Genomic DNA, 57,671 nt, shown 5'->3' on the forward strand with positions numbered 1-57,671 from the left:
TCGTGATCCGGCCGGCCGCCGCGCAGCCGCTTGGTGGCGCCGCGCTTGGCCTTGCTGTCCATCCGCCGTTCCTGCGACCCCTTGGTCGGCTTGGTCGGCCGGCGCTTGGGCGGCGGCGGCTTGGCCGCCTCGCGGATCAGCGCCACCAGCTTGGCCAGCGCCTCGGCGCGGTTGCGGTCCTGGCTGCGGTGCTCCTGGGCGGTGATCACCAGCACCCCCTCCAGCGTCAGGCGCCGCCCCGCCAGCTTCTCCAGCCGCGCCTTGACCTCGTCGGGCAGCGAGGGCGAGCCCCGCACGTCGAAACGCAACTGGACCGCCGTCTCCACCTTGTTGACGTTCTGCCCGCCCGGCCCCGAGGCGCGGCAGAAGGTTTCGGTGATTTCCGACTCGTCGAGCTGGATGCGGCGCGTGATGGGGATCAATCGGTCAGGTCCACCAGGACCAGCGTCTCGCCCGACTGGTACGCCCTGGCGCGGTCGCCGTCGCGCAGGTGGTTGGCCGGGCTGTAGCTGGAGAAGTCGCGGGGGTAGTGGGCGAAGAGGGTGTCGCCGATGCGGAAATAGCCGCCATAGGTCGCCTGGGTGTAGCGCCCGCCGGAGGATATCTTGTGGACCGGCTCGACGTCGCTGACCTCGCCTTCCACCACCGTGCAGCCGCCGGCCAGGCAGAGTTCGACCAGGGCCTCGGCCTGGCGGCGTTCGTCGTATTCAACCCACACCAGGCCGGCGGTGACGAGGCCGAAGATCACCGCCAGCGGCCGCACCGAGTCGGCCAGCGCCTCGGGCAGGCGCCGGCGCAGGCGGAGCGGCGCCAGCGCCGCCGCCGCGAAGGCCAGGGCGCAGGCGCCGATGGGGTACAGGTAGGTGATCAGGCGCGCTTCCTCGCGCAGGTCGAAGACGATCATGACGCACTCCGGCAACGGCGAATGGCTTGGCTCAGGAACATGGCGGCACGTCCAGGATTCGCCGGCGGCGCGGCGGCAGGTCACGGGGTGAGGGGGAAGCCCGGCAGGGTGAAGATCATGGTGGTGCCGGTATGGTCCGATTGGGCGCGGATGCGGCCGCCGTGCTTCTCGATCACCCGGCGGCACAAGGCGAGGCCGATGCCGGTGCCGGATTCGTAGCCGGGCTGGTTGAAGCGGCGGAACGGCTCGAACACCGCCTCGCGGTATTCCTCGGGGATGCCGATGCCGTTGTCGGCGACAGCGAATTCCCACTCGCCGCCGTCGAGGGGGCGCGCCGAGACCTCGACCCGGGGGGGGCGGTCGGGGTGACGGTAGCGCAGCGCGTTGCCGATCAGGTTCTGGAACACGGCGGCCAGCTGGGCGGGCTCGCCGGCGACCGAGGGCATGGCGCCGACCGTGACCGCCGCGCCGGCCGCCTCGATGGCGCCGCGCAGGTCGTCCAGCACCGGGCGGAGCAGTTCGGCCACGTCCACTTGCATCGACCGCTCGCCATCGGCGTTGGCGCGGGAATAGGCCAGCAGGCCCAGGATGTTGGCGCGCATGCGCTCGGCCCCCTGGACGGCGAAGGCGATGTATTCGCGGCATTCGTCGTCGAGCTTGCCGGCCAGGCGCTTTTCCAGCAGCTGCAGGAACAGGCGCACCGTGCGCAGCGGCTCCTGCAGGTCGTGCGAGGCGACGTAGGCGAAGCGCTCCAGGTCGTCGTTGATGCGTTCCAGCTGGCGGCCGTGCTCGCGCAATTCGTCCTCGGCCTCGCGCCGCCGTTCGATCAGGCGGTTGGCGGCCAGGGCGACGCGGTGGTGCTCGGCGAAGGTCAGGGATTCGGCGTCCAGCGGCAGCAAGGTGGCCGAGGCCGCCGCCAGGCCCTGGTCGAGGTCGGCGGTGTCGCGGGCGGCGCGGATGGCGGCGGCGCGGATGAAGGCCAGGATGGCGCCCAGCAGGGCGACGGCCACCGCCGCCCCGATGGCGACCTTGATCAGCATGCCCCGGCGCAGGACCTCGGCCTCGGCGCCGATCAGCGCCTCGGCGGCGTCGAGGGCGGTCCCGGTGCCGACGTACCAGTCCCAGTCGGCCACCGGCGCCACGTAGCTGACCTTGCGCACCGGCGCCAGCCCGATGTTGCGGGGCACGTCGTAGACGATGTGTCCGCCGCCGGCGCGGGCGGTGTCGATCAGCTGCGCCACTATCGCCGCCGCCTCCGGCGGCCCCTCCGCCAGCACGTTGCGCCCGGCCAGCGGACCGGCCAGGCTGGTGCCGTCGAAGCGGCCGGCGAACAGGTAGCCGGTGTCGGCGAAATGCAGCTTGGACAGCCGGGCCAGCATCTCGGCCTGGATGGCGGCCTCCATGTCCTCGACGTATTCGCCGGTGCCGATGACCCAGTCCAGCGCCTCCAGCTTCTTGACGTAGGCGATCTTCAGGTGGTCGTCGCCGGGCTTGCCCGGCTGGGTCCAGTAGTAGCGGTAGAAGCCCTCGCCCTGCGCCTTGACGATGTCGAGCATATCGCGCACCACGAATTCGCCGCGGGCGCCGGTCATGCCCAGCATGTCCTTGCCCTCCAGTTCGGGGCGGGCGGCGAACAGCTGTTCGATCCCGGCCATGTCGAAGGCGAAGAAATAGCCGCGTCCGTCGTTGAAGCGGATGGGCCGCAGCGCCTCGCGCACATGGGCGGCGACGACCTCGCGGGGTTCTCCGGGCGGGGCGGTGCGCACCACGTTGGCGGCGATGGCATGGGCCTCGTCGACACGGTCGCGGATGATCCGCTCGACCCGCGCCTCGGTGCTGCGCCGCTCCACCTCGATCAGGGCGATGGCGTCATCGACGATGTAGCGCAATTGGGTGCGCAGCCGCTCCTCGCCATCGGCGCGCGCCTTCTCGGCGGTGGCGGTGAACTGGCTGTACTCGGCGGCGACCCAAAGGCCGGTCAGGGTCGCCAGCGCCACGACCACCGTGGCCGCGATGCGCAGGGTCAGCTGGTGGATCAGTCCGGGCTTGGAAGTCACTCTGGTCCCGTGGAGGCGCCGGGCGGCCCCATTTCCGCCCGTTTCCGCCACGATATCATGACTTGGCGGCCGGCAAAACCGGGTCCGGGTTTTGGACCGCGCGCCGGTTGATCCCGGCCGCCGGTGCCGCCACAATGGGCGGCGGGGAGGGCGCGGACATGCTGACACGGCAGTTCTCGATCGAGCAGCGCAAGGCGACCGTCAAGCTGGTCTACGCCATGATGCTGGCCGACCATCTGATGCGTGACGAGGAACGCGAGGTGATCCACGACCTCAGCCACGAACTGGGGGTGGGCCACCTGATGGCGCCGGCCGACTTCCACCAGCCGGCCGATCTGTCGCTGTTCGACACCCCCGGGTCGCGCATCGCCCTGATGCTGCTGCTGTTCCAGATCGCCTATTCCGACTGCCGCCTGCAGCCCGAGGAGGCGGGGGCCCTGAGCGAATACGCCCGCCGCCTCGGCATTCCGCCGGCCCGCATGGCCGACCTCAACGACTGGGGGCGGCGCCACAAGGCGCTGACCGACCACGCCCGCAAGTTGGTGGCGCTGGGGGTGTGAGCGTCACGTCTTGCTCGCCAGCCCGGCGATCTCGTCCTGGAAGCTGTTCTCCACGAATTCCCATTCCGGCTTCTCCAGGAAGGCCACCTGGCTGCCGTCCTCCTCCTTCTGCATGGCGGCGAAGGCGGCGCCGGCGCGGGCGCCAAGGCCCGAGCCGAGCGGGATGCCGGCGGTCTTCAGGCGCTGGTAGACGGCGTCCCACACCCGGCCCGACACCGCCGTCTTGCCGGAATAATCGGCGATCCAGTACAGCACCGAATACTGCGCCAGCCAGCCGCCCTCGGCGGCGACGATGCCGTCGAAATAGACGCCGGGCGGCGGATCGCTCAGCACGCCCGGGCATTCCAGCGGGGCGTCGCGCAGCACCTTGCGCACCTCCTCGGTGGATAGCGAGGGATCGACGTAGAGGTGGATGGTCATGCGCGCCTTGCCTTCGACGCTGTAATTGATGATCAGCGATTCCGAGACCTTGGCGTTGGGGATGGCGATGGACATGCCCGAGCGCGTCATCAGCCGGGTGGTGCGCCAGGTCACGTCGGTGACGTGGGCGTCCTCGGCGGCGCCGATCTTGACCCAGTCGCCGACCCCGAACGGCCGCTCCATGTTGAGGACGATGCCCGAGAACACGTTGGACAGGTTGGCCTGAATGGCCAGGCCGACGATCATGGCGAGCAGGCCCGAGCCGGCCAGCACCGAGGTGATCGGCTGCTCCAGCACGAAGGCCAGGATGCCCAGGAAGGCGAAGGCGTAGATCAGGAACGACACCAGCGCCCGCACCACGTTGGGAATGGCCCTGCCCGAGCGCTCCTCCAGCGGCGTCCAGGCGAAGCGCGAGATGGCCATGGTCACCAGCCGCGCCGGCATCACCCACCACAGCACGTCGTAAATGGTCACCGCCACCCAGATCTGGGCCAGCGGCAGGGTCTGGTAGACGTGGTCCAGGATCAGGCTGCCGCCGGCCAGCAGCAGCAGCGGCCAGAACACCGCCCGCAGGCCGAACGATTGCAGGTACCAGAAGCGGCCCCACTTCTTGGTCTCCATGGCGATGGCGAAGACCGAGGCGAGGGCGCCGAAGATGGCGACGTAGATGAACCATTCGGTGGGGATGACGTCGCGGGCCGACAGGCTGGAGCGCTTGATGACGATGCCCAAGTCGATCTTCGAGAAATCCGGCTGGATCGAGCCGTGGCCAACATATTTGGGATCGCCCAGGGCGTCCTCCAGCGCCACCTCCTGGCTGACCCAGGCGCGGTCCACCGCCCAGTTCAGCCCGGCCGCCAGCACCTTGTCCTCGGTCAGCCGCTCCTTCAGCGCGTTGCCCGAGGGCATGCCCAGCACATCGACCACATAGAGCAGGTTGTTGCGGTTCAGGGTGTGGTGGCGGAACGAGACGCCGACGATGTGGCTGCCATAGGACCGCGGCGCCCCCGAGAAGTTCATGTTGAACCGGCCCTTGAAGCGGTACAGGCGATAGGCCATGTCGCCCACGGTGCCCTCGTCGGCGGGTTCGCCCAGCTTGATCTCCTCGGCGGCGTTGGCGAACACCAGGTCCTGCGGCTTGAACTCGCCGCGGTAGCGGAACCACACAGCCAGGTCGATGAGCGCGGTCTCCTTCTCGAGGTCGATCTCGGAGATCTCCTTCACCTGCAGGCCGACATAGACCACGTTGGTGCGGTACATGAAGCGGTCGTTGACGTAGAGCACGCGGCCCTGGCGCAGCTCCTCGATGTAGTTGGACACCGCGCCCTGGGGGATGGGCTGCAGTTGGGTCAGCGCCGAGATCAGGTTGTCGCCGTTGTAGATGCCCATCAGCACCGGGGTGGGGGCGCGGCCGTCGGGAAAGGTGGTGGTGCCGGTCACCCCCTTGATGCCGTCCTCGGGCCTGACGCGGGCGGCCAGGCCGTCGCGGATGGTTTGGCGCTTGGGTCCGATGTCGCCGGCGCCGCTGCCGATGCCCTTGTCGCGCACCGTGTCGGCGATGGCCTTGGCGGCGTCGTGGGCGTAGGCGGCCAGCCAGTCGGGCTCGGCGCCGAAGCGGTCGCGGTAGGCGCCCTTGAAGCCTTGCGCCGCCTCGTTGGCGGTATCGAACAGCAGCGGCGCCGAGACGTAGATGCCGTTGGTGTAGCTTTGGCCGCCGGCACCGAAGGCCTCGGTGAAGGCGTTGGTGCCGAGGCGGCCCAGGGCGAACCATTGCGGCCGCAGATTGGCGTCCTTGAACGCCTTGACCACCGCCGGGGCGCTGGCCTCGTCGGCGGCCAGGAACAGGGCGCCGGCCTCGTCGCGCTTGGCCTTGTACTCGGCCACCAGGCGGGCGATCTCGGCCGGGCCGCCATTGGGCTTGAATACGAAGCGGAACTGCGGCGGGGCGCCGAAGCGCACGAAGGTCTCGACGAAGGAATCGGCCATGGCGTGGCCCCAGGGGGTGTCCTCGACCACCATGGACATCAGCTTGTTGCCCATCACGTTGCGGGCGTAATTGGCGAGGAAGCGGGCCTCGGCCTTGGTATCGTAGAGCGGGCTGAACACCCAGCCGTCGCGGGCCACGGTTTCGGCCCAGCCGGCGGCGGGGGCGATGGCGGGGACCTTGGCGCGGGTCAGCTCCTCGGCGGCGGCCTGGCCGGCATCGGCCGAGAACGGGCCGATCACCGCCAGGGCCGAGCCGTTGGCCAGTTCGGCGGCCAGGCGCCGGGCCTCGGCCGGGTCGCCCCGGTCGTCCAGGGGCTCGACCACCAGGGTGTTGCCGTTGATGCCGCCGGCGCGGTTGACGCTTTCGGCCAGGAACTGGGCGCCCTGGACCATGGAGCGGCCGATCCCGGCCGACGGCCCCGACAGCGGCGCCACCACCGCCATGCGGTAGGACGAGGCGGAATCCTTGGGCACGAAGGTGACCTTGGCGGCCAGCGACAGCAGCACCCCGAGCACCGCCATGATGCCCAGGATGGCGGCGAACTTGCTGGCCTTGCTGGCCTGGTTGAACCACTCGACGGCCGGTGCCGCCCACGCCAAAGCCTTCACCCCCAATCCCCCTTCACTGCACGGTCACCTGGATGAGCCCGACGCTGGTGGCGCCGCCGGCATCGGTGATCTGGTAGCTGATCTGGTCGTTGCCGTCCACTTGGCCGGCCGTATAGGACACCACGCCGGTCTTGGCGTCGATGGTGGCGGCGCCCAATGTCGAGCCGCCGCTGGCGCCGATCAGGGCGAAGCTGAAGGCGCCGCCGTCGGATTCGCTGCCCTGCGTGAGGAAGCGGTAGGTGGCGCCGTTGTTCACCGTCTCGGTCAGCAGGTCGTCCCAGGTCGGGCCGTTGACCAGGTTCAGGTCGTAATTGTGGCTGGAGGTGTCGGCGGCGGCGGTGCCGCTGCCCTCGTCCAGGTGCCACAGGGCGGCCAGGTTGTCCTCGGACCCGGTCAGGCGCTTGGTGTAGTTCTCGGAAATCTCGGTGGCGGTGCGCACGTCCGTCCACAGGCGCACCTCGTCGAGGGTTCCCTGGAAGGCGGTGGACGAGACGATTCCGCCCCCCGCCGTCCACTGGCCGCCAAGCACCAGGGCATTGGCGTTGTTGACGTCGATCACCGTGGAACTGGCTGCCGTATCCACCACCTGGCCATTGACGTAAAGGCTGAACTGCGTGCCCGACCGCGTCACCGCCAGGTGATTCCACTCGCCGACATTCAGCGCGGTGGGGGACATGAGCGTGAAATCGCCGTCCCACAGCGCGCTGCCGCCGTCGGCACTGGCCAATTGGAAGGCCGCCTTGCCATTGGAGAGGAGAAAGTCGAATTGCGGGTTTGATCCGCTGACGTCCTTGGTCAGGAACGCATGGTTGCCGGTGACATTGGTCGGATTGATCCAGGCCTCGATGCTGAAATCGCCGGTGCCGACGTTGAAGATGTTTCCGGCGCTGGCATAGTCGTCGACGCCGTCGAACTTCAGGCCGTGATTGGTGGTGCTCAGGGTCGGCGACGAAGTGGCCTGCAGGCTGGGCGTGCCGCTGCCCTGGGCGGCCAGGGTCGAGGTGAAGGTGTCCACATGGGTGCCGTTGGTCAGGGTGCCGGTGTTGCCGTGGCCGGTGGAATCGGCCAGGGTGGCGCCGGTGGCCTCGTCCAGCGTCCACCAGCCCTGGAGGCCGGTCTCGGTGCCGGCCGGGGCGGTCTGCATGTCCGACTGGATGTCGGCGGCCGAGCGCGCGGTGTTCCAGATGCGCACGTCGTCCACCGTCATGCCGTTGGCCCAGGTGGTATCGCCGTTGGACACCAGGGCGCCCAGGGACCAGGCCGGGTTGAGATTGGAGACGATGAGGGCAGTGCTGTCGCTGTCCACCAGTTGGCCATCGGCATAGAGCTTGAGCGCGCCGTTGTCCCAACTGGCGGCGATGTGGTGCCACGAATTGTCGGACCAATTGTCGCTGCCCTGGTAATTCAGGTACTTGTTGCCGGCCTGGTCGCCGCCGCCATAGCGAAAATGCAGGCCGACACTGGAATGGGCGCTGAGGTAGAGGGCGTTGTCCAGGGTGCCGCCGATGCCGGCATGCAGGATCGACTGGTCGGTCGCGGTGTTCCATTGCTCCCGCTTGACCCAAAGTTCCAGGGTTCCGGCGGCTCCGACGTCCAGGCGGTCGTTGGCGTTGGTCAGCGTGATGGAATCGTTGCTGCCGTCGGCGGCGTTGAGGCGGACGGCGTTGCCGTCGTCCCGCTGGAAATCGTAATAGCGCTGCAGGCCGGGCTCGGTGCTCTCGGGAACGCGGACCATGTCCTGCTTGACCTCGGTCTCGGTGCGGACGGTGCTCCACACCTTCACCTCGTCGATGTGGCCGATGAAGGCGTTGGTGGCGGCCGAGATGGCCCCGACATTGAGAATCTGGTTGTTCACGGCGAAGCCGGCGGCGTTGTTGCCGGCCTGGGACAGGGTCGTCGCCATGGCGACGCCGTTGTCGTAGATGATGCCGGTGGTGCCGTCCCACGACGCGGCCAGGTGATGCCAGTTGCCGTCGTTGACGGAGGCCGTGCTGATGTAGCGCATGGACCCCGAAGGCTGCCACACCTCGAACACCACGTTGTCGCCGGTCAGGCCCAGGGTCGCCATGCCTTGGCCGCCGGTGGTCGCCTCGCTGATGATGCCCTTCCAGCCGCCGGTCGTGGTGGGCTTGACCCACGCCTCGTAGGTGAAGGTGGAGAACGACACCGCGGCGCCGGTCAGGTAGGACGATCCCGGCAGCTCCAGGTGGGTGTTGGTGGGGACGGTCGCCGCCGCCGAGGCCGCAACCACCGGGTCGTTGACGGTGACGCTGATCACCCGGCTGCTGCTGTAGCCGCCGCCGCTGGCGGTGACGGTGAAGCTGTCGGTGCCGATCCAGTCGCGGTTGGGGGTGTAGACGTAGGTGCCATCGGCATTGACGGTGACCGAGCCGTGCCCGGGATTGGCGGTCTTGGTCCAGGTGAAGCTTGAACCATCGGCGTCGCCGGCCTTCAGCTCGCCGCGCAGGGCGGTATTGGCCTCGGTGGTCACGGCGGCGTCGAAGACCGGGGCGCCGGTCACCGCCCAGGTCGGGCCATTGGTCAGGGTGCCCGGGCCGGCGGCCGAGGTGGAGACGGAATTCGCCACCACCGTGCCGCTGCCCTCGTCCATGCGGTAATAGCCGAGCAGGGAGTCTTCAGTACCCGACATCTGGCCGTTCATGGCATCGGCCACCTGGGCGGCGGTCAGGGCCTTGGACCACACCGCCAGCTCGGCCATGTCGCCGCTGAAGAAGTCGGAATAATTGGTGCCGTTGGTGGTCTTGGCGCCGACGCTGGCGAAGGCCGAGGCCAGGGTGGGGGCGTGGTTGTAGTTCAGGCTGCCGTCGGCGACCCCGTCCACGTACAGGGTGGCCAGGCTGTTGGCGCTGACGGTCACGGCGACGTGGTGCCAGGCGCCGTCCGCCACCATGCGGGCCGAGGTCGGGCCGGTGGTGCCGGCATAGTCGAATTGCAGCCGGCCGTTCTGGACGAAGAGGAAGGCGCCCTGGTTGGTCGGCCCGTCGCCGACGCACAGGATTTCCTGGCGCCCGGTGGTCTTCGAGGTCCTGATCCAGGCCTGGTAGGTGAAGGCGCTGGTGCCGGTGGACAGGGCGGCCGGCAGGATGAGGCGGTCGTCGGTGCCGTCGAAATGAAGGGCGCGGTCGGGCGGGTCGATGGCCAGCGGCGCGGCGCCCTGCCAGGCGGCGCCCGAGATGGTGCCGGCGGCGGCATCGGTCACCAGGTTGGCGGCGGCGGTGCCGGCGCCGTCGGTGAGCGGGAAATAGCCGACCAGACCGGCCTCGGCGCCGGTCAGCCGGGTGGTCATGTCGCTGGCGATCTGGGCGCCGCTGCGGGCGGTGTTCCACACCTTCACGTCGGCGATGGAGCCGCTGTAATAGGGGTCGTGGGCGAACAGCGACTTGCCCAGCAGGGCCTGGTCGATGCCCAGGTCCGACGGGTTGATGGTCATGCCGTTGCTGCTGGCGACCTCGACGCCGTTGACGTAGATGCGCCCGGTGTCGCCCGACAGCGTGACCGCCACGTGGCTCCACTGGTTGAGCGGCAGCACCGAGCCGTCCAACCGCTGCTCGGCGGTCCAGTCGCCGGAATTGCTGAGCACGAAGCGCAGGCCGCCGGTACCGCCGCCGCTGTCGGTGGTGGTGACCAGATACATGTACTTGGCGGGCGCGGCGCCGGTATCGGCGAAGTCGAAGATGCGCTGGTACCCGGTGGACGACGCCGGCTTGACCCACGCCTCGAAGGTGAAGTCGGTGACGTTGGCCACCGAAGCCGGCAGCGAGACGTAGTCGTTGACCCCGTCGAAGCTTAGCACCTTGTCGTCGGGACCGCGCTGGAGCACCGCCGGCAGGGTGCTTGACGCGAACACCGCGTCGTGGCCGTTGCCGGTGAGGTCGGTGACCGTCTTCGACAATCCGTCGAAGTTCCAGTAGCCCTGCAGCCCCGGCTCCTTGCCGGTCAGCACGCGGCCGGCATCGGCCTTGATGTCGGCGGCGGTGCGGGCGACGTTCCACACCTTGACCTCGTCGATGATCGCGGTGCTGGGGAATGTGGTGGGGGCGATATCGGCGCCGATGCCCACGTACTGGGCGCTGCCGGCCAGGGCGAAGGCGTTGATTTCGGCGGCCTTCGCCGCGTTGATGGTGGTGGCGGTGGCCAGCGCCGCCGCCGAGGTCTCCAGCACCTGGGCGCCGTCGATGTAGATGCGGACGGTGCCGGCATCGTAGACGGCGGCCAGGTTGTACCAGGTGCCGGCGGACAGCGTCACCCCGGTGGCGTCGAAGCGGTAGGGGTTGGTCCACAGCCCCAGGACGCCGTTGTTGACCTCCAGCACGAACCGCTTCGAGGTGCCGCCGGTGTTGACGGTGCCGTCGCCCCACCACAGCAGATTGTGCTTGGTGGCGCTGCCGGTCAGCATCACCGTCGCCTCGACGGTCACCTTGGTACTGGCGGTGGCGGTGCCCATGGCGGCCAGGGCGTATTCGCCGGCCGCCACCTGCAACGCGCCGTTGCCGTCGCGGCCACCCTGGACCACCGGCTTGTCGGCGATGGTGACGGTGATGGCCTGGGTGGTGGTGGCGTTGCCGGCATCGGTGGCCTTGACGGTGAAGGTGTCGGTGCCGGTGGCGTTGGTGTTGGGGGTATAGGTGAAGGTGCCGTCGGTGTTGACGGTCAACGTTCCCTTGGACGGAGCGCCGCCGGCATTGACGCCGTAGGTGATGGCCTGCCCCTCGACGTCGGTGGCGCTGACCTTGCCCTCGTATTGGGTGTTGGCATCCACCGTGATGGCGGTGCCGGTGGCGGCGGTGGCGCTTTCCACCCAGGTGGCGCCGTTCACCACCGTGGCGGCGGCGCTGCCGGTGACCTCGTTGACCAGCTGGGTGCCGTTGGCGGCGGCGCCCATGGCCTCGTCCAGGCGCCAGTAGCCGACCAGCCCCGGCTCCGAGCCGGTCAGGCGGCGGTTCAGGTCGGCGGCGATCTCGGCGGCGGTGCGGCCGGTGGCCCACACCCGGACGTCGGCCAGCTTGCCGTCGAAATAGGCGATGCCGGACTGCAGCGAGCGGCCCAGATAGGCCAAGGTGGCGCCGATATCCTTGGGGTCCAGGGTCATGGCGGTATTGGTCGCCACCGCCACGCCGTTGACGTACAGGGTGCCGGTGTTGCCCGACAGGGTGACCGCCAGATGGGTCCAGGTGCCGGCAGTCAGGGTGCCGCCGCTCAGCACCTGCTCGCCGGCGGCGCCGCCGGTGGAGATGGCGAAGCGGGCGGCGCCGGTGGCGGCGGCCCGCGGGGTCAGGAACATGTACTTGGTGGCCGAGGCGCCGGCCCCCAGGTCGAAGATGCGCTGGAGATCGCCGGCGCCGTCCGGGTTGACCCAGGCCTCGAAGGTGAAATCGGTGGCCCCGGCCAGGGTGGCGGGCAGGGTGACGTGGCTGTCGGTGCCGTTGAAATCCAGCGCCCGGGCCGGCTGGGCGGCGGGGGCGACGCTGACCACCGGTGCGGTGGGGGCGTCGTTGACGGCGGTGATGTCGATGGTCGCCGTATAGGCGGCCGCCGAGTCGGCCTGTCCGTCATTGACTTTGAAGGTCACGGTGGCCTGGCCCGAGCCGTTGGCGTTGGCCGCCGGCACGTAGCGCAGGTAGCCCGCCTCGATGTCGTTGCGCGACAGCTCCTGCGTGGTCGCCAGGTTCAGGGTGGTCCAGGTGGTGCCGTCATAGCTCTGCAGGCTGCCGGCCCCGCTGAAGCCGGTCAGCGCCACCTTGGCCAGCAGGTCGCTGGTATCGGCGTCGGCGAAGCCGAAATCGGCCAGGGTGAAGACCCGGTTGGTGTCCTCGGTGGCGGTCAGGGTGACGTTGCTCGAGGTCGGGGCGTCGTTGACCGCATCGACGGTGACGGTGACGGTTTTGGTCACCGCCGCGTGCCCGGCATCGGCTGCGCTGACCTGGAAGGTGTCGGTGCCGGACCAGTTGGCGCTGGGGGTATAGGTCCAGGTGCCGTCGGCGGCGATGGTGGCGGTGCCGTTGCCGGCCTGGGCGGCGATGGCGTAGGTCAGGGCATCGCCGTCCAGGTCGACGAAGCCCGAGGCCATGGTCAGCGCCACGTCCTCGCTGGTGGCGACCGCCAGGTCGGTACCGCTGGGGGCCTGGTTGACGTTGGTGGTGGCGATGGTGAAGTCCTCGACCACCGACACCCCGGTGGCGTCGGTGGCCTTGATCCGCACCACGTGCTGGCTGGCGGTGCCCAGCGCCCCGGCCACCCGCAGCTCGGCCACCCCCTGGGCATTGGTGGCGATGCCGAAGCGGCCGCCGGCTGTATCGAGCAGGGAATAGGTGACCGCCTGGTTGAGGTCGGCCTCGGAATGGCCCAGCAGCGCCACCACGGTGCCCGTCGCGGCGCTCTGCGCCACCAGCAGCGAGGCGCTCGGCAGGGTCGGGCCGCTGTTCTGGGTGTGGGTGAAGGACTGCGCCACCACCGTCTGGTGGGTGGACTCGGCGGTGGCGAGCAGGCTGGCCTGGACCTTGTACGTGCCCGACGCCGCGCTCAGCGCATAGGTCGGGCTGGCGTTGAGCACCACGTCCTGGCCGGCGGTGGCGGTGAAGGCGGGCAGGGTGGTGGTGCTGACGATGGCGCCGCTGCCGTTCAATACCCGCAGGATCAGCTGGTAGGTGCCGGTGGTGTTGGCGTGGACCACGGTGCGGGTGTCGGCGTAGACCGTGCTGCCCGAGATGGTGGCGCCTTCCAGATGGAAGGCCGACACGCTGGCGCCGGTCACCGCCGTGGTCGAGACGGTGAGCGAGGCCGACTTGACGGTGGCGTAGTATAGCGGGGTGATCAGCTCCACGCCGACGGTGTGGCTGCCGCTGTCGACCCAGCCGGGGGTGAGCGAGAAGGTGGTGGTGGAGGTGTTGTTGTTGGTGCCGTTGAGGTATCCCAGCACATGCCCGTCGAACGACACCCGGTCGCGCTCGCCAAGCCCGTAATCGATGTCCTGGGCCACCACCCGCAGCGCGGCTCCGGTCACCGGACCCAGCAGATTGGGAATGGTGTACGAGACGCTCTCGATCTTCGGGTTGGTGAGGAGAAGGGTGTCGAGCACCTTGTCGGCGCTGACCGTATAGGTCTGGCTGGCCAGGGTCTGGTACGCGCTGGCCTTGTAGGCGTGCAGGTTCAGCGGCGCCGACGAGGAATTGACGGTCAGGGCGAAGGTGTGGCCGGTGGTGGTGGCGCCGGCGCCGTCCGAGAACGAATAGGTGAAGCTGTCGCTGGCCGCGCCCCAACCGCCGAAATGCTGGTAGCTGACCAGCCCCGCCTTGACGTCGGCGACCGAGAAGCTGGTGACCGCGACACCGCTGCGGTAGAGGGCGCCGCCGGCGGGCTGCGCCGTCACCGTGAAGGTCATCTGGGCGTCGGTGTTGTCGATGTCGGTGCCGTTCAGCGTGCCGGTCAGCGCGACGGACTGGCCGCGGGTCAGCGTGGCGGCGTTGGTGGCGACCAGCACCGGGGCGTCGTTGACCGGGTTCACCGTCACTGCGATCTGCTGGGTGGCGCTCAGGCCCTGGCTGTCGGTGACGGTCAGGGTGACGGTGGTGCCGCCGTTGAGGTGGGCGCCCGGATTGGCCGACAGGGTGCGGTTGGCGCCGGTGCCGCTGACCGTCAGGGTCGGCAGCAGAGTGCCGTTGGCGGTCACCGCCTGGATGCCGGTGATGGTGCTGTCGGGGTCGGACACCGTGAAGGGCAGCGACAGGACGGTGTCCTCGTCGAAGGCGACCGCCGCCGCCACGGTCAGGGTGGGGGCGACCGGGGGGGCGTTGGGCCGCGGCGAATTGTCGATCACCACCTGCACGGGCGGCGGCGGCGGCGGCGGTGGCGGCGGCGGCGGCGGGGCGACGAAAATGGGGTTGACCGGCGGTGGCGGCGGCGGTGGCGCCACCGGCGCCGGAGCGGGATTGAAGACGGACAGGTTGACGACGCCGACCTGGGGGGCGGCGGTTAGCGAGGTGTTCACCGGGGCGGGCGGCGGCGGCGCCGACACGGTCGCCGGCGGCGGGGCGGGGGTGAAGACCTGGTTGACCGGTGCGGCGACGCCCGCCCGCGCATCGGCGGCGGCCGCGTTCGCCGCCCGCGCGCTGGCTTCGGCGATGGCATTGCCGGCCGACTGGCCGGTGCTCAGGGCCTCGCCCACCGCCTTCTCGAAGGCGGCGGAGCCGCTGAGCGCGCCGGCATTGCCGGCGGCGATCTGCCCGAGGGTGGAGTCCTTGGCCCCCGCTGCCTGGACGGCGGCGGCGGCGGTCTGGGCGGCGGCCATGGCCTGATCCAGCGAGCCGCCCGCCGCCAGCGCGGCGCCCAGCGCCTGCTCGAACGATTGCCCGCTGCCGCCCACCATCTCGGCGATTCCCTGGCCGGAGGCCAGGGCTTCCATGGCGCTGGCCGGGCCTTCGGCGCCGGTGGCCTTGCCGGCCACGGGCAGGTCGATGCCGGCCTGCCGGGCCGCCTGGGCCAGCGCGGCGGCATCGCCCTGGCCCGAGGCCATGGCCTCCATGCCGGCCTTGCCGGCGGCCTCGGCCTCCTTCTGCGCCGCACCGGCGGCGGCGGCGGCGGCCTTGGCGGCGGCCAGGGCCTGGGCCGGGCTGGCCCCCTGCTGCAACATCTCGGCGAAGCGGGCGGCGGCGGCCGGGTCGGTCAGGCCGACCGCCTCGAGCCCCTGGCCGCTGACCAGGGCCTGCAGCAGCGCGTCGCCGCCCAATCCGGCCTTGGCCTGGGCGGCGCCGGCGGCCAGACCCTTGCCGACCGCGCCGGCCTGCTGCTCGCCGGCGCCCAGCGCGTCGCCCACCGCCTTGGCGGCGTTGCCGCCGGAGATGCCCAGCTGGGCCAGCGCCGCGTCGGCGCCCTTGCCCGAGGTCAGCGCCGCCATCAGCGGGTTCTCCGGCTGGGCCTCCACCTGGGCTGCCTTCACCGCGCCCTTGAACACCCGCTCGGCGTCGGCCACCGCGTCCTCGACCGACATCTTGCTGCCGAGATTGAGCACCAGTTCGGTGGAAAACGCCCCGGCCGCCTTCTGCGCCACCGCGACGGGAATGCCGCGGGCGGCGGCAGCCTTGATCTCGGCGGCGACCAGCTCGGAAATGGCGGCATCGACGCTCTTGCCGCTGGAAATGGCCAGCTTGAAGGCCTCGATGGCCTGCGGCGACACCCCGCCCTTGGCCGTCGCCGGTGCCTGCGCCAGTTGCTCGGCGATGCCGGGATCGGCAACGGCGTCGGACACGATGGCGTCGCCGGCCGCCAGCAGGATCGGCACCGGCATGGGCAGCACCGCCCATACCGGCAGCGCGGGCGGCGGCTCCAGGATGAAATAGTCGGCGATGACCACCCGCTCGCCATCGGGGCCGACCAGCACCAGATCGTTCCCGATCCGCTGCGGCTCCGCCTCGGCGCGAAGGTGGTCCAGAACCGCCGTTTCAGCGGGCGAGGCGCCTTGCGTCCACGACATCCAAGTTGTCCTCCGGTGGCGTGGTCCCTACACGCCTACCAGGTGCTGCGGCGGTTGCGTCGCCGGCTCGCCGCCGCGCCCTGCCCATGGGTTCGGATGTACCTCTTTTCATCGGTACCGTCCAGCGACAGCAAGAGTTCCCGCAACCTCAGAATGAGGCACTCTAAGTCTTCCGCATTAGGCAGATCGGCTGTAACGGATGCGTTCGCTTGAGGCCTGTGCGCAATCATGGTTTCCTCTTTCCGCCGGCGTTGTCCCGGTGCACAGTATCGTGCCTCGGTTCCGGGGCGGGGTGGGGTCCAATCGGGGGGGTTCTTTTTGCCATGACGACGCCGAAACCGTTCGCGACCACCAGCTTCGCGGTATCGGACGCCATGACGCGGCTGGGGCGGGACCAAGTGGCCGCCCTGGTCGGGGTCAGCGCCAGCACCTTGTACAAGGCCTGCAATCCCAACCTTCCCAACGGCTTCGCCTTCCTGAGCTGGGACCAGGTCAAGGTGGTGGCGGCGCAATTGCGGGCGGAGGGCCATCCGGAATGGTTCTCCATCGCCTTCGACGCCGAGGTGGCGGCGCTGGCGCAGCAGGCGGCGGGCGGCCACAATACCAATCTCGAACGCCTGGCCATCGAGGTGGCGGCCGAGACCGGCGACGTCCAGCGCGCGGTGTTCGACGCCCTGTCCGAGGACAGCGACGGCGGCTCGGTCATCACCGCCGCCGAGGCCAGCCGGGCGGTGGCCGAAATCGACGAGGCGATGGAACGCCTGCGGATGATGCGAAAGCGCCTGGTGGATTGCGCGCTCGGCACGGACAGACGGGGGTAGACATGGAGCTCAAGGACCTTTCGACCGACCAGCGCAAGGCCCTGGCGGTCTTCGCCGTCCAGATGATGGTGGCGGATCATTCCGCCGCGGCGGCGGAATCCCAGCGCATCGACTGGCTCGAGCAGGAGCTGGGCGTGACCGGCGCCATCGCGGCGGCCGATTACTTCATCGAACCGCCGCTGTCGCTGTTTCCCGACCGCGCCGCGCGGCTGTTGCTGCTGGGCGAGCTGTATGTGGTGGCGCTGGCCGACGGGCGCCGCCATCCCAACGAGAACGATGTGCTGAAGCGTCTGGCCGCCTCGTTCGGCTTCGGCGCCCCGGTGCTGGCCGATCTGCTGGCCTGGGCCGAGAGCCCGGCCGCCTCCCGCCCGCCGGTGGAGACAGCGGTCAAGGGGTGAGCGCTCGGACTACCGGGCTCGTTTGCGGGAGTGACGGAATAACGGTTGGATAAAAATCCGTCATCCGACCGCCATGACCACCCCAACTTTCCCCCTTCACAAGCGCGGAAGCTGTGTGATAGAAGGTGCCCCTCCCGCCGGGACCCCCATGGTTCCCGTGCCGGCCCTGCTGGGGGATCGTCTAACGGTAGGACAGCGGACTCTGACTCCGCCAGTCTAGGTTCGAATCCTAGTCCCCCAGCCAACTTCCCCGGCCCTGGCCATGGAAGCCTGGGCGCGGCAATGGTCTCAACGACAGGCCCGAGACGCAAAGGGCAGGACGATTGGGCGTCAGCTTCGCCGCCGCGGCCCGCGGATGGGGGCCGGGATGCCCTCGGTGAGGTCGTAGGGGCTCTTTTCACGCACCAGGCGGGCGAATTCGTCGGCCGGCAGCGCCTTGGCGAAGTAGAAGCCCTGCGCCTCGTCGACGCCGTGGGAGATCAGGAAGTCCAGCTGTTCGCGGGTCTCGACGCCCTCGACGTTGACCCTTGTGCCCAGCGAGTGGCCCAGGTTGACGATGGCCTTCACCACCGCCGCGTTGCAGGGATGGTCGCCGATGTCGATGACGAACGAGCGGTCGATCTTCAGCTTGTCCACCGGGAAGCGCTTCAGGTAGTTCAGCGACGAATAGCCGGTGCCGAAATCGTCGATGGAGATCAGCACCCCCATGTCGCGCATCTGGCGCAGCACCAGGATGGTCGCCTCGACGTTCTGCATGGCGATGCCCTCGGTGATCTCCAGCTGCAGGTGGTCGGGGGGGAAGCCGGTCTGGTCGAGGATATCGGCGACCATGGCGACCAGGGTCTCGTGGTGCTTGAACTGGGCCGGCGACAGATTGACGGCGATCTTCATGGGCGGCAGGCCGTCGCGCGCCCAGTCGCGGCCCTGCAGGCAGGCGCGGTGCAGGATCCAGCGGCCCAGGGGGGCGATCAGGTCGGTGCGCTCGGCGATGGGAATGAAATCGGCCGGGCTGATGAAGCCGTGGTCCGGGTGCTTCCAGCGCAGCAGCGCCTCGCAGCCCATGACCTCGCCGGTCTTCACCTCGACCAGCGGCTGGTAGTACAGCTCCAGCTGCTCGGTGCCCATGGCCAGGCGCAGGTCGCGTTCCACCTGCTTGCGCGCCTGCACCTCGGCATCCATCTCGGCGACGTAGAAGTGGTAGCCGTTGCGCCCTTCCGCCTTGGAACGGAACATGGCGAGGTCGGCGTTCTTCAGCAGTGCCTCGGCATCGCCGGCATCGTCGGGGAACAAGGTGATGCCGATGGAGGCCGAGGTCAGCACCTCGTGCTCCTCGATGCCGAACGGATCGGCGACCGAGGCGATGATGGTCTCGGCCACGGTGCCGGCGCCCTCGGCGTCCTCGAGGTTGGTCAGCAGCACCGCGAACTCGTCGCCGCCCAGGCGGGCCACGTTATCGGTCTCGCGCACGCAGCGCAGCAGCCGCTTGGCCACCGCCTTCAGCAGCAGGTCGCCGACATGGTGTCCCAGGGTGTCGTTGATGTCCTTGAACTTGTCGAGGTCGAGGAACAGCAGCGCCACCTTGTGATCGACGCGCCGCGCCTGGGCCAGGGCGACGCGCAGGCTTTCCTGGAACAGCGAGCGGTTGGGCAGGCCGGTCAGCGAATCGTGGTGGGCGAGGTGGTGGATGCGGGCGGCGGCCAGCCGGCGCTCGGTGATGTCGCGCCCGACCAGGACCAGGCCGCGGCGGCTGCCGTCGGGATTGAACAGCGGGATCTTCGCGACGTCGAAGACGCGGGTCTCGCCGCTGGGCGAGGACAGTTCCTTCTCGTAGGCGATGGGGGCGCGGTTGGCCCAGGCGCGCTGGTCGGTCTCGGCGGTGGCGAGCAGGAAGTCGGCCTTGCCCTGGGACAGCCGCGCCAGCTCCGGCCCGGTGCGGCCCTGGTAGTCGATGCCGCTCAGGCCGGCGATGCTGCGGTAGAACTCGTTGGCGACCAGCCAGCGGCCGTCGCCGTCCTTGAAGCAGACCAGATCGGGCATGGCGTTGATCAGGGTGGTCAGCCACTCCTTCTGGGTCTTCAGCTCCTGCTCGGCCTGCTTGCGCTCGGTGATGTCGTGGGCGACGGCGACGTAGTAGGGCTGGCCGCCCACCTCCATGGCGCTGACCGACAGCTCCAGCGGGAAGTCGTCGCCCGACTTGCGCCGCCCCGTCACCTCGCGCCGCTCGGCGGCCAGGGAATCGGCCTGCAGGCGGGCGTCGGCGCCGCCCAGGGCCGGGATCAGGGTGCCCACCGGCTTGCCCACGATCTCCTGCGGACCGTAGCCGAAGATCCACTCGGCGGCCGGATTGTAGGTGCCGATGGCGCCGTCCTCGCCGAAGGTGACGATGGCGTCGGCGGTGTTGTCGACGATGGCGCGGTTGTGCAGCTCGGACAGGCGGTAGTTCTCGGCCAGCGCCTCCATGGTCCGCGCCTGCTGCCGCAGCAGCGCCTCGCGGTGGGCCATGGTGGTGATGTCGAACACCTGCACCAGGCAGGCGCGGCCGCCGGTCGGCGCGGGCAGCGGCTTGATCACCACGATCTGGTGCATGGGTTCGCCACGCTCGGGCGCCAGCCCCTGGTGGGTGAGCGGGAACAGCGACTTGTTCAGCGACGACGACAACACCGCCGAAAGCCCCGATTGCAGGGCGTCCTCGACCGCCGCGACGATGCGCCCGCCGGCCAGCCGGGGAAACACCCGGTCCAGGGTGCTGCCCAGCGCGACGGCGGGCTCGATGTCGGAGGCCGCGGCCATCCACGCATTCCACACCACGATGCGCCCGTCGTGGCCGAGCAGCACCAGCCCGATCTCGCTGGCGTCGGAGAGGGCGCGGAACGAGGGGCCGGGCAGCGGGTCCGTGGTCATGCCCCGCCTCCCCCATGGCCGTCCAGGAAGCCGCGCACCGCCGCGACGAACTGCTGGGCCGAGGCAATGTCCATGACGAAGGCGAGGTAGCCGCTGATGTCCTTGGCCAGCAGCCGGAAATCGACATGCAGGAACATCACCAGCTCCTCGGCCGGATCGGCCCCGCCGGCCAGGATGGCGGCGCCGCGCCCGCGCAGGCAGGCCGGCAGGCTGCTTTCCACCTTGAGCCCGAGCTGGTTGGCGAGGCTGCCCAGGCAGGCGTTGAGGATGATGTTGCCGACCTCCATCAACGCCTCCTGTTCCAACTCGGTGAGCTGGTCCAGCGGCACCTGGTCGCCCAGCATGTGGCGGACCAGGTCGAGGCTGCGCCGCTCCGGGAAGATCAGCAGGATGGTGCCCTGGAAGGGTCCCGAGAAGCGCTGGCGCACCGCCACCGAATCGCCGTCGGAGGTCTCGCTCTCCAGGCGCCGGACGGCCTCGTCCGGGGACAGGAAGTCGACGAAGGGAACCGACAACTGCACCTCGTCCTCGACCAGCCGCGACAGCGACGCGGCGGCCTGGCCGATGGCGATGTTGAGCATCTCGGTGACCGCGTCGCGCTCGACGGCGCCGATGAACCCGGTCATGCCGCCACCCCGTCGAGGAAGGCGACCAACTCGGCCTGGGCCGCCGGCTTGGACATGAAGCCGACGCCCAGTTCGCCGGCGCGCTGGCGGATGGCGTCCTGGATGTTGGCGGTGAGCAGGGCCACCGGCACCAGCGGCGCCACCTCGCGCAGCCGGCGCGCGGCCTCGAGGCCGCCGATGCCGGGCATGTTGACGTCGAGCAGGATGCAGTCGGGCGCGGCGCCGGCGACCAGCGCCAGCGCATCCTCGCCGCATGTCGCCTCGACCACCGTCCAGCCAGGCCGGGCAGTCTCGATCAGGTGACGCGTCAACATGCGGGCGACCAGCGAGTCGTCCACCACCAAAACGGTCCTGGCCGTCATGACAGGCCTCCCCTCGGACACCCCCTCCGATGTCCGGGCCTTATCCATCATGCCCCCACCCGAATCTATGCTTGACGCACCGCGCCATCGCAAGCCTAAAGTCCGTCGAGGCGGAACAGGGAAGGAAAGCGGACATGCTCAGCCATCACGCGGCCCTGGTTTATGTCATGGTGATGATCTCGGCGGCGGACGGCGACATGACCGACGCCGAACTCGGCACCATCGGCGAAATCGTCAACTTCCTGCCGGTGTTCCACGACTACGACCCCGACATGCTGCCCCAGACCGCCGGCGCCTGCGCCGACATGATGGACGCCGACGACGGGTTGGAACGCACGCTTTCGGTGATCCGCGCCTCGCTGCCGCCTCGCCTGCGCGAGACCGCCTATGCCCTGGCCTGCGATGTCGCCGCCTCGGACGGCGAGGCGCACCAGGAGGTGATCCGCCTGCTCGAACTGATCCGCCACCGCCTGGACATCGACCGCCTGACCGCGGCGGCCATCGAACGCGGCGCCCGGGCCCGCTTCGTCCGCCCCGAAACCGAGACGTGAGCGGACTTGCATTCGAGGCCCCGGAAGGCTAACTTCCCGGGCCTTCGGGCCGGCGTAGCTCAGTTGGTAGAGCAGGGCTTTCGTAAAGCCAAGGTCGGGGGTTCGAGTCCCTCCGCCGGCACCACTTCTAGCGCATCAGCGCGTCACTTCCCCACAAGATTTCGCGGCCCAGCCTCGCAGGCACTCGCCTTCGCAAAGTTGCGAGGAAAACTGCGAGGAACCGCCCTCCGCATTTCCGGCGGCCCACGCGCGCCCGGTGGCAGGGACGGACGGGACGGTTTCCCTAAGAAACCGTCCCGTCCGTCCCTGCCGCTCCGCCTGCCCAGCCCGTGGAGGTGAGGCCGTTCGCTCGCACGGTCAAATGCCGCCAGCGCATGCCAGGGCGGATTTTGGCCGGCGCTCCTGCACGTTCATATCCGCCGCGCTGGGGCACCCCCGCCCCGGCACGACCAAGCAGGAGCACGACCATGAGCTATGAGCGCAAGCCCTTCAAGGCGCCCCACGACCTCGACCTCGCCTCGGCGCTGGATGCGGCCTTCCGGCCCCGCAACCGGTTCCTGACCCTGTCGGAAATCATGGCCCTGCCGCCCGCCGAATGGCTGGTGAAGGGGCTTGTCCCGGCCAACGGCTTCCAGGTGGTCTATGGGAAGCCGGGGGCCGGCAAGACGTTCTTCGTCCTGTCGATGGCCCTGTCCATCGCCCACGGAATGCAGTGCTTCGGCCGTCGGACGGCGCAGGGCAACGTCGCCCTGGTCGCGGGCGAGGGGGTCGTGGGGCTGCAGAACCGGGTGAAGGCGTGGCACCGGTTCCACGGCCTCGACCTCGACGGCTGCGATGGCGTCGCGGTCCTGCCGCAGCCCAGCAACCTGCTCGACGCCGACAACGTCGAGCAGCTCGTCCTGGACATCCACCACCGGTTCGGCGGCCAGCCAGTCCGGCTGGTGGTGTTCGACACCCTCGCCCGGTGTTTCGGCGATGGCGACGAGAACCGGCAAGCCGACATGGCGCGCCTGATCGAGGCCGGCGAACTGGTCCGCCGAGCCCTCGGCTGCGCCGTGTTGTTCGTCCATCATACGCCGAAGGAGGCCGATGAGTTGCGCGGCAGCAGCGTTCTGGAAGGCGCCTCGGACGCCGTGCTCCGGGTCAGCAAGGGCGACGCCGGCATGGAGGTGTTCGTCCGCAAGATGAAGGACGGAAAGGACAATTTGGCCTTTGGCTTCGGGATGGAGGCCGTGGAGGTCGGCATCGACGCGGATGGCGACCCCATCCTGACCCCGGTCGCGGTCCTTGAAGGCGAGGTGCGCGAGGGTAGCGCCGCGCCGGCCGACGCGGCGCCCTCGGGCAAGAACCAGCAGGCCGTCCTGGCGGTGTTGGCGGCCCATGAAGGCGGCCTGACCGACGACGAATGGCGCGACCAGGCCAAGGCGACCGGGGCCGTCGGCGGGGCGAACCCGAACCGGGCGTTCCGCGAGGCCCGGGCCGCCCTGATGAAGGCCAGGCTGGTCCTGGCGGAAGGCGACCGGTTCTTGGCCGCCTGACCGCGACGAAGGCCACGAACACGAAAGGGCGGCCAATGGCCGCCCTTCGCGTTTCCGCCCCACGGAATGGGGCACCCCCTCGCCGCGCAGGAGCGCCACGCGGCATGACGAAGGCGGATTCGGCTGCAACGACAGGCAAGGGGTCCAGGGGCAGAGCCCCGGCCTACGGGCCGGCTTTCGCAAGGCGAAACCCGGCGGAGTAGGTGCCGGGGGCTTGCCCCCGTGCAATCGCGCCCGATGTCGACGGCGGTCGGAATGATGGGGGACACGCGATGTCGGAACCGTTCTGCGTGCTGCGGATGGGGCGCAAGTCGCATACCTGGGCGGCCCTGCGCGAGGCGTCCGCCCACACCAGCCGGGATGCTCAATGGCTCGGCAAGAACATCGACCCCGGCCGGCGCGACCGCAACGAGGTGATGGTGGGCACCGGCGATGTGGTGGCCGATGTGCAGGCCCGGCTGGCGGCAGTGGGCGTCGAGCCCCGGCCCGGCCAAGTGCTGGCGCGCGAGGTGCTGCTGACCGCAAGCGCATCGTTCTTCGGCGGGCGAGACGGCGACTGGGACGCCGAGCGGCTGGCGGCGTGGAAGGCGGCGGCGCTGGACTTCCTGCGCGCCGAATGGGGCGACAACTTAGTCACGGTGGTGCTGCACGGCGACGAGGCGGTGCCCCACCTGCATTGCTGGGCAACCACGACCGTCAGGACGGAAAAGAAGGCGCGGGGGCGGACGCGCAAGGATGGCACCCGTCCGCCGCCGACCATCGGCTGGACAATGAACCACGACGCCGTGTTCGGCTCGGGCAAGGGCGCGTTCGCGGAGCGGCAGGACCGCTACGCGGCAGCGATGGCGCCGCTTGGCCTGCGGCGTGGGCTCCGTCAATCGGGCGCGCAGCACGAGCCCATCCGCGCCTATTATGCTCGCCTGGGCGACGCCACGACGGCGGCAGAGCGGGACCGCGACATTGCCCACGACGCTCGGTTGGCGGCAATAGCGGAACAGGCGCGGGCCGAGGCACTGCGACACGGCGCCGACCTGCTGGCGGTGGCGGCCAAGGCCGCGCACGCGGAGGCTGAGGACGAGCGGAGGACAGCCCGCGCGGATGCGGAACGGGCACGGTCGGCGCTGGTCGAGGAACTGGCCGGGGAACGCGCGGCGATCGATGGGATGAAGCGGGCAATGGACGGCTTCATCGACCGTAAAGCCCTGCGGGCGGAGTTCGAGGACACGCTGGCGGTGGAGCGGTTGCGCAACGGCCGGGCCGAGCCGTGGAAGGCGTTCGAGCGTGGGCTGGCCGCCTATGCCGCCGATCTGCGCCAGTTTGGGTCGTGGCGGGCGGCGATGGAGCACCGCGCCCGACGGCACTTCGCGTTTTTGTTCGACCGCGGCGCCCGTGCCTTGGGCCACGCCTCAGACCTGCACCTGCCGGCGGCGGACGTGGTGGAGGGCGTCCGGGCGTGGTTGCGTCAGGAAGGCGGCGAGGCACTCCGCGAAACCCATGGTCGGGTAGTGGGCTGGCTGCGCGACTGGCTTGTGTCGGCCAAGGAAACGGCTCGGGTAGAGGTTGTGCGCGAACGAGGGCGGGAACGCTGAGCCTACGGCCCCCAATAATCGAACTTGAAGAGTTTGCCTTTTGGGATGTCGAACTCGATGGCGATACCGCATTCAATCGTATGCCGCCCGGGTTCAATAGCCCTTGGGGTCCGCATGGGAAAGGGCCAGACCTCCCCATCGACCTTGATTGGGCCGCACCCACCGCCGTTGTCGTCATGAATGGCGAGGTAAGTCCGCCCATCTGGCGATGCCTCGACAGCACCCCGCAAATAGCCGTCGTCGCACGCCACGACCAGGGCTATTAGCAAACAGGCTCCCAATGTGGCGCCCCTGCCGATCATTACGCCCCCTCAAATGCTGCCGGAAGATTGTGCGGCATCCACGCCACGCTATCAATGCGTTTCCGGGGTGCAGGGCGCAGCCCTGCGGAGAGCCTTCCGCTGTCCCAGCAGGTAAAGCGATTGGCCCGCGCGACAGACCACCTTGCCACCTTGCCGCCCTCGCGTCTTGCCAAGCACCCAGGCGGTTCAGCCCGACGACCGGCGGCGGGTGGTCGGCAGTTTCAGGATGGCGAAGTCTTCGAAATTTTGTTGGTCCGGGACGTGGTTGTAATGGCGCTCGATCATCTGCAACGAGGTCATCGTATTGACCGCGACCTTCGCCGTTGGCTGACCGGCCAACAGGGCCTTGGTGATGTAGTAGTGCCGCAGGTCGTAGAGGCTGCGGGGTAGGCCGTCTCCGGTATGCTCCAGGCCGCATTGGCGCAACACCTTCTTGAACGCCTTGTTCAATGACAGCGGCTGGATGTCGATCAGGGGCGTGTCCGGCGCCTGCGGTCGGGCATTCAGCAGGCGGGTGATGGCCGGCCAGCACTTGGCCTCGGGCACGATGGCCCACTTGCGCTTCATCTCGCGCAAGCGCTGCGACCCCTTGTGCGTCAGGCCGGTCAGGATGTAGGGCGTCTCGGCGGTCGCCAGCCACTCGGGCGGCACCTCGTCCCATTCCGGCACCGGGCGGCTCTGCACCATTCCCCGCGTCAGGCGCACCAGGGTCGAGGGGCGCATTCCCGTCCCGGCCAGGATGTCGATGGCGCACCACAGCACGAAGCGGGACCACGCGGTCGCGTCCTGCTTCCACTGGTCGCCCAGGAGTTCCTCGGCAAGGGACTGCGGGAAACGCTGTCGGTAGATGCGCATCGCCTCGTCGCGGGCGTCGTTGAACCGCTGGCGCGCCGTGTCCCGCAGCTTCTTGAACTCCTCCTCGGTGAAGCCGTTGCGCAAGATGGAGTTGCCGATCTTGACGTTCTCGACGTCGGGAAGGTCGTTCTTGCGCGCCCAGCCCTTTTCCTGCGCGAAGGCGAAGATGGCGCGCAGGATGGACAGTTCCTTGTTGATGGCCGCCGCCGACACCTTCGCCTGGATGCTGCCCAGGCTGTCGCTGGGCAGGTAGTCCTCGACATTCGGAAATGCCTTCTGCAAGCGGGCGGACTTGGTCCAGCGCTCACGGGCTTGCGCAATGCGCTCGGCGTTGTGCTTTCGGCGGGCCTCGACCATTTCGCCCCGCCGTTCCTGCCGCCAACCGGCATAGGCGCGTATCTGGGCGCTGTTGATTTCCTCGAGCGGCTTGCGGCCGATGCGCTCGCCAAAATAGGGCAGCAGGTAGTCCACCATCCGCTGGCGCACGAACTTGCGCTTGCGCACCTCGTCCTCGGACAGTCGGCGCCAATCCGCCTCGCCGCCCACCCGTTCCTTCAAGAACTGCTCCGCCACGTCTGCGAACAGGTGGCGCCGGGCGCTCTGGCCCCTGGCCCGGCGCTCGCGCGCGGCGGTCAGCGCCTTGCGCGCGATGACCTTGGCTGCTTCAAGGTCGGCGGTGCCGGTGGATTGCTTGACCTCGTCGCCATCGACGTAGGCATAGAGTTGCCAGCGGCCCTTCTTGGCACCCGTGCGCCGATACAGGTAGGCTCCCTCGTCCAATACAACCCGCGTCGGCTCGCTGTCGGACGCAGAGGAGGCAGCACGCTTGGACCCGACCATTCCCACCTCCCCGTCTTGCCCGCTAGCACCCGAGAGGAAAAGTGCGAGGTGTGCGGCATTTGAGAGGAATGGTCCTGGAAATCCGCCATTTTGTCAACACTGGCAGGGCGTGAAACAGTGCATATCACCACGTGAAAACCGCATTTTTCTTGGATGCGAGGGCTTTCGTAAAGCCAAGGTCGGGGGTTCGAGTCCCTCCGCCGGCACCATCCATCCTTCAGAAATTAAGCGGTTTTTCCGCACTGAGGCGCACCCAAGCGCAGTCGGGAAAACCATGTTGTGGCATTCGCGAATGCCAAGGTGACCTCTTCCACCACCCCATCGCGCCAGCCTACGTCAAGTAAGCCCGCCCTTGACATGCGGCATATGTTCCTATATTGTTCCCTCCCGTCTGATCGATGGAGGCTTCGTCCATGGGGCATTCGTGCAACAAGCTGGCGGTTCTGGCTGTAGCGGCAGGGGTGTCGCTGGCACCCCCTGTATCCGCCTGGGCTGAGTCTCCGCCCCCCAAATTCGATCCCAAGGACATGGTGCCGTTGGTTCATGGCCCCAATTGGGTGGACTTGGACGGGGACGGGAACAAGGATCTGGTGGTGAAGTCGCGCTACAGCGCCCCGAACCCCAGTCCGCACAGCTTCTCGGTCTACAGCTTCACCATCTTTACCGATGAAGATATCGGTGTCGGCAACCAGGGCATCCACTGGTATGTGGTTTCGTTCCCGGACTTGGCCCCACCGGTCGGACGGTTGGAACTCACCACGAATCAAGGGATGTATTGCTTGACCCGAGATATCCGACTTGTGGTGCGGCACCAGGAAGGCACGCCTTCGGCGACCATGATCGTGCAGGCCGAAAGGAAAATCGCGGGAAGCTATGGCGACCCGGAGACGGTGACGTTCACGACCTATCGACTGGAAAAAGGTTCTCCCAAGTCCCCCAATGAATTCGCCTTCGTCAGGGTGTCCCGCAAGAATTCCAAATCGCGCTATTGCTCGGTGACGGAGGCGTTCCAGAAGGAACTGGGGTTGTCCAACCCCGATATCGAATCCGATCCCGAAACTCAATTCCGCTAAGAAGCGGCTGAAAGGAGAATGTCATGGGCGGCAAAGCTCAAAAAGCCAAGCAGGTCAAACTGCCCAACGGTGAAATTGGCATCGAGTATTATGATGCCGAAGGGAACAAAACAGCAACTCATGCCGGCGGCAAGAAGCCCTGGCGCAACAACAATCCGGGCAATCTGAAAGGTGGTGCCGGTGCCATCGGCTATGACGAGAGAGGCTTCGCCATCTTCCCGGACATGGAAACGGGGATGAAAGCGAAGGCCGACCTTCTGCGCAACGACAAGCGCTATAAGGATCTCACCATCAAGGACATGGTCCCGATCTACGCCCCTCCATCCGACAAGAACAACGTCCCCGGCTACACCAAGGATATCGGCAACTTCTCCGGCCTTGATGTCAATCGTCGCCTGGATAGCCTCAGTCCCGAGGAATATCAGCGTCTGATGCAGGCGATGGCTCGAAGAGAGGGTGCCATCGACAAACGCGGCACCCCCATCGGCGTCGGCACGGCGACCGACCATACCAAGGAGACGGGAGGAAAGGTGGCGCCCACTCCCGTTCAGCCTCAGCCGGCTCCGCCATCCCCGCCGCCCGCGTCCACCCCCGAACCGACACCCGAGCCTACGCCGGTGCCGGTGACGACCGCGCCCCCCGTCCCGGAACCGGACCCAACGCCCGCTCCCGCGCAGGAACAAAAACAGTCCAACGCCCCCGCCGATCCCCAGGTGGCGTCCATGATCGAAATGGCCGGCAAGCCCATCGACAACCCCGGCCGGTCGGCCCTGCTGAAGCCGGTGGACACGCTCACCGAAGGCGAGATGAAGGACATGATCGCCTCGGCCCAGGGCGACTATCGCGGCTGGCGGTCGGGTGATCCGCTGAAAGCCCATACCTACGAGAAGGTGCAGAATTGGCATGTCGCCATTTATGGCGACGGCCCCCAGAAGTATGACGGCGGCAAGCCCATCGAGCCCAAGCCCATCCGCCCCATCCCCGAACAAATCAGCCCCCACACCACCCCCGATGGCGGCGATCTGTGGCAGGCGACGGCCAGGATCGGGCAGCAGGTGGCCGAGGCCGCCGGCAGCGATGGCACCGACAACGCGGTCAAGGGTCTGCAACGCGGCCTGAACATCCTCAACCAGGCCAATCCGTTGCCAACGCGCTCGCCCGCCTATGGCCCCTATACCAAGCTGGGGCCGGTGATCGAGGACGGCCAATACGGCCCGCAGACCGACTTCGCCCTCAAGCACGCCACCGCCCGGCTGGGGCCGGCCAAGGTGCAGGACGGCCTGGCGCTGGGCCGCTTCAACACCTTCGCCCGCAACGCCCAACGCAGCGGCACCGTCGATGGCTTGGAGGCCGCCACCCACAGCGCCTTCGGCCCGCTGCTCCGCTCGGGCGACGATGGCAAATCGCCCAAGGTCGAGGGGGGCGTGTTGCAGGAGACCCTGAACACCATCGGCCCCCAGCACCACGATGATTGGGAGCCCCTGAAGGTGGACAATTGGATCGGTCCCAAAACCACCGCCGCCTTCGGGCGGGTGTTGGGAAAGGAAGACGCCGACCACCTGACCACCGCCTTCGGGCGCGGTCTGGGGCTGCTGTGATCCTGACGCCGTGGATGCGACCCACGCTCCGCATCCTCGGCCTCATTTCGCAGTTCAATTCGCAGCGGCTACAATGGTGGCCGCCCTGGCCTGCGCGCTGGCCTGCGCCCTGTTCGCCGCCGCTTTTTTGCTGGGCGCTGCCGGAGAGGATGCCGCCATCGCCGCCGTCGCCGCGTCGGCCTTCATGGTGGTGGGCGTGCTGCTGGGCTGGATCTTCCTGAAGGTGCGCATCGGAGCGGCCTGCTGGGGTGGGGTTGCACTGGTGTTCCTTGGTGTGGCGCTGCTGTCCATTTAGGCGGCGATCTGCCTAAAGCGTGGGCGCCATCTTCGGTGACACGGCGTGCGCCGCAACAAGATCAATGGCTTGGCTCTGGCACGGTTCTGGCAAAGCCGCCATCGCGTCTAGGGTTCCGGCCGTTTCCACGGTGACTGGTCCGAGAGTCGCAATCCGCTCCGCAAGGGGCGGACACACGGAGGGATAAAAGCCCGGGAGGTTCAAACCGAGGAGGAGCGTCCGTTCCTTCCGGCGAGGCCCTTCCGCGAAGCGCCCGCCCGAAGGCCCGAGAGGCCCTCCCCGACAGGATAGCGAGACCCTGGACCGGAGGTTCCTAGAATGGCCATTTCCATTAAGCGCATTGCGACTGCCGCGACGGCCCTGGCCCTGGCGCTCGGCCTGGCCGCGCCCCTGCAGGCGGCCGAGAAGAAGGACTTCAAGATCGCCTGGACCATCTATGCCGGATGGATGCCGTGGCCCTATGCCCAGCAGGCCGGCATCGTCAAGAAATGGGCCGACAAGTACGGCATTTCCATCGAACTGGTGCAGGTCAACGACTACGTCGAATCCATCAACCAGTACACCGCCGGCAAGTTCGACGGCGTCACCGTCACCAACATGGACACGCTGACCATTCCGTCCGCCGGCGGCGTCGATACCACCGCGCTGATCATCGGCGACTATTCCAACGGCAATGACGGGCTGGTGCTGAAGAAGGGCAAGTCGGTCAAGGACATCAAGGGCCAGAAAGTCAATCTGGTCGAGCTCTCGGTGTCCCACTACCTGCTCGCCCGCGCCCTCGATTCGGTGAAGCTGGCCGAGAAGGACATCAAGGTGGTCAACACCTCGGACGCCGACATCGTCGCCGCCGCCGCCAGCGCCGACGTCACCGCGATCGTCACCTGGAACCCGCAGCTGGCCGAGGTGGCCAAGGGTCCCGGCCGCATCCTGGCCTTCGATTCCAGCAAGATCCCCGGCGAGATCATGGATCTCACCGTGGTCAACACCGACACGCTGAAGGACAATCCGGCGCTGGGCAAGGCCCTGGCCGGCGCCTGGTTCGAGACCCTGGCGCTGATGAAGGCGGATGACGCCGCCGGCAAGGCCGCGCGCACCGAGATGGCCAAGCTGTCGGGCACCGACCTGGCCGGCTACGATGCCCAGTTGAAGACCACCTTCATGTACTGGGACGCCAAGGCCTCGCTGGCCTTCGCCCGCAGCCCCGAGATCGTCAAGGCCATGGACCTGGTCCGCACCTTCTCGTTCGACCACGGCCTGCTGGGCGAGGGCGCCAAGACCAAGGACGCGGTCGGCATCGCCTTCCCCGGCGGCAAGACCCTGGGCAACCCCAAGAACGTCAAGATGCGCTTCGACGACACCTACCTGCAGCAGGCCGCCGACGGCAAGCTGTAGGCGGAGGCCGGCCATGGCGCGGCGATTGATCAACCTGCGGCCCAGCCGCCAGGGCGCGTTGTATCTGGGGCTGCTGCCCTTTCTGATCCTGATCGCCCTGTACGCCACCGGCTCATCGCTGCGGCTGGCCGAGAACCCCGACGACAAGCTGTTGCCCGGGTTCTCGGTCCTGGCCGACGCGGTGGTGCGGGTGGCGTTCACCCCCGATCGCCGCACCGGCACCGTCCTGCTGTGGGCCGATACCGCCGCCAGTCTGGCCCGCCTGGGCATGGGGCTGGCGGTGGCCACCGCCGCCGGCCTGGTGGTGGGCATCGGCAACGGCCTGCTGCCCTATGTCCGCGCCGGATTTTCACCGCTGGTGGCGGTGATCTCCATGGTGCCGCCCATGGCGGTGCTGCCCATCCTGTTCATCGTGTTCGGCCTGGACGAATTGTCCAAGGTGGTGCTGATCGTCATCGGCGTCGCCCCCTTCCTGATGCGCGACCTGCAGGCCCGGGTCGAGGAGCTGCCGCGCGAGCAGCTGATCAAGGCCCAGACCCTGGGCGCCAGTTCCTGGCAGGTGGTGCTGCGGGTGGTGCTGCCGCAGATGCTGCCGCGGCTGATCGATTCGGTGCGGCTGTCGCTGGGGCCGGCCTGGCTGTTCCTGATCTCGGCCGAGGCCATCGCCGCCGAGGTCGGGCTGGGCTACCGCATCTTCCTGGTGCGGCGCTACCTGGCCATGGATGTGATCCTGCCCTACGTGGCCTGGATCACCCTGCTGGCCTTCGCCGCCGATCTTGCCCTGCGGGCGCTGAACCGCCGCCTGTTCCCCTGGCTCGCCGCCGGCAGGGGGGCGTGACATGACCGAGGTCACCATCCGCCACGTCTGGAAGGAATACGACGGCGACGTGGTGCTGGAGCGCGTCAACCTGGACGTGGCGCCCCATTCCTTCGTCTCCATCGTCGGCCCCTCGGGCTGCGGCAAGTCCACCTTCCTGCGCATGCTGCTGAGCCAGGAGGCCCCGACCCGCGGCTTCATCCGCATCGACGGCCAGGACCTGCCGCCCGAGCCGACCGCGGAACGCGGGGTGGTGTTCCAGCGCTACTCGGTGTTCCCGCACCTGACCGCTCTGGAGAACGTCGCCTTCGGACCCGAGGTGGCGCGCGCGCCGCTGCTGGGCCGCCTGTTCGGCTCGCGGCGCAAGGCTGTGCTCGAGCAGGCCGCTGCCGCCCTGGCCTCGGTCGGCCTGGACCACGCCGGCGACAAGTATCCGGCGCAGATGTCGGGCGGCATGCAGCAGCGCCTCGCCATCGCCCAGGCGCTGATCACCAAGCCCAAGGTGCTGCTGCTGGACGAGCCGTTCGGCGCCCTCGATCCCGGCATCCGCGCCGACATGCACCAGTTGATGCTGCGCCTGTTCGACGAGACCGGCATGACCGTCTTCATGGTCACCCACGACCTGAAGGAGGCCTTCCACCTCGGCACCCGCCTGGTCGCCTTCGACCGCTACAAGACGCGGCCCGAGGAGATCGGCGCCTATGGCGCCACCATTACCCTGGACCTGGCCCTCGACCGCAGCTCGGCCCGCGAACGGGCCGAGGCCATGGTCGGGCTGGCCGACAAGGTGGCGGACCAACCCGCCTGAACCCATCCGCCCCGGCCGGGACGACCCGGCCCACGCAAGGGGCCTTTTCGACCGGGACGGCCCGGTCAGAGGAGGCAGCGATGTCCGTGCTGTACCAAGACACCCTTCCCGGCGGCAAGCACTGGTCGATGGTGCTGAAGCGCGGCCTGGCGCTGAAGCTGATCGACGTCGAGGGCGGCGCCAATGTGGGCATGATGTTCTACAACCCCGCCAACCTGCTGGAGCGCTACAACGCCCCCGACACCCTGAAGTGCCAGCACACCTTCAGGCTCACCCGCGGCAACTGCCTGTATTCGGACATGGGGCGCATCTTCTGCTCGGTGGTCGAGGACGGCGTCGGCTGGCACGACACCGTGTGCGGCAACACCACCAAGGCCATGGTGGCCCGCAAATGGGGCCACAAGGACTACCAGGGCAGCCGCAACGACTGGGCCCAGAACGGCCATGATTCCTTCCTGGTCGAGGGCGGCAAGTACGGCCTGGGCCGCCGCGACATGGGCGCCAACGTCAACTGGTTCAGCAAGGTGGCGGTGAAGGACGACGGCGCCCTGGTGTTCGACCCGGCCAATTCCAAGGCCGGCGACCACGTCACCCTGCGCTTCGAGATGGACACCCTGGTGCTGATGCACACCTGCCCGCATCCCATGAACCCGGCCGCCGACTATCCCAGGAAGCCGGTGACCTACCAATTGCTCAAGGCCGAACCGGTGGCGGCGGACGATTACTGCCGCACGTTCCGGCCCGAGAACGGCCGCGGCTTCGAGAACAACCGCATCCACCACCTGTGCTGCGGCGGGGAGGGCTGAACCATGCTGAAGGAAAGCGCCCTCTCCCCCGCCGACGCCGTCTATCGCGCCACCATTCCCGCCGGCGATTACTGGATGCACGTGGTCAAGGCCGGCCAGACCCTGCGCATCGTCGACAGCGACGGCAACCAGGCCGCCGACACCCTGTTCTACGCCGCCGCCGACCCGGCCGAGCGCTATTCCGCCAGCGACACCATCCGCGAGCAGGGCAACGTCTATCTCGGCGTCGGCAGCGTGCTGATGTCGCAGGACTGCAACCCCATGCTGGAGATCGTCGCCGACACCGTGGGCCGCCACGACACCCTGGGCGGCGCCTGCGCCACCGAGTCCAACACCGTGCGCTATGCCCTGGACAAGAAGACCATGCACGCCTGCCGCGATTCGTACCTGCTGGCGCTGGCCGAGAACGACCAGTACGGCCTGACCAAGCGCGACCTCGCCCACAACATCAACTTCTTCATGAACGTGCCCATCACCTCCGAGGGCGGCCTGACCTTCGCCGACGGGATGTCGGGGCCGGGCAAGTACGTGGAGATGCGGGCGCTGATGGACGTCATCGTGCTGATCTCCAACTGCCCGCAGCTCAACAATCCCTGCAACGCCTACAACCCGACCCCGGTCGAGGTCCTGGTGTGGGGGGAATGACCATGTTCGCCAAGGTCCTGGTCGCCAATCGCGGCGCCATCGCCGTCCGCGTCTTCCGCACCCTGAAGCGCATGGGCATCGCCACCGTCGCCGTCTATTCCGAGGCCGACCGCCACGCCGCCCACGCGCTGACCGCCGACCAGGCGGTGTGCGTCGGTCCGGCTCCGGTGGCGCAGTCCTATCTGGACATCGACGCCATCGTCAAAGCCTGCAAGGACACCGGTGCCGAAGCGGTGCATCCCGGCTACGGCTTCCTGTCGGAGAATGCCGGCTTCGCCGAGCGCCTGGCCGCCGAGGGCATCCGCTTCATCGGCCCCAGCCCCGACCACATGCGCCGCTTCGGCCTCAAGCACACGGCGCGCGAGGCGGCCCTGGCCTGCGGCGTGCCGCTGCTGCCCGGCACCGGCCTGCTGGCCGGGCTGGATCAGGCCCGCGCCGAGGCCGGGCGCATCGGCTATCCGGTGATGATCAAGAGCACCGCCGGCGGTGGCGGCATCGGCCTGCAATTGTGCAACACGCCCGAGGAACTGGCTCCGCTGTTCGACACCGTGCGCCGGCTGTCGGAAGCCAATTTCAAGGACGGCGGCATCTATCTGGAAAAGTACGTCGCCCGCGCCCGCCACATCGAGGTGCAGATCTTCGGCGACGGCAAGGGCAACGTGGTGGCGCTGGGCGAACGCGACTGCTCGCTGCAGCGCCGCAACCAGAAGGTGGTCGAGGAGACCCCGGCCCCCAACCTGCCCGCCGCCACCCGTGCCGCCATGCTGGACGCGGCGGTGCGCCTGGGCCGGCACGTCGCCTATGAATCGGCCGGCACGGTGGAGTTCATCTACGACGATTCCGAGGACCGCTTCTACTTCCTGGAGGTCAACACCCGCCTGCAGGTGGAGCACGGCGTCACCGAGCAGGTGACCGGCATCGACCTGGTGGAATGGATGGTGCGCCAGGCCGCCGGCGAACCGGCCGACATGACGGTGCCCGAGCCGAAGGGCGCCAGCATCCAGGTCCGCCTCTACGCCGAGGACCCGGGCAAGGGTTTCCTGCCCTGTTCCGGCAGGCTCACCCATGTGGACTTCCCCGCCGGGCCCCGCGTCGATACTTGGATCGACAGCGGCACCGAGGTGACGCCGTTCTACGACCCCATGCTGGCCAAGATCATCGTCACCGGTGCCGACCGCGCCGACGCGCTGGACAGGCTGCGCCGCGCCCTGGCCGATACCCACGTCTACGGCATCGAGACCAACCTGGACTACCTGTCCGCCATCGCCGCCTCGGACATGCTGGCGGCGGGGCGGGTCTCGACCCGGGCGCTGGCCGACTTCGCCTATCAGCCGGCCACCATCGACGTGCTGTCCCCCGGTGCCCAGAGCAGCCTGCAGGACTGGCCCGGGCGCCTCGGCCACTGGGACGTCGGGGTGCCGCCCAGCGGCCCCATGGACCCGCTGTCCCACCGCCTCGCCAACCGCCTGCTCGGCAATCCCGAGGACGCGGCGGCGCTGGAGATCACCCTGTCGGGGCCGACCTTGCGCTTCAACGCCCCGACGGTGGTCGCCCTGGCCGGCGCCGACATGGGCGCCACCCTGGACGGCGTGCCGGTGCCGCCCTGCCGCGCCGTGGCGGTGGCGGCCGGCCAGGTGCTGGCCATGGGCGCGGCCCGGGGCGCCGGCAACCGCGCCACCCTGGCGGTGCGCCACGGCTTCGACGCGCCGCTCTATCTCGGCAGCCGCTCCACCTTCGCCCTCGGCCGCTTCGGCGGGCATGCCACCGGCACCCTGCGCACCGGCGACGTGCTGCGCCTCAACCGCGACGGGGCGGGCAGCCTGGCCGCCGACGCGGTGCCCGAGGAAATCCGCCCGGCGCTCACCCACGACTGGCGCATCGGCGTGCTGATCGGGCCGCACGGGGCGCCGGACTTCTTCACCGAGGCCGACATCGCCACCCTGTTCGAGGCCGAGTACCAGGTCCACTTCAACAGCGCCCGCACCGGGGTGCGGCTGATCGGGCCGAAGCCGGAATGGGCGCGGGCCGATGGCGGCGAGGCCGGGCTGCATCCCTCCAACATCCACGACAACGCCTATGCCGTCGGCGCCCTCGATTTCACCGGCGACATGCCGATCATCCTGGGGCCGGACGGCCCCAGCCTGGGCGGCTTCGTCTGTCCGGTGACCGTCGCCATGGCCGAGTTGTGGAAGGTCGGCCAGCTGAAGCCGGGCGACCGCGTGCGCTTCGTCCGCCTCGACCAGGACCAGGCGGCGGCGTTGCGCGAGGCCCAGGACCGCGCCATCCGCACCCTGGCGCCGGTGGCGGCGCCGCACCTCGCTCCCGGCCGCGCCGAAAGCCCGGTGCTGGGCCGCATGCGCGAGGGCAACGAGGCGGTGGTGCTGCGCCAGTCCGGCGACGACAACCTGCTGGTCGAGTTCGGCCCGCTCGAGCTGGACCTCACCCTGCGCTTCCAGGCCCACGCGCTGATGCAGCGGCTGCAGGCGGAAAAGCCGGACGGGCTGGTGGACCTGACGCCGGGCATCCGCTCGCTGCAGGTCCATGTCGACCCGGCGCGCCTGTCGCTGGCCCGCACCCGCTCGCTGCTGGAGGCGGCCATCGCCGAGCTGCCGCCGGTGGACGAGATCGCGGTGCCCACCCGCACCGTGCGCATGCCGCTGTCGTGGGATGACGAATCCACCCGATTGGCCATCCGCAAGTACCAGGAGCTGGTCCGCCCCGACGCCCCCTGGTGCCCGTCCAACATCGAGTTCATCCGCCGCATCAACGGCCTGGCGGACGAGCAGGCGGTCAAGGACGTGGTGTTCGGCGCCAGCTATCTGGTGCTGGGGCTGGGCGACGTCTACCTGGGGGCGCCGGTGGCGACCCCGGTCGATCCGCGCCACCGCCTGGTCACCACCAAGTACAACCCGGCCCGCACCTGGACCCCGGAGAACGCGGTGGGCATCGGCGGCGCCTATATGTGCATCTACGGCATGGAGGGGCCGGGCGGCTACCAGTTCGTCGGCCGCACCGTGCAGGTGTGGAACACCCATCGCCAGACCGCCAGTTTCACCGGCGGCAAACCGTGGCTGTTGCGGTTCTTCGACCAGATCCGCTTCTTCCCGGTGAGCGCGCGCGAACTGGCCGAGGCGCGCGACGCCTTCCCCCACGGCAAATACGAGCTGGCCGTCGAGGAGGGCACCTTCCGCCTCGCCGACTACCGCAGGTTCCTGGCCGACAACGCCGCCTCCATCGCCGCCTTCAAGGCGCGCCAGCAGGCCGCCTTCGAGGCCGAGCGCCAGCGCTGGCGCGATCTCGGCCTGGCCACCTATGTGGCCGAGGTCGACGGGGCCGGAGCCGCCCCCGATGCCGAGCCGGCGCTGCCGCACGGCCAGGCGGCGGTGGAAAGTCCCATCCCCGGCAATGTCTGGAAGGTGCTGGCCGAACCCGGCCACAAGGTCGAGCCCGGCCAGGTGGTGGCGGTGCTGGAAAGCATGAAGATGGAGATGGAGGTGCGCAGCCCGGTGGGCGGCGTGGTGCGCGAGGTGCTGTGCCGCACCGGCAGGACGGTGCAGGCCGGCCAGCGCCTGCTGGTGATCGAGGAGGAGGGGTGAGCATGGACATGACCCTGGAGGCCATCCGGGCGGCCGGCGATGCCGCCGCGGTGATCGAACTGGCCTATGCCCGCATCGAATCCTGCCCCGATCCGGCGGTGTGGATCAGCTTGCGGCCCAAGGCCGAGGTGCTGGCCGAGCTGGCCGGGCTGGACCCGGCGCTGCCGCTCTACGGCGTGCCCTTCGCGGTGAAGGACAACATCGACGTCGCCGGCCTGCCCACCACCGCGGCCTGCCCGGCCTTCGCCTACACCCCCGCCGCCGATGCCCCCGCCGTGGCGCGGCTGCGCGCCGCCGGGGCGGTGGTGCTGGGCAAGACCAATCTGGACCAGTTCGCCACCGGGCTGGTCGGCGTGCGCTCGCCCCATGGCGCGCCGCGCTGCGTCTTCGACGACCGTTACGTCTCGGGCGGCTCCAGCTCCGGTTCGGCGGTGGCGGTGGCGCGCGGCCAGGTGGCCTTCGCGCTGGGCACCGACACCGCCGGCTCGGGCCGGGTGCCGGCCGCCTTCAACAACATCGTCGGCATCAAGCCGACCAAGGGGCTGCTGTCCACCTCCGGGGTGGTGCCGGCCTGCCGCTCGCTGGACTGCGTCACCGTGTTCGCCGCCAGCGCCGGCGAGGGCGCGGCCGTCCGCCGCATCGCCCAGGGCTTCGACGCCACCGATCCCTTCAGCCGCGCCGAGCCACCCCGGCCGCTGCCCCTGGCCGGGCTGCGCGTCGGCGTGCCGCAAGCGGCGGAGCGCGCGTTCTACGGCGATGCCGAGGCCGCCGCCCTGTATGCCCGCGCCGTGGAAAGCCTGGGCGCCGCACTGGTCGAGATCGACTTCGCCCCCTTCCGCGAGGCCGCCATCCTGCTTTACGGCGGCCCCTGGGTGGCCGAACGGCTGGCGGCGCTGGAGGACTTCCTCGCCAGCAACGCCGACGACTTCGACCCCACCGTGCGCAAGATCGTCGAGGGCGCCGGCGGCCATTCCGCGGTGGACGCCTTCCGCGGCCGGTACGCCCTGGCGGCGCTGAAGCAGCGGACCGATGCGCAGTGGCGCAAGATGGATGTGCTGCTGCTGCCCACCGCGCCCACCATCCACAAAGTCGCCGACGTCCAGGCCGATCCCATCCGCCTCAATTCGCAGCTGGGCCACTACACCAATTTCGTCAACCTGCTGGATTGCTGCGCCGTGGCGGTTCCGGCCGGCTTCCGCGCCGACGGCCTGCCCTTCGGCGTCACCCTGGTGGCCCCGGCCTTCGCCGACGACGACCTGGCGCGCGTCGCCGATAATCTGCACCGCCGCCTGGAACCCAGCTTCGGCGCCGCCCGCGCGGCCCTGCCCGAGGCCGCCGAGGCGGCGGGCGACGGCCTGATCCGCCTGGCGGTGGTCGGCGCCCACCTGGAAGGCCAGCCGCTGCACGGCCAGCTGACCGAGCGCGGCGCGCAGCTGGTGGCCCGCACCCGCACCACCCCCGACTACCGCCTCTACGCGCTGGCCGGCACCACCCCGCCCAAGCCCGGCCTGGTGCACACCCCCGGCTTCGCCGGACCGGGAATCGAGGTCGAGGTCTACGCCATGGAGGCCGCCGCCTTTGGCACCTTCACCGCGGCGGTGCCGCCCCCCCTGGCCATCGGCAGCGTCCGCCTCGCCGAGGGCACCCTGGTCAAGGGATTCGTCTGCGAGCCGGCCGGCCTGGACGGCGCGACCGACATTACCGCCTACGGAGGATGGAGGGCCTTTCTCTCCCGTTAATTGGGTCGGCGTGGCGCGACGTTGCACCTGAAGTCAAAGCCGTATTTGGGCGCGGTCTCGCGGACACGGCGGCTGACGTAGCTATGACCGTATAACCGCATTAACAGGCCTCCCTCTCGTGCCGTGTCGTGATTCAACGATTCCCTCAGGCAGGACGGGGATCGATGGCGCGGCGGCGGTACGAGTTGACGGAACACGAATGGTCGATCGTTGAACCCTTGCTCCCGAACAAGCCCCGTGGCGTTCCCCGCGTCGACGACCGCCGGGTCCTGTACGGCATCCTTTGGCGCTTCCGCACGGGCTCGCCCTGGGCGGAAGTGCCCGAACGCTACGGCCCGCCGACCACCTGCCACAACCGGTTCGTCCGTTGGCGTAAGGCGGGCGTCTGGTATCGGCTCCTGGAGGAAACCTCCAAGGCATACGATGGCGATATCATCATGATCGACTTGACCTGTGTCCGTGTTCAGCAGCACGGGACCACGGGAAAAAAGGGGGCGAAAGGACCCCGCTTCAGGCGAACTCGATGATCTTCTGATCGACCGCCAGCGACTCGCCGGGCTTGGCGTGCAGCTTGGCGACCACGCCGTCGCGTTCGGCCTTGAGGATGTTCTCCATCTTCATGGCCTCGACCACCGCCAGCGGCTCGCCGGCCTTGATCTCCTGGCCTTCCTCCACCTCGACGCTGCGCAGCAGGCCGGGCATGGGCGACAGCAGGTACTTGGACATGTCCGGCGGCGCCTTGAACGGCATCAGCCGGTTCATCTCGCCGGTGCGGCGGGTCAGCACCAGCACCTTGGCGCGGCTGCCGGCATGGGCCAGCACATAGCCGATGCCGTCGCGATCGACCTGGACGCAGATTGTATGACCGTCGATGCTGCCCTTGAACAGCGGCTGGCCGATTTCCCAGTCGGTCTTGACCGCCAGCGCCTCGCCGCCCAGCACCACGGCGTAGCCGCCTTCCGAGCGGCGCACCTCGACGTCGTGATACTGGCCGTTCAGCACCACCGTCCATTCGTTGGGCACCCGCGCCTCGTGGCCGGTGAAGCGCCCCGAGACCTTGGCGTCGCGCTCGCCGACATGGAACTGCACCGAGGCGGCCACGGCGATCAGGAAGGTGGGGTCCTCGGCCGGCAAATCGTCGGCGTGGAAGCCGGCCGCGTATTCCTCGGCGATGAAGTTGGTGGTGAGGTTGCCCTTGACGAATCGCTCCTTGCTCATCAGCGAGGCGAGGAAGGGGATGTTGTGGGACAGGCCGCGGATGTAATAGGCGTCCAGGGCGTCGCGCATATGGGCGATGGCGGCGTCGCGGGTGGGGCCGTAGGTGATCAGCTTGGCGATCATGGGATCGTAGAACATGCTGATCTCGCCGCCCTCGTAGACGCCGGTATCGACGCGCACGTGCGGGCCCTCGGCCGGCGGCCGGTAGCGGGTCAGGCGGCCGGTGCTGGGCAGGAAGTTGCGGAACGGGTCCTCGGCATAGACGCGGCTTTCCATGGCCCAGCCGGTCAGCTTGATGTCGTCCTGGGTGAAGCCCAGCTTCTCGCCGTTGGCGACGCGGATCATCCATTCCACCAGGTCGATGCCGGTGATCATCTCGGTCACCGGATGCTCCACCTGCAGGCGGGTGTTCATCTCGAGGAAGTAGAACTCGCCGGTGGCGCCGCCGACGATGAACTCGACGGTGCCGGCCGACTTGTACTGCACCGCGCGGGCCAGGGCGCAGGCCTGCTCGCCCATGGCCTTGCGGGTCTCGGGGGTGAGGAACGGGCTGGGGGCCTCCTCGATCACCTTCTGGTGGCGGCGCTGGATCGAGCATTCGCGCTCGCCCAGATAGAGCACGTTGCCGTGACCGTCGGCCAGCACCTGGATCTCGATGTGGCGGGGCTGCTCGATGAACTTTTCCACGAAGACGCGATCGTCGGCGAAGGACGACTTGGCCTCGTTGGTGGCCGAGACGAAGCCCTCGCGCGCCTCGGCATCGTTCCAGGCCAGGCGCATGCCCTTGCCGCCGCCGCCGGCCGACGCCTTGATCATCACCGGATAGCCGATGGATTGGGCGATCTTCACCGCTTCCTCGGCGTCCTTGATGACGCCCAGATGGCCGGGCACGGTGTTGACGCCGGCCTGGCGCGCCAGCTTCTTGGATTCGATCTTGTCGCCCATGGCGAAGATGGCGTGGGCGTCGGGGCCGATGAAGGCGATGCCGGCGGCGGCCAGCGCCTCCTGGAACTCGCGCTTCTCGGACAGGAAGCCGTAGCCGGGATGCACCGCCTGGGCGCCGGTGGCCTTGCAGGCCTCGACGATGCGGTCGGCCAGCAGGTAGGACTGGGCCGAGGGCGCCGCGCCGATATGCACCGCCTCGTCGGCCATCTGCACGTGCAGGGCGTCCTTGTCGGCGTCGGAATACACCGCCACCGTCTTGATGCCCATCTTGCGGGCGGTCTTGATGACGCGGCAGGCGATCTCGCCGCGATTGGCAATGAGGATCTTCGAGAACATCTTCTCTTCCCCCTTCCCGCTCAGTACGCGGGAGAAAAAAATTTCACCACAAAGACACAAAGGCACAAAGAGGAGGGAAGAAGAAGGAGTTCCGCGCGCTGCGCGCGCCTTCCTTTCCCTTCGTGTTCTTTGTGCCTTTGTGGTCCATTTTTTAACCTAAAGCGGGATGTTCCCGTGCTTGCGCCACGGGTTCTTCAGGTCCTTGTCCTTCAGCATGGCCAGCGAGCGGCAGATGCGCTTCCTGGTCGAGTGCGGCATGATCACGTCGTCGATGAAGCCGCGATGGCCGGCGATGAAGGGGTTGGCGAACTTCTGCCGGTATTCCTCGGTCCGCGCGGCGATCTTGGCCGGGTCGCCCATGTCCTGGCGGAAGATGATCTCCACCGCGCCCTTGGGTCCCATCACCGCGATCTCGGCGGTCGGCCAGGCGAAGTTGACGTCTCCGCGCAGATGCTTCGAGCTCATCACGTCATAGGCGCCGCCATAGGCCTTGCGGGTGATGACGGTGACCTTGGGCACCGTGCACTCGGCATAGGCGTACAGCAGCTTGGCGCCGTGCTTGATGATGCCGCCGTATTCCTGGGCGGTGCCGGGCAGGAAGCCGGGCACGTCCACGAAGGTGACGACGGGGATGTTGAAGGCGTCGCAGAAGCGCACGAAGCGCGCCGCCTTGATGGAGGAATCGATGTCCAGGCAGCCGGCCAGCACCATGGGCTGGTTGGCGACGATGCCGACGCTGGCCCCTTCCATGCGGGCGAAGCCGACCACGATGTTGCCGGCATAGCCGGGCTGGACCTCGAAGAAGTCGCCCTCGTCGACGACCTTCAGGATCAGCTCCTTCATGTCGTAGGGCTTGTTGGCATTGTCCGGGATCAGGGTGTCCAGGCTCATCTCGATGCGGTCGGCGGCGTCGGCGGTGGGGCGGACGGGGGGCTTTTCGCGGTTCGAGGCGGGCAGGAAGTCGACGAAGCGGCGCAGCTGCAGCAGCGCCTCGACGTCGTTCTCGAAGGCCAGGTCGGCGACGCCCGACTTGGTGGAATGGGTGACGGCGCCGCCCAGTTCCTCGGCGGTGACCACCTCGTGGGTGACGGTCTTCACCACGTCGGGGCCGGTCACGAACATGTACGAGCTGTCCTTGACCATGAAGATGAAGTCGGTCATGGCCGGCGAGTACACCGCGCCGCCGGCGCAGGGACCCATGATCATGGAAATCTGCGGCACCACGCCCGAGGCCAGCACGTTGCGCTGGAACACCTCGGCATAGCCGGCCAGGCTGGCGACGCCTTCCTGGATGCGGGCGCCGCCGGAATCGTTCAGCCCGATCACCGGGGCGCCGACCTGCACCGCCTTGTCCATGATCTTGCAGATCTTCTCGGCGTGGGCTTCCGACAGCGAGCCGCCGAAGACGGTGAAGTCCTGGGAGAAGACGAAGACCAGGCGGCCGTTGATGGTGCCGTATCCGGTCACCACGCCGTCGCCGGGGATGTGCTTCTCGGGGTCCTCGGTATCGCCCATGCCGAAATCGGTGCAGCGATGCTCCTTGAACAGGTCCCACTCCTCGAACGAGTCCGGGTCCAGCAGCAGCTCGATGCGCTCGCGCGCGGTCAGCTTGCCCTTGTCGTGCTGGGCCTTGATGCGGCGCTCGCCGCCGCCCAGGCGGGCGCGGGTGCGTTTTTCGTCGAGCTGGCGAATGATTTCCTGCATCCGTGTTCCCCGTATGCCAAGGTCCCGCGTGGGAAAGTGCGGTGGGTGCGGGCACCTTCGGGCGGCGGTCCCACCCTTATGGTCAGGCCGGTTGGAATATCATTAGCCGGGCGCCGGTGCCACCGAAAAACGGGGCCGCCCCGCTCACGGATTGTTGCAGAATATGACGGCGGGGTGACGGATCAGCCCGCGGCCAGCGTCAGCAGCCGGCCGGCGGCGGCGATGTCGCGGGCCAGGGTGGCGCGCCGGTCGGCGGCCTCGTGGTCCTCGCCCCACTGCTCGATCTGGTAGGTCTCGTCCAGCTGCGACAGGGCGAAGGCCTGGTCCGCGCCCAGCCGTCCCTCGACCAGGGCCAGCGCCAGCACCAGCGAGCCGGCGGCGGCGGCGGTCATCTGCAGCGCGGTCAGCCGCCAGGTGTCGTAGCCCCGCAGCCGGGCGGCCAGGGCGGCCAGGGCCGGCTCGGGCTGGGCGACGGCGATCACGCCCTCGGTGGCCACCAGATCGGCGCCCAGGGCGTCGCGCGCCCAGTCCAGCAGCGGCTGCCACTGGCGGGCCTGGCGTTCCACCAGATCGGGCGGGAAGCCGGCGCGGTAGCACAGCAGGTCGGTGGCGGCGTAGTTCATCAGCTGCGCCAGGATCGCCTCGCGCTCGGGGCCGATGCGGTCCAGCGCGGTGCTGGCCAGCTGGGTCAGCGGCATGTGGTGCGGCTTGACCTCGGTGCCCTGCGCCTCCCATTCGGCGGCGATCGCCTCGGCCAGGGCCTGGGTCGGCACTTCCAGCGGCCTGCCGGCGGGGGTCCGGACGGGACGCCCGTCCAGGCGCACGGAGAAGGCCGGACCGGCCGGCGCCGCCTCGGCGCGCTTGTAGAAGCGCTTGATGGGTCTGCTTGTCATGGTTCAGGGGACATAGGCGAAAATCAGCGCCCCGGCAAGTCCCGGGACAGGGCGCGGCAGCCCGAGGCGGCGCCGGGACGCCGGGGGGCGGCGGCGAGATCGAGCGCGAGGGTGCCGGCGCGCAGGTCGAAGCGCGCGCCGCCGCTCAGGGCCCCCATGGGGCCTTCGGCGGCGATTCCGGACCCGGCGTCGGCGATCCCCTCCTTCAGCGCGAAGCGCAGCCCGGCGCAATCGAGGACGGCGATGCCGTCCTCCCCGGCCAGCGGCGCCAGGGCCGCCAGAACGGTGCGACCCGGTTCGGTTCCGCCGTCGCCGGCGGCGACCTTGGCCTCGGTCACGCCGAGCCATCCCTGGCCGCTGGCCGCGGCCAGCGCCGAGGCCAGATCGGCGCCACTGCCGCCGGCCTGCAGCCGGAACTCGAACGCGCCGCCCTCGACCGCCTCGCTGCCGGCCTCGCGCAGCAGGCGGCCGAAATCGATGCCGCCGCCGGTCACGGCAAGGCGGGCCGACACCCCCGACGCCGCGGTCTCCATGGTCGCTCCGCCCCGTATCGTGCCGCCCGCCAGCACGGCGCGGACGGGGCTCAGCGCGATCCGGCCGGGACCGACCCGGATGTCGGCGGCCAGATCGGACAGGGTGGCGGCGCCCAGCGGCAGGCGACCGACCTGCAGCGACAGGGTGGCCTCGGGCAGGACCGCGCCGGACGGCAACGGGCGGCGCTCGGGTCGGTCGCCGGGACGGGGCGCGAGGATGTCGGCCGGAACCAGCACCGCCGAAGTGAGCTGCCCGCGCAGGCGCGGCTTCGCCCCGTTCAGGTCGATGTCGAGGGTGCCGGCAAGGTCGCTGCCGCCCAGGCCGGCCTTGAGGTCGGCCAGGGTCCAGGCGCCGCCGCCGCCGCGCAGGGTGGCCGCGGCCTTCAGCGGCGCCGTCGCCGGCAGCGCCAGCCCGGCCAGCGGCGACAGCGCGGCCAGGCCGTCGCTCTCATAGGTCAGCGCCAGCTCGATGCCGGCGCCGGCCGGCAGGTCGCGCACCACCCCCTTGGCCGAGACCAGCCCCTGGTCGCGCCGGCCGAAGGCGGCATCGATCTCGGACAGGCCGGGGCGGCCGTCGCCGTCGCCCAGCCGGGCGGCGAAGCGGAAGGGACCGCCGGCGCCGCGCCGGATCGCCTCGTCGAAGCCCAGCTGCCGCAGCACCTCGGCGAAGTCGTCGCCCTGGGCGGACAGCTTGAGGTCGAAGCCGCTGCCGGCCAGCGGCGCCAGGACGGTGCCCTGGGCGGATGCCTTCATGCCGGCCATGGCGGCGTTGAGCTGCAGCGGCCAGGGCTTGCCGCCCTCGGCCTGCTCCACGGTTCCCAGCCGCCCGGTGATCTCGAAATCGCGCGACAGGTGGTCGCCGACCACCCGCAGATTCAGGCCGGCGGCACCGGTCTGCTGCGGCTGCACCGACACCTTGTGCAGGTTGACGGAATCGCCGGCGCCGGTGGCGGCATCGCGCCAGGCCAGCCGGCCGTTCTTGATGCGCACCTCGGACAGGTCGAAGCGGGTGGTCGCGATCCGCCCCTGCGGCGCATCCGGTGCGCTGGTGAAATGCCAGTTGCCGCCGCCCCGGCCGCTCCCTTCCAGCAGGATGTCGGGGGCAACGAAGGTCAGGCGGCGGACCCGGATCTCGCGCTTCAGCAGCGGCAGCAGCGCGACCTCGGCCTCGACCCGGGCGACCTTGATCATGTCGGCGCGCGAGGCGCCGGGCGGGTTGGACAGGGTCACCCCCCTGGCCACCAGCATGGGCGGCAGGCCGGGGCGCAGCTCCAGCGGTCCGGCGATGGCGAGATCGCGCCCGGTCAGCGCCTCGACCCGCTGGGCGATCTGGAGCTTGTAGGCCTTGAGGTCGATGGCCTTGACCGCCGCCACCAGGCCGATGGCGAAGGCGGCACCCAGGGCGACGGTCAGCTTGAGGGCACGGCCCGGCTTCATCGGCGGGTCCCGGTCAGCGTCGCCGCGATGTCGCAGAGGTTGTCGAAGCTGTCGATCACCATCTCGGCCCCGGCCGCCCGCAGCTCTTCCATGGTGTGGTAGCCCCACGACACCCCCAGCGCCACCGATTCGGCGGCACCGGCCATCAGCATGTCATAGGCGGTGTCGCCCACCATCACCAAATTGGGCGGCTCGACCCCGCAATCCGAGGCGGCGCGGTAGAGCATGGACGGATGGGGCTTGCTGGGATTGTCGTCGGCGGTCTGGATGGTGACGAAGCGGCCCTCCAGCCCGTGGGCGTCCAGCATGGCCTGCACGCCGCGGCGCGACTTGCCGGTGGCCAGGCCGAGCAGCCAGCCGGCGGAATCCAGCTCGTCCAGGGCCTCGCGCACGCCGGGGAACAGCGGCTCGACGGTGTCGGGCAGCAGCCGCAGCGCGCGGAAGGCGTCCTTGTAGGCCTCGGCGACGGCGCGGTGGAGGTTGTGCGGCGCCCACGGCAGCAGCACCGAGCAGGCCTCGACCAGCGACAGCCCGATGATGCGGCGCACGTCGGACGGGTCGGGCACGCCGAGTTCCATCCGTGACCAGGCTTCGGTCATGGCGGTGACGATGTTGTGCTCGGAATCGATCAGGGTGCCGTCGACGTCGAACACGACCAGGCGCAGGTCGCTCATGGCATCCGCGGGTTGTCGGGTCGCAATGGAAAGACCATACCGCAACCCAGGCCTCCGGAACAGTGGCGGCGGCTAGCCGGGTCGGCTATGGTTCGCACCGCCATTTTTCACGGAGTTCCCGTACACATGCGTGTCCGTCTTCTCGCCCTCGGCCTGATCCTCGCCGCCACCCCCGCCTTCGCCCAGCAGCAGGAGGCGCAGCCCGCTGCTCCGACCAGCCAGCAGGCCCGGTTCCAGGATTACCTGCAGCAGGCGGGCTACAAGAACATGTTGGGCCAGTTCGCCATGATGGGCGACGCCATCTCCTATCCCGAATGCAAGCAGCGCGAGCCCGCCGCCCACACCATCGTCGCGATCTTCGTTCCGCCCAACTTCACCGAGGCGCTTCATCCCAATGCCGGCCGCTGGGTGGACCGCGTCATGGTGAAGAGCTGCGGCGCCGAACACGTCCATAACGTCCTTCTTCAGGCGCAGCCCGACAACAAGCCGCCGGCGGCCCAGTTGCGATTGCCGGGCGTCACCGCCACGGTGCCGAGCATGCAGGACAAGATCGTGGCCGAGATCATCGCCCTCCTGGCCAAGCAGAAGTGCACCGATCAGGCCAAGATCATCCCCGTTGATACAAAGAAGGACAAGGAACTCAAGGCGCTGAAGATGGACCAGGGGAAGGTCGTGGATGGGGCGTGGCGCGAGACCTGGCTGTTCCGGGCCTGCGGCAAGAAGGTCAGCGCCAGTGTCGAGCTGACCGCCGACGGCAAGGGCGGCTTCGCCCACAAGGTCAAGATGTAGGAGGGGTCCCCTTCCCCTGGTCGGGCTATCGGATTCATCGGTTTGGCGATGGGGGTGATGCCGCGTTTGGCGGTCCGGAAACCAAGCCAGCCTTGGAGTATGGCGACCGGCCTTGGTTTTCCGTAATAGCCGGTCCACCCTCCAAGGCGGGCGCAGACCCAGGATGGGTTGGCGAGAGAGGCTCGGGGATGGGAATTTTCTGACGCTCGGCCTTGCCTTCGAGCTGTGTGCAAAAGGCTTCGAGCAGAGGAGCATCCTCAGGAGCGAAGCCGTCGATCATCGGCCGTAACGGCGCTGGCCCTTGGGGGGGGCGCGAGCGTGCACGAGTTGGTGAATGCGACGGCGGTGACAAGGACGGCCAGCGCCAGACGGCGCAGGGGCATGGCGCCATCGATAAGAATTCCCTCGATATCAAAGCGTTGGCTCTTGATCGGGCGGAATAGCTGCTCGATGGCCCAACGGCGGCGATAAGGCCCGACGATGGCAAAAGCCTGGGTGAAATCATCGGCGGGATGGGGGGGCAGCAAGCGCCAGTGAATGTTCTCGGCCGATCTCGCGTACATCGACCATGGTTAAGCTCACACTCTCGGGCAGCTCCGCCGCGACGCCGTTTCGGGGACGGGCCAGGGCAACCGTCGCATAGAGCGCGATGACATTAGGTCGGCGCACGGGGTGCGCCGACCTAATGTCTGAATCGCACTCTAATTTATTGATTTAGAGGCGGATTCAGCTATCAGGTTGGATCGCCTCGCGATTCAACCTGATAGCATCCGGCTACTCTAGCGGATAGCCCCCCGCGCGTGACGGGCCATGCGCCCGGGTTTGGTCGGCAGGTCGAGCCCGGCCTGTCCCGCCACCGGACCGAACAACCGCGGTATTCTGGATTGCCAGAATACGACGCCCTTCGCACCGAGCCGCCGTCCGCCTCCACGAGGCGAGCCACCAAAAAGGCCCCCTTTTTCCAGGCGGCGGTCGCCAAACCGCCCCAGCGTCAGCATGTTCCCCTGTGATCCCTTCAACAAAAAGGAATCACAGGGACTGCGTCAGCGCGTGGGGAAATGTGTGAATACGATAGCCTTGCTGGGGGAGGGCCGGCCAGCCACAGCGCCCCCGTCACCCTACACCCCCCCTTCGCCCTACACCTCGCGGATGTTGGTGAGGAAGCGGTCGACCTCGCCGCGCAGGGTGGCGGCCTGTTCCTGCAGGTGTTCCACCGCCTTCAGCACTTCCTTGGCCGCCTCGTCGGTCTCGTGGATGGCGTTGGAGACCTCGTTGATGTTCTCGTAGACCTGGTTGGTGCCGCTGGCGGCGTGGTCGATGTTGCGGGCGATTTCCTGGGTGGCGGCGCCCTGTTCCTCGATGGCGGCGGCGATGGCGGTGGTGATGCCGTCCATGGAGCTGATGGTGGTGCCGATGGCCTTGATGGCGCCCACCGTGGAATGGGTCTCGCGCTGGATGGTGTTGACCTGGGTCGAGATGTCCTCGGTCGCCTTGACCGTCTGGCGGGCCAGGTTCTTCACTTCCGAGGCGACCACGGCGAAGCCCTTGCCGGCCTCGCCGGCGCGTGCCGCCTCGACGGTGGCGTTCAGGGCCAGCAGGTTGGTCTGCTCGGCGATGCCGGTGATCAGCTCGATGATCTCGCCGATCTTGTCGGCGGCGCCGGCCAGGCCGGTGACGCGGGTGTTGACGCCGTCGGCCTCGTGGGTGGCGTTGGCGGCCACCTGGTTGGACATGGCCACCTGCTCGGCGATCTCGCGGATGGCGTTGGACAGTTCCTCGGCGGCCTCGGCGACCATGCGCACGTTGGCGTTGGCTTCCGAGGCGTGCTGGGCCACCGCATGGGCGCGGGTGCTGGCGGAATCGGCGTATTCGACCATGCGCCGGGTGGTGCCGATCATCATCTCGGCCGACGAGGCGACGGTGTCGAGCACGTTGGCGACGGTGGCGTCGAAGCCGTGGATCAGCTGCTCGAGGCGCTGCATGCGCGCCTCGCGGGCGGCGGCGGCGCGGCGGGCCTCGGCCTCCATTTCCTGCTTGGCCTCGGCGTTCTCCTTGAACACCTGGACGGCGCGGGCGATGTCGCCGACCTCGTCCTGGCGCTCCAGCGACGGCACGGCGATGGTCACGTCGCCCGCCGCCAGCCGGTTCATGTGGTTGGTCATGTCGGCGATGGGATCGGCGATGACGCTTTTCAGGATCCAGCGCACCCCCAGCACCGACAGGATGGTGGCGATGATGCCGCCGATGGTGAGGAAGGTGAGGATGCGGTTGAGCATGGCATCGGCCTCGGCGGTGGACAGCGAGGACGACAGCACGGCGATGACATCGCCGGATTCCATCCCCATGCCGCCATGGCAGGCGAAGCAGACCTCGTCGGTGGCGCCCTCGGTGACGCCCAGCACGATGGGATAGGCGTAGCGGTAGGCGCCGGGGACGAAGCGGCCGACCGGCTGCTTGGTGGCGAAGGCCTCGGCATCGATGTCGTCGCGCGGCGGCTTGGGCGGCTTGGTCGGCTCGGTCTCGGCCATGAAAGTGGCGACCTTGGGACCCCAGGCGCTCCACACCTTGCCGGGATAGTGGACGTTGCGGCTGTCGAACCAGTTGTTGAAGACCTGGATGCCGATGTTCTCGCCGTCCTCGGGCCGCTTGGCCATGACGTTGAGGATCAGCGCGTGCAGCGAGGTCATCTCGTTGGCGGAAAGCTGCTGCAGTTGGCGTTCCATCTCGGACCGCTCGAAGCGCGCGATGACCACAACGACGCTTGCGATCAGGGCGATGACGCCGACGCCCACGATGATCATGAACCGGCTGGACAGCCGAAGATTACGCCAGGCCTGCACTGCCTTTTTTCCTTTGGCGCGTTCGCCACTGCCCCGCGCGACGGCGGGAACGTTTTTCCCCGGCGTCAGAGTAATAGGAAAGGCCGGCGTTTGGAACACCGGCCTTACGCACATTTGGAAAAAAGATAGTTGCAGATGAAAATGCTAAGCTCGCACCAGCGCCTCGTAATCGGCGATCAGGGCGCGGCTGATTTCGCCGGGGGTGAAGGTGTGGGGACCGATCTCGCGCACCGGCGTGACCTCGGCGGCGGTGCCGGTCAGGAAGCACTCGGTGGCCTTGGCCAACTCGTCCGGCATGATGGCGCGCTCGACCACCTTGATGCCGCGGGCCTTGGCCAAGGCGATCACGGTCTGGCGGGTGATGCCGTTGAGGAAGCAGTCGGGTGTCGGGGTGTGCAGCTCGCCGTCCATGACGAAGAAGACGTTGGCGCCGGTCGCCTCGGCGACCTGGCCGCGCCAGTCCAGCATCAGCGAATCCTCGAAGCCCTCGCCCTCGGCCTTGTGCTTGCTCATGGTGCAGATCATGTAGAGGCCGGCCGCCTTCGAGGCGGTCGGCGCGGTCTGCGGATGCGGCCGGCGCCACTCGCTGATGTTGAGGCGGATGCCGCGCATGCGGGCCTCGGGCGACCAGTAGCTGGGCCAGCTCCACACCGCGACGGCGAGGTGGATGCGGTTGGCCTGGGCGGCCACCCCCATCATCTCGGAGCCGCGCCAGGCGACGGGGCGGACATAGCCGTCGACGATGCCGTTGGCCTTCACCGTGTCGTTGGTGGCGGCGTCGATCTCGGCGGCGGTGAAGGGAACCTTCATGCCCAGCAGCTCGCCCGACTTGACCAGGCGCTCGGAATGCTCGGCCAGCTTGAACACCTTGCCGCCGTAGACGCGCTCGCCCTCGAACACGCAGGAGCCGTAATGCAGCCCGTGGGTCAGCACGTGGACCTTGGCGTCGCGCCAGGGAATCAGCGCGCCGTCGAACCAGATGAAGCCGTCGCGATCGTCGAAGGGGAGGACGCCTGCCATGGGTTTTCCGTGTCGGTTGGGGGGTGGGACAGAAAGTTACCTTGCGCTCTTGCATCGAGTAACATTTTGAGGCCATATAAGTCAATATGACTGACTTAACCGTGCCATGAGCGACCTTCGGACCGCCATCAATCCGCTCTTCCTGCGCGAGGAGGAGCTGCGCCAGGCCATCGAGCTGCTGTTCTTCGCCTATCGCGACTTCACCGCCGAGCCCGACGCCATCCTGGCCGAATACGGCTTCGGGCGGGCCCATCACCGCGTCATCTATTTCGTCGGCCGCCACCCCGACATGACGGTGTCGGACCTTCTGGCCATCCTGCGCATCACCAAGCAGTCGCTGTCGCGGGTGCTGGGCCAACTGGTCGACGAGGGCTTCGTCACCCAGCGTCCGGGGGCGCGCGACCGCCGCCAGCGGCTGCTGCAGCTGACCGAGAAGGGCATCGAGCTGGAACGCCAGCTGACCGAGCGCCAGCGCGCCCGCATCGCGCGGGCCTATCGCGACGCCGGGGCCGAGGCGGTGGAGGGCTTCCGCAAGGTGATGCTGGGCCTGATCGACGAGGACGACCGCGGCCGCTTCCCGCCGCGCGGGGGAGTTCGCCGCTGACCTTGACATGATCCCGCCGGTGCGGCTTGCTCAAGCCCATGGAGGACATGCCCCACATCCTCGTGGTCGATGACGATACCCGGCTGCGCCAGCTGTTGCGCAAGTATCTCGCCGACAACGGCTACCTGGTCTCCGTCGCCGCCGACGCCGCCGAGGCGCGGGTCCGCCTGGCGGCCATGGCTGCCGACCTGATCGTGCTCGACGTGATGATGCCGGACGAGGACGGGCTCAGCCTGACCCGCGATCTGCGGCGCACCAGCGCGGTGCCGATCCTGCTGCTGACCGCCATGGGCGAGGTCGATGACCGCATCCGCGGGCTGGAATCGGGGGCCGACGACTACCTGTCCAAGCCGTTCGAGCCACGCGAGCTGTTGCTGCGCATCGCCTCGATCCTGCGCCGCGCCCCCAAGCCCGAGGCCGAGCCGGCCCGCGCCCTGTCGCTGGGACCGCTGGCCTGGGATCTCGGCCGGGCCGAGCTGCGGCGGGGCGACGAGGCGGTCCACCTGACCACCGCCGAACGGGATCTGCTGGGCATCCTGGCCGCCGCCGCCGGCCAGGCGGTCAGCCGCGACGAGCTGGCCGCCCGCACCGGCAACGCCGCCAATCCGCGCGCCGTGGACGTCCAGGTGACGCGGCTGCGCAAGAAGCTCGAGGACGACCCGCGCATGCCGCGTTATCTGCAGACGGTGCGCGGCCAGGGCTACATGCTGAGGCCGGACTAGGATGGCCAGCCCCTCCCTGTGGCTGAAGCGTCTGCTCCCCCAGGGCCTGCTGGGCCGGTCGCTGCTGATCATCGTCACCCCGCTGATCGTGGTGCAGCTGGTCTCCACCTTCATCTTCTACGCCACCCACTGGGACACCGTGGCCCGGCGGCTGTCGCTGGGTCTGGCCGGCGACATCGGCGCGGTCATCGAATCCATGCGCGCCTTCCCGGCGGGCGAAAGCCGCCTTCGGGTGCTGCGCATCGCCGCCAGCACCATGGACCTGGACATCCGCTTCCAGGACGGCGGCATCCTGCCCAACGTGCCAACCCGCTCGCCATCGGGAATCATGGAGGCGGCCCTTTACAATGCGCTGACGGAACGGGTGCAGCGGCCCTTCCGGGTCGACACGGTGTCGTTCGAGCGCGAGATCGCCATCTGGGTGCAGCTGTCCGACGGCCTGCTCGAGGTGTTCGTGCCCAGGAAGCGGCTGTTCACCTCCACCACCTACATCTTCGTGCTGTGGATGGTCGGCACCTCGATGCTGCTGCTGGGCATCGCCACCGTGTTCATGCGCAACCAGGTGCGCAGCGTGCGCAAGCTGGCATCGGCGGCCGACAGCTTCGGCAAGGGCCGCGACGTCCCCAACTTCAAGCCCGAGGGCGCCACCGAGGTGCGGCAGGCGGCCCAGGCCTTCAACCTGATGCGTGACCGCATCCGCCGCCAGATCCAGCAGCGCACCGAGATGCTGGCCGGGGTGTCCCACGATCTGCGCACCCCGCTGACCCGCATGAAGCTGCAGCTGGCCATGATGGGCGAGGTCGAGGGCCGCGCCGAGCTGGACGAGGACGTCGCCGAGATGGAGCGCATGGTCGAGGGCTACCTGGCCTTCGCCCGCGGCGAGGGCGGCGAGAAGGCGGTGGAATGCGATCTCGGCGCCCTGGTCGAGGAGGTGGTGGCGCGCTTCCGCCGCGAGGGGCGCGACATCGACCTGCATGTGGAGGGCGACGTGGCCATCCCCTTGCGGCCGCACGCCTTGTCGCGGGCGCTGTCGAACCTGATCGGCAACGCGCTGCGCTATGCCGGCCACGTCTGGGTGCGGGTCGGACGCCGCGCCGACGCCGCCGAGGTGGTGGTCGACGACGACGGACCGGGCATTCCGGCCGACAAGCGCGAGCAGGTGTTCAAGCCGTTCCTGCGCCTCGAGGTGTCGCGCAACCCCGAAACCGGCGGGGTCGGGCTGGGCCTGACCATCGCCCGCGACATCGCCCGCGGCCACGGCGGCGACGTGGTGCTCGAGGACAGCCCGCTGGGGGGCTTGCGGGCGCGACTGCGGCTGCCGGTGTAAAAAAGCCCCCCCTCCCCTTGATGGGGAGGGGTTGGGGGCGGGGTGACGGTTCCGCGACGGTGAGCGTCCGAAGCCAGGGTCCTGGCGGCGCCATCACCCCTACCCAAACCCTCCCCCATCAAGGGGGAGGGCTTCCTTGCACCTTTGTGCTACCCTCGCCCCGTTTCATTGGGGAGAGATGGCGATGCTTTCGGTACTGGTCGGCAACATCAAGGGCGGCTGCGGCAAGACCACCGTCGCCACCCATCTGGCCAGCGCCTTCGCCGCCGCCGGGCTGAAGACCGCCATCGGCGACTGCGACATCCAGCGCTCCAGCCTGAACTGGCTGCGCCGCCGCGCCGGGACCGCCGCCGCCATCGCCGGCCATGACTGGGCCAAGGATCTGGGCAAGCCGCCCAAAGGCCTCGACCGGCTGGTCATCGACGCCCCGGCGGCCATGCACCACAAGGACGTCGAGGACCTGATCGACATTGCCGACGTGGTGGTCGTGCCGGTCCTGCCCGGCGCCTTCGACGAGGACGCCACCTCGCACTTCCTGGCCAGGCTGGCCGGGGTCAAGGCGGTGCGCAAGAACAAGCGGGTGGTGGCGGTGGTGGGCAATCGCATCCGCCCCGGCACCAAGGTGTCCGAGCACCTGGACGTCTTCTTCGGCTCGCTGGGTTTCCCGGTGGTGGCGCGGCTGCGCGACAGCCAGATCTATCCGGCCATGGCGGCGGCGGGCAGTTCGGTGATCGAGGCGCACGACCGCCGCGCCAAATCCTATGCCGACGAATGGAAGCCGCTGCTGGATCTGCTGGCCAAGGCGGCGGGTTAAACCAAGCCCGCGCGGCGCCTGAGCGGGCCCGGGACGGGCCTAGGCACAGCGCTTCCGCCGGCGGCGGAAGCGCCCTAGGGTCCGTACTCAATTAGGGTGTGGCCTGCGCCGAGACGAATTTGCCCGCCTGGCAGGAAGGACGCGCAGCGCGATGTGGACCATCGCGCAAGCGGCCTGACGCACCGGGAGGGCAAATTCGTCCGGCCCGAAGGGTTGGCGTTCCAAGGGCGCCCTGGTACGTTGCCGCCGCTAGGCGATGCGTCCAGCATCGCCGTCGCGCCGGCGCCTGCCATTGCGCCCTTGGAACGCCAACGCAGGCCACACCCTAATTGAGTACGGACCCTAGCAACACGAAACGGCCGCGCCCCCGCCGGGGCGCGGCCGTCGTCGCAAAGCAGGGCGCGGGCGCCTTACTTCTTCTTGCCGGTCTGGACCAGCGCGTCGCGCATCTCGTCCAGGCTCTGGGTGAAACGCTTGTTGAGCAGGTCGAAGGCCTCGTTGTTGGCCTTGGCGATCATCTCGGCCAGCTCGCGCATGTTGGACAGCGAGCGCTCGAAGGCGTCCTTGGCCACCTCGGCCTGCTTGGCCGCCTTGTCCTGGGCGGTGCCGGGCTCGGCGATGTCCTTGGACACCTGGGCCACTTCGTCCATGGTCTGGCGCAGGATCTCGACCTGACGCTTGACCACCGCCTGCAGGCCGTCATAGGCCAGCTTGTTGGCCTGGGTCAGGGCCTCGATGTTCTTGCGCTGGCTGGAGACCAGGGTCTCCACATCGACGCCGGGCATCTTGAAGTCGCCCAGATACTTGCTGATGTCGAAATCGAAAAGCTGATCCGCCTGCTGCTTGGTGGCCATTTCATCCTCCGCCGGGTAAAGCCCATCCGCTGATGCTGCGCTGCAGCAAACATACGCGCGGTGGGGGTGCCCGTCAATCGTTCGCGTGCAATGCAACAAAAAAAACTAAGACAAAGGTCGGAGGTGCCCCTCGACCTCATTGTCCGCCGTCGGCGCTGCCGGTTCGGGCCGCCGCCCCCGCATCAGCCCGGCCAGTCCCTCGGCGCGACGCAAGGCGGTGTCGAGGCTGGACATGGTGCGTGACAGGTCGGGGCTGTCGTCGTCGAGGAAGGCCCGCAGGGCATAGAGGTAGACCGCGCACAGCCCGTTGGTCCGGGCCAGTCCGCACAGCCCCGCCGAGGACAGGCCGGCGGCCTCCAGCGTCAGCGCCATGGACTTCACCAGACGGCGGCCGCCACGGGCCAGCGTCCACGGATCGTCGCCGGACTGCCGCAGGATGACCGCCAGGGCGGCGCGGTCGGGGGACATCGCCTCGAAGCGGCGCATGACCACGTCGAACAGGCGGTCGCGGGCGGTCTCGCCGGGGACGGTGCCGCCTTCCAGCATGCGGCGGTCGATGCGCCGAGCGTAGAGGTCGAGGAGATCGGCAGGAGAGCGGACCATCTCGGCCGCCTCGGCCAGGGGCACCCCGGCGCGGTCGCTGATGTCGGCCAGCGACAGGCCGCGCCAGCCGCTTTCGGCGGCGGCGGCCATCAAGGCATCGACGAGTTCCTCGGCATGTCGGGACTTGGCGGCCATGGCACGGGGCTCCTGGGGTGGGCGCACGATGACTTCAATCTGGGGTGCGCCGGCGGTCCTGCAACGGTGGACATGCCGGCGCAGGCGATTCGGGCTTGATTTCCTGTATGCAACTTACATAAGTATATATTGCAAGTTAGTTCTCGGTCAGGTGGGGGTGGAGTTATGACGTGCGTTAATCGTAACATAATCGTCGATGCGATTCTCTCGGGAATAGCAGATGCCCGGCACACCTATGCGGCCTGGACCCGCAACGTGGGCTATTTCGCCTGGGCGCCGGAATACCTGATCACCGTCTCGGTTGCCAAGGCGGTGTGGGAATGGTGCGCGCCGATGAGCGTCTGGCCCGAATTCCGCCTGATGGACGCCATGCGCGACGCCGGCATGGCCGGCGCGGCCGGCGTGCCGGGTCGGCTCGACGGCAACCGCCGTGCCGACCTGCTGCTCTACCGCAACGGCGGGCGGCCGCATGCCATCGTCGAGGTCAAGCGCAACGTCGAGGGCTGGAGCCGCATCGCCCCCGATGTGGAGCGCATGCAGGCGGTGGTGGCGGGCGGTGCCAGCTCGTTCCAGCTGGGCGTGGTGGCCTTCAACTGCACCCAGATGGCCTCGTCCTCGGCCAATGGCGGCGTGGTGCTGAAGGACCGC

41 protein-coding genes, 3 tRNA genes, 1 pseudogene and 1 riboswitch (1 of these 46 running past the window's edge) are annotated in these 57,671 nt (G+C 68.9%); of the genes and pseudogenes, 26 read left to right on the forward strand and 19 right to left on the reverse strand.

Annotation, left to right across the window (positions count from 1 at the left end; genetic code table 11):
• The 3 genes from arfB to MTBUT4_RS04300 form a co-directional block, all read right to left on the reverse strand.
• On the reverse strand, window positions 1-422 hold a 422-nt coding region (gene arfB, locus MTBUT4_RS04290; protein ID WP_173978431.1), incomplete at its 3' end, for an alternative ribosome rescue aminoacyl-tRNA hydrolase ArfB.
• Window positions 419-904, reverse strand: coding sequence for a hypothetical protein (locus MTBUT4_RS04295; RefSeq protein ID WP_173978432.1), 486 nt, complete (start codon window positions 902-904; stop codon window positions 419-421). The genes arfB and MTBUT4_RS04295, both read right to left, overlap by 4 nt.
• An 80-nt stretch (window positions 905-984) precedes the next feature.
• Window positions 985-2,961, reverse strand: coding sequence for a cache domain-containing protein (locus tag MTBUT4_RS04300; protein ID WP_173978433.1), 1,977 nt, complete (start codon window positions 2,959-2,961; stop codon window positions 985-987).
• A 158-nt stretch (window positions 2,962-3,119) separates the two neighbouring features.
• Between MTBUT4_RS04300 and MTBUT4_RS04305 the strand changes: the two genes are divergently transcribed.
• Window positions 3,120-3,521, forward strand: a complete 402-nt coding sequence (locus MTBUT4_RS04305; protein WP_173978434.1) for a TerB family tellurite resistance protein — start codon at window positions 3,120-3,122, stop codon at window positions 3,519-3,521.
• A 3-nt stretch (window positions 3,522-3,524) separates the two neighbouring features.
• On the opposite strand, the gene MTBUT4_RS04310 is transcribed toward MTBUT4_RS04305, so the two are convergent.
• Together MTBUT4_RS04310 and MTBUT4_RS04315 are read right to left on the reverse strand one after the other, a co-directional pair.
• The gene (locus MTBUT4_RS04310; RefSeq protein ID WP_173978435.1) at window positions 3,525-6,536 is read right to left on the reverse strand and encodes an ABC transporter substrate-binding protein; all 3,012 of its coding nucleotides are present in this window, start codon (window positions 6,534-6,536) and stop codon (window positions 3,525-3,527) included.
• A 13-nt stretch (window positions 6,537-6,549) separates the two neighbouring features.
• A complete protein-coding gene (locus tag MTBUT4_RS04315) occupies window positions 6,550-16,023 on the reverse strand; it encodes a LamG-like jellyroll fold domain-containing protein (RefSeq protein WP_173978436.1) in 9,474 nt (3,157 codons plus the stop codon).
• Window positions 16,024-16,346: 323 nt separating this feature from the next.
• Here MTBUT4_RS04315 and MTBUT4_RS04320 point away from each other — a divergent pair, with 323 nt between their 5' ends.
• The 3 genes from MTBUT4_RS04320 (at window position 16,347) to MTBUT4_RS04330 (ending at window position 17,486) form a co-directional block, all read left to right on the forward strand.
• Window positions 16,347-16,844: a phage regulatory CII family protein gene (locus MTBUT4_RS04320; protein WP_173978437.1), complete on the forward strand. Its 498-nt coding sequence runs from the start codon at window positions 16,347-16,349 to the stop codon at window positions 16,842-16,844.
• A gap of 2 nt (window positions 16,845-16,846) precedes the next feature.
• On the forward strand, window positions 16,847-17,242 hold the full coding sequence (locus MTBUT4_RS04325) for a TerB family tellurite resistance protein (protein WP_173978438.1): 396 nt from the start codon (window positions 16,847-16,849) through the stop codon (window positions 17,240-17,242).
• Window positions 17,243-17,412: 170 nt separating this feature from the next.
• Window positions 17,413-17,486: transfer RNA gene (locus MTBUT4_RS04330), tRNA-Gln, on the forward strand.
• Window positions 17,487-17,572: 86 nt separating this feature from the next.
• On the opposite strand, the gene MTBUT4_RS04335 is transcribed toward MTBUT4_RS04330, so the two are convergent.
• Genes MTBUT4_RS04335 through MTBUT4_RS04345 form a run of 3 tightly spaced genes read right to left on the reverse strand, consistent with a single transcriptional unit; the run spans window position 17,573 to window position 21,131 of the window.
• Window positions 17,573-20,143, reverse strand: a complete 2,571-nt coding sequence (locus MTBUT4_RS04335; protein ID WP_173978439.1) for an EAL domain-containing protein — start codon at window positions 20,141-20,143, stop codon at window positions 17,573-17,575.
• The gene (locus tag MTBUT4_RS04340) at window positions 20,140-20,769 is read right to left on the reverse strand and encodes a chemotaxis protein CheX (protein WP_173978440.1); all 630 of its coding nucleotides are present in this window, start codon (window positions 20,767-20,769) and stop codon (window positions 20,140-20,142) included. Before MTBUT4_RS04340 ends, MTBUT4_RS04335 begins: the two co-directional genes overlap by 4 nt.
• Window positions 20,766-21,131, reverse strand: a complete 366-nt coding sequence (locus MTBUT4_RS04345) for a response regulator (protein ID WP_173978441.1) — start codon at window positions 21,129-21,131, stop codon at window positions 20,766-20,768. The genes MTBUT4_RS04340 and MTBUT4_RS04345 overlap by 4 nt, the downstream gene beginning before the upstream one ends.
• A 134-nt stretch (window positions 21,132-21,265) precedes the next feature.
• Between MTBUT4_RS04345 and MTBUT4_RS04350 the strand changes: the two genes are divergently transcribed.
• The 4 genes from MTBUT4_RS04350 to MTBUT4_RS04365 all read left to right on the forward strand — a co-directional run bounded on the left by MTBUT4_RS04350 (window position 21,266) and on the right by MTBUT4_RS04365 (window position 24,809).
• The gene (locus MTBUT4_RS04350; protein WP_254434735.1) at window positions 21,266-21,682 is read left to right on the forward strand and encodes a tellurite resistance TerB family protein; all 417 of its coding nucleotides are present in this window, start codon (window positions 21,266-21,268) and stop codon (window positions 21,680-21,682) included.
• A 48-nt stretch (window positions 21,683-21,730) separates the two neighbouring features.
• Window positions 21,731-21,806 (forward strand) — tRNA-Thr (locus MTBUT4_RS04355).
• 343 nt (window positions 21,807-22,149) lie between these two features.
• Window positions 22,150-23,220, forward strand: a complete 1,071-nt coding sequence (locus MTBUT4_RS04360; protein WP_173978443.1) for an AAA family ATPase — start codon at window positions 22,150-22,152, stop codon at window positions 23,218-23,220.
• A 272-nt stretch (window positions 23,221-23,492) separates the two neighbouring features.
• The gene (locus MTBUT4_RS04365) at window positions 23,493-24,809 is read left to right on the forward strand and encodes a plasmid recombination protein (RefSeq protein ID WP_173978444.1); all 1,317 of its coding nucleotides are present in this window, start codon (window positions 23,493-23,495) and stop codon (window positions 24,807-24,809) included.
• 488 nt (window positions 24,810-25,297) lie between these two features.
• On the opposite strand, the gene MTBUT4_RS04370 is transcribed toward MTBUT4_RS04365, so the two are convergent.
• Entirely contained in the window at window positions 25,298-26,746 is a 1,449-nt protein-coding gene (locus tag MTBUT4_RS04370; RefSeq protein ID WP_173978445.1) for a hypothetical protein, read from the reverse strand.
• Between the two features lie 162 nt (window positions 26,747-26,908).
• Between MTBUT4_RS04370 and MTBUT4_RS04375 the strand changes: the two genes are divergently transcribed.
• The 12 genes and pseudogenes from MTBUT4_RS04375 to MTBUT4_RS04430 all read left to right on the forward strand — a co-directional run.
• Window positions 26,909-27,015, forward strand: a tRNA-Ser gene (locus MTBUT4_RS04375).
• A 204-nt stretch (window positions 27,016-27,219) separates the two neighbouring features.
• Window positions 27,220-27,879, forward strand: coding sequence for a hypothetical protein (locus MTBUT4_RS04380; protein ID WP_173978446.1), 660 nt, complete (start codon window positions 27,220-27,222; stop codon window positions 27,877-27,879).
• Window positions 27,880-27,902: 23 nt separating this feature from the next.
• Window positions 27,903-29,477, forward strand: a complete 1,575-nt coding sequence (locus tag MTBUT4_RS04385) for a hypothetical protein (RefSeq protein WP_173978447.1) — start codon at window positions 27,903-27,905, stop codon at window positions 29,475-29,477.
• 73 nt (window positions 29,478-29,550) lie between these two features.
• Window positions 29,551-29,772 carry a hypothetical protein gene (locus tag MTBUT4_RS04390; protein WP_173978448.1) on the forward strand — a complete coding sequence of 74 codons (222 nt, stop codon included), beginning with the start codon at window positions 29,551-29,553 and terminating at the stop codon, window positions 29,770-29,772.
• A gap of 96 nt (window positions 29,773-29,868) precedes the next feature.
• A riboswitch (guanidine-I (ykkC/yxkD leader) is annotated at window positions 29,869-29,972 on the forward strand.
• A gap of 118 nt (window positions 29,973-30,090) precedes the next feature.
• A complete protein-coding gene (locus MTBUT4_RS04395; RefSeq protein WP_173978449.1) occupies window positions 30,091-31,164 on the forward strand; it encodes a putative urea ABC transporter substrate-binding protein in 1,074 nt (357 codons plus the stop codon).
• Window positions 31,165-31,177: 13 nt separating this feature from the next.
• A complete protein-coding gene (locus MTBUT4_RS04400; RefSeq protein WP_173978450.1) occupies window positions 31,178-32,002 on the forward strand; it encodes an ABC transporter permease in 825 nt (274 codons plus the stop codon).
• Between the two features lies 1 nt (window position 32,003).
• Window positions 32,004-32,789, forward strand: a complete 786-nt coding sequence (locus tag MTBUT4_RS04405) for an ABC transporter ATP-binding protein (protein ID WP_173978451.1) — start codon at window positions 32,004-32,006, stop codon at window positions 32,787-32,789.
• An 80-nt stretch (window positions 32,790-32,869) separates the two neighbouring features.
• Window positions 32,870-33,595 (forward strand): urea amidolyase associated protein UAAP1, encoded by a 726-nt coding sequence (locus tag MTBUT4_RS04410; RefSeq protein ID WP_173978452.1) that lies wholly within the window; start codon window positions 32,870-32,872, stop codon window positions 33,593-33,595.
• A gap of 3 nt (window positions 33,596-33,598) precedes the next feature.
• Window positions 33,599-34,240, forward strand: coding sequence for an urea amidolyase associated protein UAAP2 (locus MTBUT4_RS04415; protein ID WP_173978453.1), 642 nt, complete (start codon window positions 33,599-33,601; stop codon window positions 34,238-34,240).
• A 2-nt stretch (window positions 34,241-34,242) separates the two neighbouring features.
• On the forward strand, window positions 34,243-37,836 hold the full coding sequence (uca, locus tag MTBUT4_RS04420) for an urea carboxylase (RefSeq protein WP_173978454.1): 3,594 nt from the start codon (window positions 34,243-34,245) through the stop codon (window positions 37,834-37,836).
• A 2-nt stretch (window positions 37,837-37,838) separates the two neighbouring features.
• Window positions 37,839-39,575, forward strand: a complete 1,737-nt coding sequence (atzF, locus tag MTBUT4_RS04425) for an allophanate hydrolase (protein ID WP_173978455.1) — start codon at window positions 37,839-37,841, stop codon at window positions 39,573-39,575.
• A 164-nt stretch (window positions 39,576-39,739) separates the two neighbouring features.
• Window positions 39,740-40,069, forward strand: a pseudogene (locus MTBUT4_RS04430) (IS5 family transposase); the annotation flags it as partial.
• Window positions 40,070-40,085: 16 nt separating this feature from the next.
• On the opposite strand, the gene accC reads toward MTBUT4_RS04430, so the two are convergent.
• The 5 genes from accC to MTBUT4_RS04455 form a co-directional block, all read right to left on the reverse strand.
• Window positions 40,086-42,074, reverse strand: a complete 1,989-nt coding sequence (gene accC, locus MTBUT4_RS04435; RefSeq protein ID WP_173978456.1) for an acetyl-CoA carboxylase biotin carboxylase subunit — start codon at window positions 42,072-42,074, stop codon at window positions 40,086-40,088.
• Window positions 42,075-42,230: 156 nt separating this feature from the next.
• On the reverse strand, window positions 42,231-43,778 hold the full coding sequence (locus tag MTBUT4_RS04440) for an acyl-CoA carboxylase subunit beta (RefSeq protein ID WP_173978457.1): 1,548 nt from the start codon (window positions 43,776-43,778) through the stop codon (window positions 42,231-42,233).
• A 182-nt stretch (window positions 43,779-43,960) separates the two neighbouring features.
• Window positions 43,961-44,671: an ATP12 family chaperone protein gene (locus tag MTBUT4_RS04445; RefSeq protein ID WP_173978458.1), complete on the reverse strand. Its 711-nt coding sequence runs from the start codon at window positions 44,669-44,671 to the stop codon at window positions 43,961-43,963.
• 23 nt (window positions 44,672-44,694) lie between these two features.
• Window positions 44,695-46,641 carry an AsmA family protein gene (locus MTBUT4_RS04450; RefSeq protein ID WP_173978459.1) on the reverse strand — a complete coding sequence of 649 codons (1,947 nt, stop codon included), beginning with the start codon at window positions 46,639-46,641 and terminating at the stop codon, window positions 44,695-44,697.
• Entirely contained in the window at window positions 46,638-47,315 is a 678-nt protein-coding gene (locus tag MTBUT4_RS04455) for an HAD family hydrolase (protein WP_173978460.1), read from the reverse strand. The genes MTBUT4_RS04450 and MTBUT4_RS04455 overlap by 4 nt, the downstream gene beginning before the upstream one ends.
• Before the next feature lie 126 nt (window positions 47,316-47,441).
• On the opposite strand from MTBUT4_RS04455, the gene MTBUT4_RS04460 reads away from it, so the two are divergent.
• Window positions 47,442-48,104, forward strand: a complete 663-nt coding sequence (locus tag MTBUT4_RS04460) for a hypothetical protein (protein ID WP_173978461.1) — start codon at window positions 47,442-47,444, stop codon at window positions 48,102-48,104.
• 257 nt (window positions 48,105-48,361) lie between these two features.
• On the opposite strand, the gene MTBUT4_RS04465 is transcribed toward MTBUT4_RS04460, so the two are convergent.
• The 3 genes from MTBUT4_RS04465 to MTBUT4_RS04475 form a co-directional block, all read right to left on the reverse strand.
• Complete coding sequence (locus tag MTBUT4_RS04465) at window positions 48,362-48,667, reverse strand: hypothetical protein (RefSeq protein WP_173978462.1); 306 nt, start codon at window positions 48,665-48,667, stop codon at window positions 48,362-48,364.
• A 573-nt stretch (window positions 48,668-49,240) separates the two neighbouring features.
• Complete coding sequence (locus MTBUT4_RS04470) at window positions 49,241-50,944, reverse strand: methyl-accepting chemotaxis protein (protein ID WP_254434736.1); 1,704 nt, start codon at window positions 50,942-50,944, stop codon at window positions 49,241-49,243.
• A gap of 144 nt (window positions 50,945-51,088) precedes the next feature.
• Window positions 51,089-51,964: a branched-chain amino acid aminotransferase gene (locus tag MTBUT4_RS04475; RefSeq protein WP_173978463.1), complete on the reverse strand. Its 876-nt coding sequence runs from the start codon at window positions 51,962-51,964 to the stop codon at window positions 51,089-51,091.
• Window positions 51,965-52,070: 106 nt separating this feature from the next.
• Here MTBUT4_RS04475 and MTBUT4_RS04480 point away from each other — a divergent pair, with 106 nt between their 5' ends.
• The 4 genes from MTBUT4_RS04480 (at window position 52,071) to MTBUT4_RS04495 (ending at window position 55,431) form a co-directional block, all read left to right on the forward strand.
• Entirely contained in the window at window positions 52,071-52,568 is a 498-nt protein-coding gene (locus MTBUT4_RS04480) for a MarR family winged helix-turn-helix transcriptional regulator (RefSeq protein WP_173978464.1), read from the forward strand.
• A 38-nt stretch (window positions 52,569-52,606) separates the two neighbouring features.
• Window positions 52,607-53,290, forward strand: a complete 684-nt coding sequence (locus tag MTBUT4_RS04485; RefSeq protein WP_173978485.1) for a response regulator — start codon at window positions 52,607-52,609, stop codon at window positions 53,288-53,290.
• A 1-nt stretch (window position 53,291) separates the two neighbouring features.
• Window positions 53,292-54,617, forward strand: coding sequence for an ATP-binding protein (locus MTBUT4_RS04490; RefSeq protein WP_173978465.1), 1,326 nt, complete (start codon window positions 53,292-53,294; stop codon window positions 54,615-54,617).
• Window positions 54,618-54,801: 184 nt separating this feature from the next.
• Complete coding sequence (locus MTBUT4_RS04495; RefSeq protein ID WP_173978466.1) at window positions 54,802-55,431, forward strand: ParA family protein; 630 nt, start codon at window positions 54,802-54,804, stop codon at window positions 55,429-55,431.
• Between the two features lie 410 nt (window positions 55,432-55,841).
• Here the strand turns inward: MTBUT4_RS04495 and MTBUT4_RS04500 are convergent, their stop codons facing one another.
• Both MTBUT4_RS04500 and MTBUT4_RS04505 read right to left on the reverse strand, forming a co-directional pair.
• Window positions 55,842-56,285, reverse strand: a complete 444-nt coding sequence (locus tag MTBUT4_RS04500; protein WP_173978467.1) for a phasin family protein — start codon at window positions 56,283-56,285, stop codon at window positions 55,842-55,844.
• 105 nt (window positions 56,286-56,390) lie between these two features.
• The gene (locus MTBUT4_RS04505; protein WP_173978468.1) at window positions 56,391-57,023 is read right to left on the reverse strand and encodes a hypothetical protein; all 633 of its coding nucleotides are present in this window, start codon (window positions 57,021-57,023) and stop codon (window positions 56,391-56,393) included.
• A gap of 255 nt (window positions 57,024-57,278) precedes the next feature.
• Between MTBUT4_RS04505 and MTBUT4_RS04510 the strand changes: the two genes are divergently transcribed.
• A protein-coding gene (locus tag MTBUT4_RS04510; protein ID WP_173978469.1) for a hypothetical protein crosses the window boundary here: on the forward strand, window positions 57,279-57,671 show its 5' portion. Its footprint extends 144 nt past the window's final position; only the first 393 of its 537 coding nucleotides appear in the window; it begins with the start codon at window positions 57,279-57,281; its stop codon lies off the right edge, out of view.

This window comes from Magnetospirillum sp. UT-4 (assembly GCF_902729435.1).
GTDB lineage: Bacteria > Pseudomonadota > Alphaproteobacteria > Rhodospirillales > Magnetospirillaceae > Magnetospirillum.

Excerpts from the sequence above, each read along its gene's own strand:
- MTBUT4_RS04295 (WP_173978432.1), bottom strand. The coding sequence starts at position 904 with ATGATCGTCTTCGACCTGCGCGAGGAAGCGCGCCTGATCACCTACCTG.
- MTBUT4_RS04305 (WP_173978434.1), top strand. The coding sequence starts at position 3,120 with ATGCTGACACGGCAGTTCTCGATCGAGCAGCGCAAGGCGACCGTCAAG.
- MTBUT4_RS04315 (WP_173978436.1), bottom strand. The coding sequence starts at position 16,023 with ATGTCGTGGACGCAAGGCGCCTCGCCCGCTGAAACGGCGGTTCTGGAC.
- MTBUT4_RS04320 (WP_173978437.1), top strand. The coding sequence starts at position 16,347 with ATGACGACGCCGAAACCGTTCGCGACCACCAGCTTCGCGGTATCGGAC.
- MTBUT4_RS04325 (WP_173978438.1), top strand. The coding sequence starts at position 16,847 with ATGGAGCTCAAGGACCTTTCGACCGACCAGCGCAAGGCCCTGGCGGTC.
- MTBUT4_RS04335 (WP_173978439.1), bottom strand. The coding sequence starts at position 20,143 with ATGACCACGGACCCGCTGCCCGGCCCCTCGTTCCGCGCCCTCTCCGAC.
- MTBUT4_RS04340 (WP_173978440.1), bottom strand. The coding sequence starts at position 20,769 with ATGACCGGGTTCATCGGCGCCGTCGAGCGCGACGCGGTCACCGAGATG.
- MTBUT4_RS04345 (WP_173978441.1), bottom strand. The coding sequence starts at position 21,131 with ATGACGGCCAGGACCGTTTTGGTGGTGGACGACTCGCTGGTCGCCCGC.
- MTBUT4_RS04350 (WP_254434735.1), top strand. The coding sequence starts at position 21,266 with ATGCTCAGCCATCACGCGGCCCTGGTTTATGTCATGGTGATGATCTCG.
- MTBUT4_RS04360 (WP_173978443.1), top strand. The coding sequence starts at position 22,150 with ATGAGCTATGAGCGCAAGCCCTTCAAGGCGCCCCACGACCTCGACCTC.
- MTBUT4_RS04365 (WP_173978444.1), top strand. The coding sequence starts at position 23,493 with ATGTCGGAACCGTTCTGCGTGCTGCGGATGGGGCGCAAGTCGCATACC.
- MTBUT4_RS04380 (WP_173978446.1), top strand. The coding sequence starts at position 27,220 with ATGGGGCATTCGTGCAACAAGCTGGCGGTTCTGGCTGTAGCGGCAGGG.
- MTBUT4_RS04385 (WP_173978447.1), top strand. The coding sequence starts at position 27,903 with ATGGGCGGCAAAGCTCAAAAAGCCAAGCAGGTCAAACTGCCCAACGGT.
- MTBUT4_RS04390 (WP_173978448.1), top strand. The coding sequence starts at position 29,551 with ATGGTGGCCGCCCTGGCCTGCGCGCTGGCCTGCGCCCTGTTCGCCGCC.
- MTBUT4_RS04395 (WP_173978449.1), top strand. The coding sequence starts at position 30,091 with ATGGCCATTTCCATTAAGCGCATTGCGACTGCCGCGACGGCCCTGGCC.
- MTBUT4_RS04400 (WP_173978450.1), top strand. The coding sequence starts at position 31,178 with ATGGCGCGGCGATTGATCAACCTGCGGCCCAGCCGCCAGGGCGCGTTG.
- MTBUT4_RS04405 (WP_173978451.1), top strand. The coding sequence starts at position 32,004 with ATGACCGAGGTCACCATCCGCCACGTCTGGAAGGAATACGACGGCGAC.
- MTBUT4_RS04410 (WP_173978452.1), top strand. The coding sequence starts at position 32,870 with ATGTCCGTGCTGTACCAAGACACCCTTCCCGGCGGCAAGCACTGGTCG.
- MTBUT4_RS04415 (WP_173978453.1), top strand. The coding sequence starts at position 33,599 with ATGCTGAAGGAAAGCGCCCTCTCCCCCGCCGACGCCGTCTATCGCGCC.
- uca (WP_173978454.1), top strand. The coding sequence starts at position 34,243 with ATGTTCGCCAAGGTCCTGGTCGCCAATCGCGGCGCCATCGCCGTCCGC.
- atzF (WP_173978455.1), top strand. The coding sequence starts at position 37,839 with ATGGACATGACCCTGGAGGCCATCCGGGCGGCCGGCGATGCCGCCGCG.
- accC (WP_173978456.1), bottom strand. The coding sequence starts at position 42,074 with ATGTTCTCGAAGATCCTCATTGCCAATCGCGGCGAGATCGCCTGCCGC.
- MTBUT4_RS04440 (WP_173978457.1), bottom strand. The coding sequence starts at position 43,778 with ATGCAGGAAATCATTCGCCAGCTCGACGAAAAACGCACCCGCGCCCGC.
- MTBUT4_RS04445 (WP_173978458.1), bottom strand. The coding sequence starts at position 44,671 with ATGACAAGCAGACCCATCAAGCGCTTCTACAAGCGCGCCGAGGCGGCG.
- MTBUT4_RS04450 (WP_173978459.1), bottom strand. The coding sequence starts at position 46,641 with ATGAAGCCGGGCCGTGCCCTCAAGCTGACCGTCGCCCTGGGTGCCGCC.
- MTBUT4_RS04455 (WP_173978460.1), bottom strand. The coding sequence starts at position 47,315 with ATGAGCGACCTGCGCCTGGTCGTGTTCGACGTCGACGGCACCCTGATC.
- MTBUT4_RS04460 (WP_173978461.1), top strand. The coding sequence starts at position 47,442 with ATGCGTGTCCGTCTTCTCGCCCTCGGCCTGATCCTCGCCGCCACCCCC.
- MTBUT4_RS04465 (WP_173978462.1), bottom strand. The coding sequence starts at position 48,667 with ATGTACGCGAGATCGGCCGAGAACATTCACTGGCGCTTGCTGCCCCCC.
- MTBUT4_RS04475 (WP_173978463.1), bottom strand. The coding sequence starts at position 51,964 with ATGGCAGGCGTCCTCCCCTTCGACGATCGCGACGGCTTCATCTGGTTC.
- MTBUT4_RS04480 (WP_173978464.1), top strand. The coding sequence starts at position 52,071 with ATGAGCGACCTTCGGACCGCCATCAATCCGCTCTTCCTGCGCGAGGAG.
- MTBUT4_RS04485 (WP_173978485.1), top strand. The coding sequence starts at position 52,607 with ATGGAGGACATGCCCCACATCCTCGTGGTCGATGACGATACCCGGCTG.
- MTBUT4_RS04490 (WP_173978465.1), top strand. The coding sequence starts at position 53,292 with ATGGCCAGCCCCTCCCTGTGGCTGAAGCGTCTGCTCCCCCAGGGCCTG.
- MTBUT4_RS04495 (WP_173978466.1), top strand. The coding sequence starts at position 54,802 with ATGCTTTCGGTACTGGTCGGCAACATCAAGGGCGGCTGCGGCAAGACC.
- MTBUT4_RS04500 (WP_173978467.1), bottom strand. The coding sequence starts at position 56,285 with ATGGCCACCAAGCAGCAGGCGGATCAGCTTTTCGATTTCGACATCAGC.
- MTBUT4_RS04505 (WP_173978468.1), bottom strand. The coding sequence starts at position 57,023 with ATGGCCGCCAAGTCCCGACATGCCGAGGAACTCGTCGATGCCTTGATG.